Source organism: Nonomuraea sp. NPDC059194 (assembly GCF_042754765.1).
Lineage (GTDB): Bacteria > Actinomycetota > Actinomycetes > Streptosporangiales > Streptosporangiaceae > Nonomuraea.
This window is the reverse complement of the sequence record NZ_JBHZBH010000014.1, coordinates 1-56,497: the sequence shown is the minus strand read 5'-3', so window position 1 is coordinate 56,497 and position 56,497 is coordinate 1. Positions and strand designations below refer to the sequence as shown.

Below are 56,497 nucleotides of genomic sequence, written 5' to 3'. Positions count from 1 at the left end.
ATGCCGCCCTCGAACTCCAGCGTGCCGTCGCCGATCCCGGTCAGCCGGTGCCCGAACCTGACCCGCACCCCCGGGCTCGCCTCGGCGGCGTCGAGCAGCTTGCCGTTGAGCGCGCCGCGGCTGATGGAGTTGATCGCGTGGCTGCGGTCGGCGCTGTAGGGCTGGAAGGTCAGGTCGCCGTCGACGGCGTGCATCATCCTGCCCGGCATCGCGATGGCCTCCGCCAGCGCCTGCTCGGCCAGGCCGAGCCTGCGCAGGGCGTCGATGCCGCGCTCGGAGATGGCCAGGTTGATCGACCTGCCGCGCTCGGCGCCCTCCAGCCTGGGGTCGGGGCGGCGCTCGTACAGCGTCACCTCATGGCCCCTCCTGGCCAGATAGCAGGCCAGCAGGCAGCCGACCAGACCGGCTCCGACGATCGAGACCTCCACGGCGGCTCTCCCTTCCCTTCCTCCCTTTCTTCGTACGGCGCGGCGGCGCGAAACACCAGAACCTGTTCCGTGTCACGGCACCACCTTCTCGGAGCCGTGTCAGAGTCGGCTCGGGTCAGGAGTCGGCTCGGGCCAGGCGGTCGGCGATGGCCAGGGCCGTGGTGCGCCAGATGGGCGTGCGGGGCGAGATCACCGCGAAGTGGTCGCCCGACATCTCCATGTAGGTCACCTCGTCCCCGGCCGCCTCGGCCGCCCTGGCGTACCGGCGGCTGAAGTCGATCAGGTCGAGGTCGTCGCCCGACCCCTGCACGATGAGCTGCGGCACGCCCAGCGGCAGCCGCAGCAGCGGGCTCGACTCGGCGTACGTCACGTGCGGCGACCCACGGTCGTCGCGCGCGGGCCCGCCCAGCGCCGCCGCCACCGCTCCCGAGCTCAGGTGCCGCCGGTCCCCCTCGACCAGGTCGAGTACTCCCGCGAGCGACACCGCGAGCGCCACTTTCGCGCTGTCGGCCGCGGCCCGCAGCGCGAGCTGGGCGCCGGCCGAGTGCCCGACGACCGCCACCCGCTCCAGGTCGAGCCGGGCGCCGGTCAGCGAGGCGGACACGGTGGACAGCGCGCCGAGCCCCGCGGCGACGTCGGCGGTCGTGGCGTCCCAGCCGTGCAGGTCGGGCCGGCGGTACTCCACATTCCAGGCGGCGAACCCGCGCGCCGCGAGGTCGGCGCAGAGCGCGTCCATCAGGTCGGCGGCCCACACCGAGCGCCAGTACCCGCCGTGTACGAGCGCGACGACGGGCAGGGGCGGGCCGTCGCTGCCGTGGGCGGGCAGGTAGAGGTCGCCCCACTGCTCGGGGTGCTTGCCGTACTCGACGCGTTGTGGCCGGTGCCTGTCCTGGTGGACGGCGTGCCTGATGGCCCACGCCAGCCCGTCGATCCCCCTGCCGTGGATGTGCGCGGCCCGCTCGATCGGGCGCACCCTGGCGAAGTCGCACCACACGACGCCCTCGACCGCGCCCATGAGGTCGCGCACCTCTCCCGAGGGGCCGGGGATCGCCACGACGGGGCCGTCCGCCGTACCGGACAGGAGAGTTCGCGCCTCGGCGGCGTCGCGGGCGTGCCGCAGCGCCCCGCTCACCCCGAGGGCCGAGAACTCCCGCTCGGCCACCTCCCCCAGCAACGCCCAGTCGGCCGCCAGACCGGGCCCGACGATCACCCGTACGTCCCTCATGAGGCAAGCATGCTGATCGTCACGCAGGAGTCAAAGCCCATATGGACTTTTATCGCCCTTTCTTCGGGTTCTTTTCTTCGGGTCAGGAGTCAAAGGCAGCCGCACGCGAGGGCGTGAACGCCCAGGCGGCCAGCCACACGCTGACACCCATGATCGCCATGCCGAGCGGCACGTGCAGCGCCGTGGCGCCCGACCCTCCGGTGGCCGACTGGACGAAGCCCAGCAGCACGATCGCCAGGGCGGCCAGCGCGGGCAGGCCGGGGCCTCGTCCGGGACGCCACACGAGCACGCCGACGATCAGCAGGAGCAGCCCCGCGGCATGGACGGCGCCCGCGCCCATGCCGTGGAGCGCGTTGCCGCCGCCGCTGAGCAGTTGACCGGCCGTGACGGCCTGGACGAGCACGGCCGCCACGTTGACCAGGGAGAGGATCTTGAAGGGGGTGAGGAATCTGACCATGCGCCCCAGGATCGTGCCGCCTGCTGTGGACGGCATCCCCCACGCGTCGTCATCGCGACTACACCGACGGGTGTAGTCGTCAAGCCGTGAACCGCTCCTGAGCCGCCATGACCTCGTCGGCGTGCTCGAACGCGCCCACTCGCCGAACGCCCCGATCGGCCCCAGCATGCTGCGCCCAGCTCCGTTAGCGCGTACTCCACCCTCGGCGGCGCCTCGGCGTAGGCGGCGCGCGCAACGATCCCGTTGAACTCCAGGCGGCGCAGCGTCTCGTTCAGCATCTTGGGGCTGATCCCGCCGATCCGCCTGCGTAACTCGGCCGGATGGCTCGGCCCCGCGCTCTGGCGGATGGCGCCGCAGCCGCGCTGCTGGAGGCCACGACGGCCTTCATGATTGGGCTGTGGTTCAAGGGACTGGACGCGCCCAGGCCATCGCACCACCGCTTTGACATCCTCCCCCTCGTGAACGAGGGGGATTCCAACCCGTTCCTACGCAGGCACGAGGACAGGTTGAGGTTCGCGGTTCATCCGCCCCGGCAACCCGGAGCGTCCCCGCGCAGCCACCGCATGCCCTGCGGCGGTATCACCCATGTTCTTGGCCGCGTTCACGTCGGCATGGTCCAGCCACCCGCAGGCCACGCACCGGAAGAGAGCTTGACTCTCGCGACTCTCCCTGGCGACATGCTTGCAGGCGTTGCAGGTCTGCGACGTGTAACACGGGTCGATCTTCCGGACGCGATCGGGAGCCTTGTGCTCCAACCGCTGCACGAGCCCGCCCCACCCGGCGGCGAGGATGCCCCGGTTCAGGCCCGCCTTCTGCCGGACGTTGCGGCCCGGCACTTCGATGGTGCCCCTGGCCGAGCGGGTCATGTTCGCGATCTTCAGGTCTTCGACGGCGATCACGTCGAACCGTCGCGCGAGGTCGGTGCTGGTCTTCTCCACCCAGTCCTTGCGCCGGTCGGCCTCGCGCGCCTTCAGGCGCGCGATCGCGGCCTTGATCTTACCGCGCCGCCTGGAGCCGCGCCTGGCGCGGGCCAGCCTGCGCTCCAGACGTCGCAGCCGGGTCTGCTCCGTCTCCCGCAAGCCGGGCGCGTGCAGCAGTTCGCCCGTGGACAGCGCCGCGCTGACCGTCACGCCACGGTCAATACCCACCGCCTCGCCCGTGCCCGGACCGGGAATCGACTCGGGGACGGCGGCGAAGGCGACATGCCAGCGCCCCGCCCGATCGCGGGTGACCCGATAGGACTTCACCCCGGCGGGCACGGCACGCGACCAGCGGAACCGCACCCACCCCACCTTGGGTATCCGGACCTCGCCCACCTGACGGGAGACGCGGCGCACATCGCCCGCCTTGACCGCGATGATCCGAAACCCCTCGTGCCGTCCGGCCTTGCGCCATGTCGGCCGCCGATGCGTCCCGGCGAAGAAGTTGGCCATGGCCTGGGCGAAGTCCTTGAGCGCCTGCTGCTGGACGGTCACCGATCCCGCCGCCAGCCACCGATTGGCCGCTCGCGCCTCGGTCAGCTGACGGCACTGCTCGGCAAACCCCGGCCCGCTCCTACGGCCCGGAGCCCAATGCGCGTGCTGCTCCACCGCCAGATTCCACACAAACCGGGCATGCCCGCAATGCTCCAGCAACACCGCCTCCTGGGCGGGCGTCGGCTGGAGGCGGTAGCGGGACACGCCGATCAACCTACCGACCGCCGCCGACAAAATCAGGAGATCACAGTGACCCACCGCTCCGCGTTTCCTCCCCGCCCTGAAGGACGGGGCCTCCACGCTGTAGGTGTTAGGTGAAGTAGCCCTCCAGCACCACGGCGACGCCGTCCTCCGCGTGCGATAGCGTGTGCCGTTCGACGGCGGCCAGCACCAGTTCAGCCAGCGCGCCTGCCATGGTCACTCCCGTCGCGCGTGCCGTCGAGGTCGGTGGCGATCAGGCGGGGGAGGCTCATGCCGGGCATTATCCGGCATGAGGGTCAACGCGGGATCATGGCTTTGATGTCGGCGAAGACCCGCTCGCAGGCGGGCGCGGCCTCGGGGGTGGCGTCCTGGATGAAGCCGTGGGCCAGCCCCGGCTCCTGCCGGTGGACGACCTTCACGCCGGCCTCGGCCAGCTTGGTGGCGTAGGCGTCGCCCTCGTCGCGCAGCGCGTCGTTCTCGGCGGTCACCAGGAGCGTGGTCGGCAGGCCGTACAGGTTGGGGGACAGCAGCGGGCTGGCGGCTGGGCGCTGCGCGGGGTCGGGCACCCACTGGGCGACGAACCAGGCCAGCGTGTCGGCGTCCAGGCCGTAGCCCGAGCCCTTGGACACGACGCTCGGGCAGGAGAGCGTGAGGTCGGTGTTCGGGCACAGCAGCACCTGGAGCGCGGGCATCGCGCAGCCCTCGTCACGCAGGCGCAGGCACGCCATCGTGGCCAGGTAGCCGCCCGAGCTGTCGCCGGCGACGGCGACGGGCCTGGTCCAGCGCAGCACCTCGACCGCGTCGTCGAGGGCGGCGGGGCACGGGTGTTCGGGGGCGAGGCGGTAGTCGACGGCCAGCACCTCGACGTCGCACTCGTGGGCGATCCTGCGGCAGGTCCTGTCGTGGGTCTCCAGGTCGCCGAAGACCCAGCCGCCGCCGTGCAGGTAGACCACCAGCGGGCGCGGCCGGTCGGCCGGGTGGTAGCGCCGCAGGCGCAGCCCGGAGGGGCTGGTCAGGTCGATGACCCGCACCATCTCGGGTCCTAGGGGGCGTTCACGGGTCTGCGCCCTGAGCTCCAGCAGTCTTACGTCAGACATAACGGCACATAGTAGGGTTTCCGGGTGCGTGAAAAAGCCGAAATCGGCTCAGCACTTCGATTCACCACCGAGCTGACCGCCGTCTGCTCAGCTGAACTCCTCCCACACCAGCAGCCCCTCGCGCGCCTCCGCCGACTCCTCCAGAGCGCTGCGCACCATCGACAGCACGATCTCCAGCGCCTGCAGCGAGTCCGCGCCCGTGACCTTCCGCTCGTGTTCCCAGCCGTCGAGCCCGTCGATCCGGTAGGGGCAGGACCACTCCCCCGTCGGCTCCTCGTACGGCAGGCCGATCGTCACGGTGACCTCGCCGGGCGGCTCGGTCAGCAGCGTGAGAACACGATGGGCGATCTCGTACATGCCAGGTGACTACCCCGTGGCGCGCACCGCGAAAGTGATCACCCCTATATTCGGACGTCAGGCCCCACGTCTAAGGATCGGATGAAATGTCGCGTGTGCTGGTCACGGGGTTCGAGCCGTTCGGCGGGGAGCCGGCCAACCCGTCCTACGACGCCGCCGTGCTCGTCCCCGGTGCGACCGCGGTCGAGCTGCCGTGCGTGTTCGCCGACGCGCTGGCCGCGCTGAGGGAGGCGATCGAGCGGCACGACCCCACGCTGGTCCTGTGCACGGGACAGGCGGGCGGGCGGGCGTCGATCACGGTGGAGAAGGTGGCGATCAACCTCATCGAGGCCCGCATTCCCGACAACGCGGGCGCCCAGCCGTCCGGTGTGCCCGTGGTGGCGGGCGGGCCCGACGCCTACCTGTCCACGCTGCCGGTCAAGGCGATGGTGCGGGCCGTCAGGGCGGAGGGCATCCCGGCGGCCGTCTCCTACACGGCGGGCACGTTCGTGTGCAACCAGGTGGCCTACGGGCTCGCGCACCTGATCGCCACCGAGCGGCCGGACCTGCGGGGCGGGTTCGTGCACGTGCCGTACGCGCCGCACCAGGTCACCGCCGCCGACCGGCCGAGCATGGAGACCACCACGGTGGCGCGGGCGCTGACAGCCATGGTGAAGGCCTCAGACAGCGTCGAGGACCACCTGCCAGAGGGGACCATCCAGTAGAGTCGCGGGCATGAGCGAGCCGTTCGGCGCCCGGTTACGCGCGCAGATGGAGCGGCGCGGGCCGCTGTGCGTCGGCCTCGACCCGAGCCCCGCGCTGCTGTCGGCGTGGGGCCTGGACGACTCGCCGTCCGGGCTCGACCGCTTCACCCACACCGTCGCCGAGGCCGTCGGCGACCTCGCCGCGGCCGTCAAGCCGCAGTCGGCCTTCTACGAGCGCTGGGGCAGCAGGGGCCTGGCCGTGCTGGAGCGGGTCATCCCGGTGCTGCGCGAGGCGGGCGCGCTGGTGATCCTCGACGCCAAGCGCGGCGACATCGACACCACGATGGCCGCCTACGCCGAGGCGTACCTGGAGCAGGGCAGCCCGATGGCGGCCGACGCGCTGACCGTCAGCCCCTACCTGGGGTTCGGGTCGCTCGCGGGCGCCATCGCCGTCGCGCGCGGCAACGACGCGGGCCTGTTCGTACTGGCCCGCACCTCCAACCCCGAGGCGAGCGCCCTGCAGAGCGCGGTCGCCGACCAGATCTTCGACGGGGTGTCCGCGGCCAACGAGGGCGCCGCCGATCTGGGCTCGGTGGGGGTGGTCGTGGGCGCCACGCTCGACAAGGTGGGCCATCCGCTCGACCGGCTCGGCGGCCCGATCCTGTCGCCAGGTCTCGGCGCCCAGGGCGCCACGCCCGCCGATGTGGCCAGACTTTTTTCAGGGGTACGGCGGGCGGTGCTGCCCTCGGTGTCGCGCGCGGTGCTCGGCGACCCCGGCCGCGTGCGGTCGCGGGTGGAGCGCTACCGCGACGAGTGCGCCGAGCGGCTGCGCGACTAGATCATCCGGAAGCGGAGGCCAGTGCCTCGTCGATCTCCGCGCGGGTCGGCATCGACGTGCTGGCGCCCTCGCGCTGGACCGAGATCGAGGCCGCCGTCGACGCGAAGCGCAGCGCCTGCTCCGGCGCCATCCCCTCCGACCTGGCCACCGCCAGCGCGCCGACGAACGTGTCGCCGGCCGCGGTCGTGTCGACCGCCTTCACCGGCACCGCGGGGACCCGCAGCCGCACGCCGTCGCGCGAGCCGTACAGCGCCCCCTCGGAACCCAGCGTGATCACCGCCTCAGGCACCCGCTCCAGCAGCGCGTCCAGCGCCTTGCCCAGGTCGTCGAGGCCGGTGATCGCCGCCGCCTCGTGCTCGTTCGGCACGATCAGCGTCACCGCGTCGAGCAGTTCGTCGGGCAGCGGCTGGGCGGGCGCCGGGGTGAGGATCACCGGCGCGCCCGAGCCCTTGGCAGCCCTGGCCGCGCCGACCACGGCCTCCATGGGCAGTTCGAGCTGCAGCAGCACCGCGGAGGAGCCCGCGATGAGCTCCAGATCGTCGTCCGAGGGCCCCCGCACCGTGCCGTTCGCGCCGGGCACCACGATGATCGAGTTGGCGCCCGAGTCCTCCACCACGATGTGCGCGATGCCGCTCGGCCCCTGCACCTGGCGCAGCACGCTGACATCGACGCCCGCCTCGACCAGGGTGGCCCGCAGGGCCACCCCGAAGGAGTCGTCGCCGACCGCGCCGAGGAAGGCCACGTCCGCGCCCGCGCGGGAGGCGGCGATCGCCTGGTTGGCGCCCTTTCCTCCGGGCACGGTGCGGAACACGCGACCCGTGACCGTCTCTCCGAGTTTGGGCGCCGTGGGCACGTAGGCGACCAGATCCATGTTGGTGCTGCCGAAGACCGAGATCATGACACCATCATCCTCTCCGTACGGCTGGCCAGCTCACCCAGGGTGATGCCGTCGAACCCGGTCAGGCTGCTGGACAGGCTGTCGCGCATCCGCCACTGGCCGGGCACGCCGCCGTTCAGCGCGCCGACGATGGAGCCGACCGTGGCGCCCGCCGAGTCGGTGTCCCAGCCGCCCGCCACCGCTCCGGCGATCGAGGCGGTGAAGTCGCCGTCGGCGTGCACGAGCGTGGCGGCGACCAGGGCGGCGTTGTTGATCGTGTGGACCCAGTGCAGCCGCCCGTGCCGCTCGTGCAGGCGGTCGACGACCTGCTCGAAGTCGGACAGGCGCGCGGCGTCCTCGACGGCCTGCCGTACGGCGTGGGCCAGCCTGGAGGCGGCCGGCACCACGGACAGGCCCGCCTCGACCACCTCCTTCACCGAGCCCGCCACCATCGACTGGGCGCACATGGCGGCCACGAACATCGCGCCGTAGACGCCGTTGGCCGTGTGGGTGAGCCTGGCGTCGCGCCAGGCGTACGCGGCGGCCCTGGCGGGGTCGCCCGGGTTGATCCAGCCGTACAGGTCGGTCCTGATGAGCGCGCCGATCCACTCGCGGAACGGGTTGCGGTAGGTCGCGGTCTCCGGCGGCTCGACCCCGGCCAGCAGGTTGCGGTAGGCGACGCGCTCGGCGGTGAACGTGCGGCCCGCGGGCAGCTCGTCGAGCCACAGCGTGGCCACGTCGTCGGTGGTGAAGTCGCGGCCGTGCCGTTCGAGCACCGACAGGGCCAGCAGCGGGTAGTTGAGGTCGTCGTCCTCGGGGACGCCGTCGATGTTCTCGGCCAGCGAGTTGACCGCGCTGCGCCGGTTCCACGGCCACCGCTCGGCGATCTCGCGCGGCAGGCCCTCGGCGGTGAACCAGCCGCGGATCGGCCAGTTTCCCGTCGCCTCGGCGATGGCCTTGATGCCCTCGCGCGGGATCTTCTCCACCGGCTTGCCGAGCACGCATCCGGCGGCCCTGCCGAGCCACGCCCCCAGCACCCTGGAGTGATCGGGAAGCGCTGTTCCCGCGCGATCACCCGGCCAGGCGGGGCACCGGGCGACGATCTCCGCCAGATCCGACGGCTCGTCCAGCGGCGACGGGATCGCGGCCAGCTCGTCCAGGAGCCGCTCGGCCAGCCCGCGCAGGCCGAGCGCGTCGGGCGAGGAGGCGCCCGCGCGGGGCGGCGCGTCGTGACCGCCCGCCGCGTGCCAGAGCGCCGCGATGTCGGCCACGTCGCGGCCGTCCTCCACGGCCTGGCGCAGCTCGTGCCCCACCAGGTCCTCTGGCTGCACCCAGGTGAGCCTGATCATTGGCCGGCCAGCTCGGCGAAGGCGTCCTCGTGGGCGCGCCGCCTGGCGACGTCGTCGCGGTGGATGCGCCGCGCCACCCCGGCCAGGGCGATACCCGGAGCCACCAGGTCCGTACGGCTGGCCGTACCGACCTGGGAGACCCACGCGGACGGCACGCAGGACAGCCCGCCGAGCGCCCCCGCGATCGCGCCGCCCATGGAGGCGATCGAGTCGGCGTCGCGCCCGTAGTTGACGCCGCCGAGCACGGTGTCGCGGTAGTCGCCCTTGGCGATCAGCAGGAACGCCAGCGCCAGCGGCAGTTCCTCGATGCTGTGCACCCGCGACGGCCGCCTGGCGCCGAGCCCCTGGTCGCGGTAGGTGTCGGCGACGGTGTCATAGGGCCGCATGGCCGCGCGCAGCCCCTCGAAGGAGCCCTCCCAGTGTCCGAAGTCGCGCGCCCGCGAGCACACCGCCTCGATCGCGGCTCTGGTGCCGTCCTTGGCCAGGCGCGCGGCCACGGCCACCACCGAGTCGGCCGTCGCGCCCTGCCGCATGGCCTCGGCCACCGTTGCTGCCATGACGCCCGCGGCCTCGCGTCCGTAGGAGGACTGGTGCGCCCCCGTCAGGTCGATCGCCTCGGCGTAGGCGGCGTCGGGGTCGCCCGCGTTGACGACGCCCACCGGCGCCACGTACATCGCGGCGCCGCAGTTGACGATGTTGCCCACGCCGGCCTCGCGCGGGTCGACGTGCCCGTAGTGCAGCCGCGCCACGATCCACTTCTCGGCCAGGAAGACCCGCTGCAGCGGCAGCGCCTCGGCCTCCAGCTCGGGGATCCACTGCTTGTCGGCCATCATCTCCGGCACCATGTGCTCGGCCATCGCGTAGGCGTCGAGGTGGGCCCCGGCCTTCTCGTAGACGCGGATCAGCGCGTGCGTCATCAACGTGTCGTCGGTGATGTGGCCGTCGCCCTTGTGGTACGGCGCGATCGGCCGCGCGTTGCGCCAGTCGGTGTTGAACGGCGGCACGACCCCCTCGACCGTCCCGCCATATCGCTGCGTGATCTGCTCGGGAGTCCAGCCTTCGGTGGCGCCGCCGAGGGCGTCACCGACCGCCGCTCCCGCCACGCACCCAGCGGCCTTGTCTTCCAGCGGCGTCATGCGATTCCCTCCGAAATATCCACTAGATCCCTGCCGGCCAGTTCGGGCAGGCAGCACCCGGTCAGCCTCCGTGCGGAGGCGGCCCACCCCTCGGGTATCACCGAGAATCCGCCGCACGCACCGGTCAGCGCACCGGTGAGCGCGGGCGCGGAGTCGGCCAGCGCCGACAGGCACACGGCGGCCGGTACGGCCTGCGCGAGCGAGCCGTCCGACACCTCGGCCAGCGCCAGCGCCACGGGCACGGTCACCGAGGCCGCGACGGCGTAGCTGTAGACGTGGTCGACCAGCGCGGCGTCGAGCGCGGGCACCGCGGCGAAGGCCCCTCCCGCCTCGCGCGCCACCCGCAGCGCCGTCCTGGCGTTGTGGCCGATCGCGGTGTCGTCGGGCAGCTCGGCCAGCGCCGCCTCGACCGCCTTGGCCGCCGAACCGCTCTCGACCGCCACGGCCACCGCCGCGGCGACGGCCTTCGCGCCGAGCACGCCGTCTCCCGCGTTGGTGACAGCGGCGTCCTGCTGCGGGTCGCGCCCGGTGACGCCGAACGCGACGGCCCGCACGGCGGCCGCGTCGTCGAAGAAGTGCGGGTTGTCGTGCCCGCTGGCGGGCGGTTCGAGGCCGCGCCGCAGGTTGTCCAGCGCGGTCGTCACCGAGATCCGCGCCCGGATGTCGGCGCGCCCTGTCAGGTCGCGGAAGGCCTCCGCCCTGTCCCGCCCGATGGTCAGCGCCGTCCAGGCCAGCCACTCGGCGTCGTCGGACGGCCCGACGGCCAGCGGCGCGGTCTGCTGGTTGAGCGCGAACGGCACCGGCAGCGTCGTGACCCTGTGCTCCTCGGCGAAGGCGTCGAGCTCGCGGTGCAGCCGCCTGCTCCACGGCGCGTGCAGCGCCGAGCGGTGCCTGGCGGCCGGCCAGCCGGCCGCGTCACCCACGGCCAGGCCGACGAACGCGCCTGTGATCCTGTCCCCCGACATGTGATGTCCTAGAGTCCTCTCGCCAGCTCGTCCGCGACGTCCAGCACGTGCTTACCCGCCACGACCGGCAGGCACTTGCCGGTGGCGGGGCCGATGCGCTCGGCCCATCTGCGGGGCACGCCGCCCTCGCCCCGCCCCGCGCCCGACAGCGCGCCGGCGATGGCGCCGATGGTGTCGGCGTCGCGGCCGAGGCTGACCGCGTACGTCACCGACTCCTCCACCTCGCCATCGCCGTGCAGGTAGGCGGCGAACGCGAGCGCCACCGCCTCCGGCGCGAGGTCGGTCCACGGGTAGTGCCTGATGACGACGGCCTCGTGCAGCCTCTCGGGTGAGTCTCTGAGCGGGCGCGCCCTGGTGACGGTGCGCGCGGTCCACGAGTCCGCGGGGATGACGGCCAGCCCGGCGTCGACCGCCTCCTCCGGTGTGGCCCCCGCCATCGCCGCCGCCACGGCGGCCGCGACCGCCATGCCGCCGTTGATTCCCTCGCCCTCGCCGCTGACCAGGCCGTCCTGCCGGATCAGCCGCGCCGCCTCGGCGGGGTCGCCGGGGCAGAAGATCCCGTACGGCGCCGCCCGCATCGCCAGGCCGTCGGACCAGCCGTGCGCGTGGACCATCCCGGTCATGGGCGGTTCGAGGCCGCGCCTGAGCGCCTGGACGGTGCCGAGCTCGGAGAAGCCCGCGCCCTTCATCGGGCCGACCACCGAGGGGATGATCTCCCCGCGGTAGGCGTCGGCGACGTCCTGGCTGGTCAGCGCGTGGCCGTGCCGTACCAGCAGGGACGCGGCGAAGATGGCGTACTCGGTGTCGTCGGTGCCGCCGCCCTCGATCTCGGTGAGCCTGCCCCACCTGGCGGCGATCTGGGCGGGCTCCATGTTCTCTGCGGGCGCCCCGAGGGCGTCGCCGGCCGCGAGGCCGAGCAGACACCCCCGGGCACGATCCTGCGTCAGGGTCACGAGGAGTACCGCTCCAGCACCTTGTTGCCCTCCTCGACCAGCTTCGCCGCCGCCTCGTCGAGGGTGATCTTGTTGGCGTAGTACTGCTGCAGGGTGGGGGTGGCCACCTTGCTCTTCCACTCGTCGAAGCCGTTGACCTTGAGGAACGGCGCGACGACCAGGTCCTTCACCGAGGCGGTGGCCACGTCCCAGCCGTTGTCCTTGGTGGTCATCGACGGGTCGGCGGCGGCCGCCTGCGAGGTCGGCAGCAGCCAGTCGCCCTTGGCGAGCTTGGCCTGGTTCGGGCCGTTCAGGAAGAACGCCATGAACTTCAGTGCCTCGTCGGGCTGCTTGCTGTCGGCCGAGACCGACAGGGTCTGGGAGACCGCGCCCTGGTTGGTGGTCTCGCCCTTCAGCGGGGGAAGCGTGATCCACTCGAAGCCGTCAGGGGCCTGCTCGACGACCTGCTGGCGCAGGTAGACGCCGACGGGCAGCATCGCGTACTTGTCGGCGAAGAAGCCGGGCAGCGGGTCGGCGGTGCCCATGCCGAGCGCCGACGGGTCGGCCGACTTGTCCTTGTGGAGCTGGTCGTGGATGCGCTGGAGGACCTGCTTCTCCTCCGGGCCGACCTTGACGGTCGTCTTGCCGTCCGCGCCGGTCTGGAAGAACGTGCCGTTGAAGTTGAGCGCCAGGTTGAGCGTCTTGTTGACCGGCGACTTCATCGGCCAGGCCACGCCGAACGTGTCGCCCTTGGTGAGCTTCTTGCTGACCTCGGCGAACTCGTCCCACGTCCACGGGTTGTCGGGGGTGGGGATGCGCACCTTCGCCTTGTCGAGCAGCTTCTTGTTGGCGATGATGACCTGCGACTCCTGCAGGAACGGCACGCCGTACACGCCGTCGTTGCCCTTGCCGTCCTTGAAGCTGACGGTGTCCCACGCCTTCTGCGGGATGTCGCTCTTCAGCTCGGCGGGCAGCTTGTCCTTCAGGTCCAGCAGGTAGCCGTCGGCGGCGAAGCCGGACAGCGCGGGAGAGTCGTTGTGGATGACGTCGGGGGCGGTGCCGCCGGAGAACTGCGTGACCAGCTGGTCGTTGACGTTGTCCCAGCTGCCCTGCACGTAGGTGACCTGGATGTTCGGGTTGGCCTTGTTCCAGGCGTCCACGATCTCCTTGTTGGCCGCCACGGACTCCTTCTGCCAGGCCAGGCTCAGGAAGTTCAGCTTCACGGGCTCGCCGCCGGACTTGGCGGGCTCGGCGGCGTCGCCGCCACCGCCGGAGCCGCACGCGGCCGCCATGGCGACGATCGCCGCGGCCGCCAAAGCGGATTTGATACGCATAAGAGCCTCCTAGCCCTTGACCGCTCCGGCCATGAGGCCGGACCTCAGCCGTCGCTGGATGATTGCGAAGAAGATCAGACTCGGGATGGTCGCCATCAGCGACGCCGCGGCGAGCGGGCCGAGCCTGGCCACTCCCTCGGGCCCGGTGAAGCGGACCAGGGTGAGCGGCAGGGTCATCACGTCGGGGTCCTGGAGGATCACGAGCGCGAAGAGGAACTCGTTCCACGAGGAGATGAACGAGAACAGCAGCGTCGCCACGATGCCGGGGGCCAGCAGCGGCGCCACCACGGTGGCGATGGTGCGCATGCGTCCCGCGCCGTCGACGGAGGCGGCCTCCTCCAGCTCGGGCGGTACGGCACGCACGTAGCCCTGCAGCATCCACAGCGCGAACGGCAGGGTGAACGTGACGTGCACGATCACCAGCCCGGGAAGCGTGTTCACCAGTTGCAGGTCCCGCAGCACCATGAAGAGCGGGATGATGATCAGGATGAACGGGAAGACCTGGCTGACCAGCACCCAGCCGAGCGCGATCCGGTTGACCAGGCTCCGGTGGCGGGCCAGGGCGTAGCTGGCGGGCAGTGAGATCAGCACGGTGATCACGCTGGCGAAGATCGCCACGATCAGGCTTCTGATGCCCGCGCCGACCAGGTCCTGCTCGCCGAAGGCGGCGGAGAAGTTGGCCAGGGTCGGGTTCCTGGGGATCCAGGTGGGGTTGAGGCTGGCCATCTCCTGCGGCGTCTTGAGCGCCGTCGACAGCAGCCAGACCAGGGGGAAGGCCAGGAAGACGATGTAGGCGAGCAGCGCCAGGTACTTGGGGATCTGCTTCACTTCGTCTCCCTCATCTGGCGCCACAGGTACAGTCCGAGCACGGCCAGCACGACGATCACCATCGCGACGCCGAGCATGGAGGCGTAGCCGAAGAAGCGGTACCTGAAGGCCTCCTCGTAGGCGAAGAGCATCGGCAACCGTGTCTGGCCGCCTGGCCCGCCGGCGGTGAGCACGTAGACCAGGCCGAACTGGTTGATGTTCCACACGAAGTCGAGCGAGGTGATGGCCACGATGACCGGCCTGAGCTGCGGCAGCGTGATGTTCCAGAACCGCCGCCAGCGGCCCGCGCCGTCGACCTCGACCGCCTCGTACAGTTCCTTGGGGATGCCCTGCAGGCCGGCCAGCAGCACGACGGTGGTCTGCGGCATGCCGCTCCAGACGCCGACCACGATGATGGCAGGCAGCGCGAGCGAGAAGTCGGCCAGCCAGTCGATGTGCGTGCCGAGCACCGCGTTCAGGATGCCCGCGTCCGGGTGGTAGACCAGCTTCCACATCAGGCCGATGACCACGGGCGGCATCGCCCACGGCACCACGGCCAGCACCCTGGCCACGCCCCTGAGACGCAGGTTCTGGTTGAGCAGCAGCGCCAGGCCGAGCGCGGCCAGGAACTGCAGCACGGTCACCGAGACGGCCCAGATCATGCCGATCTTGAACGAGGACCAGAACTTCTCGTCGGTCAGCAGCTGGCCGAGGTTCTCCAGACCGGTGAACTCGATGTCCCTGTTCCGGCCCGCCCGCGCGTCGGTGAAGGCCAGGCCGATGCCGTACAGCAGCGGGCCGACGCTGAACAGCAGCACCGGCACCAGCGCGGGCAGCATCAGCAGCAGCGTCTCGCGGCCCTGCCGCGAGCGGGCCCTGCGGCGGGGGTTCGGCGAGGTGCGCGGGGGTCTGGTCGCGACCGCCGTCATGACGTGCCTCCCTTCGACTGTGGTGCGGTGTGGACGGGCTTCGGCGCAGGGGCGCGGCCAGGGGGGACCGGCTTGGCCGCCGCCTCGCCGACGGTCGAGGCCCGCACGACCAGCACCGGCGACACCGTGACCAGCCGCGGTTCCCTGTCCATGTCGCTCAGCCGGTCGAGCAGCAGCTCGGCGGCCGCCTTGCCGCGTTCGGCCGAACCCAGCGAGACGCTCGTCAGCGACGGCCACGAGGCGGCGGCCAGGTCGGTGTCGTCCATGCCGACCACCGCCACGTCCTGCGGTACCCGCAGCCCCGCCGCGCGCAGCACGTCGAGCGCGCCCAGCGCGATCAGGTCGTTGGCGCACATCAGCGCGTCCACCCCGGCCGCCCGGTCGAGCAGGGCGCGCGCCGCGCGCGCCCCCTCCGCCCGGTAGAAGTCGCCCACCTCGACGATCCCCTCGTCGTACGGCAGGCCGCGCTCCTTCAGCGCCTCCCGGTAGGCGGCGGCACGCGCCGCGCCGGGAATGGTGTCGAGCGGTCCGTTGAGGAAGCCGATCCTGCGCCGCCCGAGCCCGTGGAGATGATCGATGGCGAGCCTGACGCCGGTACGGGAGTCGGCCCTGACGTTGTCGACCCTCGTGCCGTCTGGCACCGAACCGATGATGACGACCGGCGCCCGTGCGGTCGCGATCATCTTCAGGTGCTCGTCGGTCACGCGCAGCGGGCTCATGATCAACCCGTCGACGTATCGCTCGCCGAGACTGTGCAGCACGTCGATCTCGTCGGCCACGATGGCGTCGGTGGAGTGCAGGACGAGCCGGTAGCCTGCCGCCTTCAGCACGGGCTGGATCTGGCGCACCATCGCCAGGTAGACGGGGTTGCCGATGTCGGCCATGGCGAAGGCGACCTGGTTGGTGCGGCGCGACTTGAGGCTCCTGGCCACGGCGTTGCGCACGTAGCCGAGCTCTTCGGCGGCGGTCAGCACCTTGCGGACGGTCTCCTGCCGGGTGGGCAGGCCGTTGAGCACCCGCGAGACGGAGGCGATCGACACCCCGGCCCGTTCGGCGATCGTGTTGATCGTGGGTCCTTCGGCCAACGCCGCCCTCCTTCCCGACTTCCCGAGTGAAAACGTTTACGGCGAGCGTTCTGTAAACGTTTACCGCGCTGGGCACATGAAACATGCCGGTAACTTCGAGGGTCAAGTCACGATCACATAACGCCAGGTCAACCCCCATCCCCCGGATGTACAGGGGCCCCGCGCCGCCTCCGCCCTCCCCACACAGCAGGCATCTCGACCGGGTGTCGACAGGGGCTGCCGGGCCGGGAGCCGGGGTGGCGGGGTGGCGGGGGTCAGGGTGAGGTGAGGTAGCGTTCGGCGAGTTCGCAGGTGCCGAGGGTGTAGCCCGCGCCGAGCTCTCTGGCGATGTCCACCCCCTGGTGCGATCCGATCCACGCCACCAGCAGCAGCCTCCTGAACAGGATGAACGTCCAGATCTCGCGCTCGTCGTCCGCGCCGAGCGGCTCCTCGCCGCGGTAGCCGTCCAGCCAGGCGTCGATGAGCTCGGGCACCACGGGCTCGTGCTCGATGAAGCTGAGCGCGGCGGCCAGGTCGTAGACGTGCCAGCCGAACCCGCAGTCGTCGAAGTCGATGACGCTGGGTTCGGGCCCGCCGTCGTCGAGGAGGTTGGCCAGGCGCATGTCGGCGTGGATCAGCCCGAACCGCTCGGCGGAGCGCCCGTAGCGTCCGATGCGCTCGCGCAGCCGGTGCTCCAGGCGCAGCAGGACGGCGCGGGCCGCGTCGTCGACGCCGACACCGTCCTGCCATCGTCCCCACCTGGACTCCGCGCCGAAGGCGGCCTCCCAGTCCCAGGCGAACCTGGTGAAACCCGAAGGGCGCCGCCACCGTAAGGCGTGCCTGTGCATGCGCGCGGTCACGGCGCCGAGCTGCTTGAACCCGTCGACCAGGCGGTCGTCCCGCGGCTCGGCGCCGGGCAGGAACTCGAACATCACGACGTTCCTGCCGCCGGCCCGCACCACGCGTTCGCCGTCGGCCGACCCGATCACGCCGGGGGTGCGCACGCCCTCCTCGACCCTGAGGGCCTCCAGCCAGGCCAGTTCCGAGGCGATCGCCGCCGCCGAGTGGTAGCCGAGCCGGTGCACGCGCAGGATCGACCGTCCTCCCGTCTCGGGGTCGTCCACGCGGAAGGTGGCGTTCTCCGAGACGTTGATCAGCGTGACGGTGGCGGCCGGTGACACCCGGTAGCGCTCCAGCGCCGCCCGCGCCACCTCGCCGACGCGTTCGAGTACGCCGTCACCGGCGGACAGGTCGTGTAGCTCCACCGCCCCATTGTCCAGGCAACCGCGCCCAGGCAGCGCACGGGTGCCGGGTCAGCGGCCGGCGGGGACCGGTTCGGGAGCCGTGGTGATGGCGCGGATCGCGGGAACGCCCGCCAGGCCCACCACCGCGGCCAGCACGGTGGGGATGATCAGCGCGACGGGCAGCGACGACTTCTGCGTCACGAAGCCGAGGATGGCCGGCCCGACCAGCAGTCCCGAGTACCCGAACGCGGTCACCAGCGACAGCGCCCGGCCGACGGCGCCGCCCGCCGCTCCCACGGCGCTGAAGACGACGGGCACCACGGTGGCCAGGCCGATCCCGGCCAATGCCCAGCCCGCCCACGCGCCGACGACGTCGGGCACGAAGAGCACCAGCAGGTATCCGGCTGTGGCGAACACGCCCGCGAGCTGGATCGTGCGCACGGGCCCGAACCTGGCCCTGATCGGGTCGCCGAGCAGCCTGACCGACGTCATCGCGATGGAGAACACCGTGTACGCCAGGGGCGCCGCGGCCGGGTCGGTGCCGAGCACCCAGCGCGCGTGCAGGGCCGCCCAGTCGATGGCCGCTCCCTCGCTCAGGTGTCCGGCGAAGGCGACCAGGCCGAGCAGCGCGACCAGCCCCCATCGCATGGCGCCCATGCCGCCGCTGGATTCCGCCGACGCGGTCGCGGGCCGTCCGGGCAGCAGCAGGCGGGCGGCGGGCAGGTACAGGAAGGGCACGACGAGGGCGGCGCCGATCAGCAGCGTCTGCCCGTCCACGCCGAGCTTGAGGCCCAGGGCGGTCAGCGCGCCGCCCGTCGCGCCGCCCAGGCTCCACGTGCCGTGGAAGGCCGAGATGATCGGCCTGCCGTAGGCGTGCTCGACCTCGACCGAGTGGACGTTCATCGCCACCTCGATCGCGCCGAGCCCCAGACCGAAGACGACCGCGGTGACCATGAGCACCGGGTAGGAGGGCGCCAGCGCGGGGCCGAGCAGCACCGCCGCCGACAGGGGACCCGCGAACCAGCACACCGTCCTGCTGGTCAGCCGGTCCACGATCCGGCCCGCGGCCAGCATCGACACCAGGGCGCCCAGCGACACCAGCAGCAGCGCGAAGCCAAGCTTCTCCGGGCCGAGGCCGAGGCGTTCGTTCAGGGCGGGCAGGCCGGCCGCCCACATGCCCATGACGAGGCCACAGAGGAAGAAGAAGCCGAACACACCGATACGCGCTCTTTTGTTCACGGCTAGAGCATAAGCTGTCTTTCATGGATGTGGGAGACCTCCGGGTGCACAACCGCCTCAGGCTGCTGCGCGCGGTGCACGACGGCGGGGCGAGCCGTACGAGATCGCAGTTGACCCGCGACCTGGAGCTGGCGCGCGGCACGGCCTCGGTGCTGGTGGCGGGGCTGGTCGAGGACGAACTGCTCCAGGAGGCGCCACCGAGGGAGCACGTCAGGGGGCGTCCCACCCAGCTGCCGGGGCCGCACCCTGACGGGCCGCTGGCCCTGGCCGCCGACCTGCGCGAGGACACATGGACGATCGCGGCGTGCGAGCTGGGCGGCGGTTCGACGGTGCTGGCCACGCGCGGGCACGACGGCACGCCCGGCGACGCGCTGCGCTCGCTGGGCGTCGCGCTGCGCGAACGGCTCGGGCCCAGGGTGGTGGGCGTGGGGCTGTCGGCCGCCGGTCCCGTGCGCGCCGACGGCCTGCTCGACATCTCCCACCTGGACTGGGTCGACGTCGACGTGGCGGGGGCTCTCGCGCTCGGCGACGTGCCGCTGCGGGTCGGCAACGACGCCAGGCTCGCGGGCCTGGCCGAGGCCCGCCGCGGCCATTTGCGGGGCGTGGACGTGGGCCTGCACGTCCACGTCGACTTCGACCCCGGCGGCGCGCTGCTGATCGACGGCCGCCCCCTGGCCGGATCGGGCGGTACGGCAGGCGAGTTCGGGCACATGCCGCTGACCGGCGGCGACGACCCCTGCCCCTGCGGCGCCCGCGGCTGCCTGAGCCTGGCGGTGGGCCGCAACGCCCTGCTCAGGCACCTGGGCCTCGAGGCGGGCCGTGGCAGGGGCAGGGACCAGGCCGAACGCATCGTCGCGGCGGCCGAAGCAGGCGATCAGGCGGCGGCGGCGGCGATCGAGGCGAACGCCGCAGCCCTCGGCAAGGGCATCGGCGCGCTGGTCAACGCCCTCGACCCCGGCGCCGTCACCGTGTCGGGCCTCGGCGTCGCGCTGGTCGGCGAGGCGCTGCGGCGCGCCTGCGACGAGGCACTCATGGAGCTGCGCAGGCGGCGGCCGCCGCCGATCCTGCCCTCGGGGCTGGCCGACGACGGCCCGCTCATCGGCGCGATGGAGTCGGTGTTTGACGCCTTCCTGACCCGCGAGGGGCTCGAATCCTGGCGCGCGACACGCCCGAATCGCGAAATGTGACAGAAACCACGATGATCTTGCAATGGTGATGCACGTGACGATACCCATGTGTTCATGAAATTTCGGGACACGGTGGGGTTGGAGATCGCATTACGGATGTGCGAGGCGGCGATCAGGCAGGCCTCGAGGGAGGGCGCGCTCGTGTCCGTCGCCGTGGTCGACGCGGGCGGCCACCTGGTGAGCTTCCAGCGTATGGAAGGAGCCGAAATCGCCGGTCCCGTACTGGCTCCCGGCAAGGCCTACACCTCCGTGGCCAACCGGATCGCGACCGCCGACCTGGCCGCGCTGACCGCTCCGGGAGGCGAGTTGTACGGCCTGGCGGGCGACCGCTTCGTCTGCTTCGGAGGTGGCGTCCCGTTGTGGGCGGACTACGGTGAAGATGAACGCGTGGTCGGCGGTGTGGGGGTCAGCGGAGGCACCGTCGCGCAGGACGTGGCGTGCGCCGAGGCGGCCGCTTCGGTCTGGCGCACCGGCTGAGCGGCGGCTTTCCGCAACAAGAGCCGCTGGCATCCGCCATGATTAGCCGCGACACCACGGGTAACAAAGTCCCGAAGCATTACTCCCCGAGGAGAGATCGAGATGGCACTTCCCACTCTTACCCCGGAGCAGCGCAAGGCGGCGCTGGAGAAGGCCGCGGAGGCTCGCGCCGCCCGCACCGCCCTTCTCGCGAAGGTCAAGGCCGGTGAGCTGACCTTCGCCGACCTGCTGGAGCGCGACGACGACATCGCCAAGAAGATCAAGGTCTCGCAGGCGCTGCGCGCCGTCAAGGGCGTCGGCCCCGCCAAGGCCACCGCGCTCATGGAGGAGGCCGGCGTCGACGAGAAGCGCCGTCTCGGCGGCCTGGGCGCCCAGCAGCGCAAGAAGCTGGTGGACGCGCTCGGGGCCTGAATCCCCTCGCGGCCGGTCCACGCAGGACCGGCCGCGCGCCTCCCCCGCCCCCTCGATGAAGTCCCTTGACGGTGTCCCCTCAGCTCCGCAGATACGCCAGCACGGCGAGCACCCTGCGATGCTGGTCGCTGTCGTCGGCGTAGAGGCCGAGCTTGGCGAAGATGCTCCTGATGTGCTTCTCCACGGCGCCGTCGCTGATCACCAGGTGCCTGCCGATGGCCGGATTCGACTTCCCCTCCGCCATCAGAGCCAGCACCTCCCGCTCCCGCGGTGTCAGCTGGGCCAGCGGATCGTCCTTGCGCCTGCGCACCATGAGCTGGGACACCACCTGCGGATCGAAGACCGTGCCGCCCGAGGCGACGCGCCGCAGCCCCTCCATGAACTCCTCGACGTCCACGACCCTGTCCTTCAACAGGTAGCCGACCGCGCCACGGGCGTCGGCCAGCAGGTCGTCGGCGTAGGAGACCTCGACGTACTGCGAGAGGATCAGCACCGGCGCCCCCGGCACCCTGCCGCGCGCCTGCACCGCCGCGCGCAGTCCCTCGTCGGTGAAGGACGGCGGCATCCGCACGTCGACCACCGACACGTCCGGCTTCAACGAGGCCACGGCTTCGACGAGGGCGTCACCGTCGCCGACCGCCGCCACCACCTCGCAGCCGAACTCCTCCAGCAGCCTGATCAGGCCCTCCCTGATCAGGACCGCGTCATCGGCCACGACTACCCGCACGGTACCTCCGCCACGATCACTGTCGGCCCGCCCACAGGGGAGCTCACGACCAGCTCGCCGTCGACAGCGCGCAGCCGGTCGGCCAGCCCTGCCAGACCGTGTCCCTTGGCGACGTGTGCGCCGCCGACCCCATCATCCCCGATCGTCAGCATCAGCGTGTTTCCCGTACGGCTGAGCTGGATCGAGCAGGTCGTGGCGCGGCTGTGCTTGGCGATGTTCGTCAGCGACTCGGCGACGACGTAGTAGACCGTGTTCTCCACCGCGGCGACGTACCGCTCGGCCGTCTGGACGTCGAGCTCGACGGGCACCGTACACCGTCCGGCGAGGGCGGCCAGCGCGGGCGCCAGGCCCCGGTCGGCCAGGATCGGCGGCGCGATGCCGCGCGAGAGCGCGCGCAGTTCGTCCAGCGTCTCGCGGGTGGCGGTGATGGCCTCGGCGATCGTCGCGTGGGCGGCCTGGGGATCCTTCCGCAGCTGCCGCTGCGCCCTGGACAGCTCCATCGCCAGCGACACCAGGCGCTGCTGCGGGCCGTCGTGGATGTCTCGCTCCAGCCTGCGCAGCGCGTCGGCCTCCGCCGACACCGCCGCCGCCCTGCCCTGGGCCAGGTCGTCGATGCGCTCCTGCAACTCGGCGACGCTGGTCAGCAACGCCCTGCCGAGGCCCGCGCGCAGCAGCGCCGCTCCCCTGACCATGAACGGCATCACCAGCGCGCCGACCAGGCCGAGCGCGACGTAGAAGACCGAGTTGACCAGGTAGCCGTCACCGAAGCCGAGCAGCTCGGGAAGCTCCATGTTGCCGGGGATGCGCGAAGTGATCCAGCCGTAGAGCGGGTAGCTCAGGCCGAGGATCGGGATCGCCCAGAACACCACCGTCACCACGAACGTGATGACCGCGATGGGGAAGTTGATGATCCCGTGCATCAGGTCGAGCCACGACTGCCCGGACGTCAGCGGGTTCACCAGGCGGCGGAAGCGGCCCGCGCCCTCGGGCGCGTCCTTGTAGCGCGGTCTGATGGCGGGCCGGCTGAGCACCTCCGACAGCCAGCCGCGCTCCACGTCGGCGAAGCCCCTGGCCACCATCAGCGTGCCGCAGAGGATCGGCAGGCCGACCCACACGACCACGGTGCCGATTCCCGCCGAGAATCCGGCGATGAGCAGGACGAAGGCGATGACGGCCGTCGGGAAGCCGACCAGCAGGTAGCGCGTGTCCAGCAGGACACGTCTCATCAGGGAGCGCATGACATCACCGTACGAGTCCGCGGCCCCCTGTTCGCCCCTGCGGGCAGGCGTCAGGGGGTAGGGCCAGCCCTACCCTCCGCGGTAGTGCGATCTTGACCTCAATACGGCGGACGGCGTCACTGCGCCGGACGACCCCGGACGGAAGCCTTGAACCATCACCTTCCGAATCGAGGCTCCCCCATGACCGTCCTGCTCGAACGCCCAGCCGTACGCACCACGACCAGGGACTCCTTCATCGACGTCCTGCGGCTGGCGGGCATGGCCCTGGTCGTGCTCCAGCACTGGACGATCCCGGTGCTGGGCTACGACGGCGCGCGCCTGACCACGGGCAACGCGCTGTCCACCTCGGGGGTGTGGGTGGTCACCTGGATCAGCCAGGTCATGCCGCTGGTGTTCTTCGCGGGCGGCGCGGCCAACGCGATCAGCTTCCGCCGCGCCCCCGGCACGGCGCCCGCCTGGCTGGCCGTACGGCTGCGGCGGCTGGCCTGGCCGGTGCTGCCGCTGGCGGCGGTGTGGATCCCCTCCCCGCACGTCCTGGCGACGTTCGGGGTGCCGGCGCAGCCGCTGGAGGTGGGCTCGCGGCTGACGGGGCAGTTGCTGTGGTTCCTGGTCGTCTACCTGATCGCCGTCACCGCGACCCCGCTGATGCTCAGGCTGCACGCCAGGCACGGGTGGCGGGTGCCTGCCGTCCTGATCGCGGGCGCGGTGGCCACCGATCTGGTCAGGTTCTCCTCCGGTCTCGACCTGGTCGGCTACCTCAACATCGGCTTCGTGTGGCTGGCCGTCCACCAGCTGGGCTTCTTCTACGTCGACCGCAAGCTGGGCCGTCCCGGAACGATGGCTCTGGCGGGGTACGGCGCGGCCGCGCTGCTGGTGGCCTTCGGCCCCTACCCCGGCAGCATGATCGGGCTGCCGGGCGCGGCGATGTCGAACATGGCGCCGCCCACGCTGGCCATGCTGGGCGTCGGAATCGGGCAGGTCGGCCTGGTCACCCTGCTGCGGCCGTGGATCATGCGGCTGCGCACCGAGCGGCTGGTGGCGTGGGCGGGCCCGCGGATGATGACCGTGTACCTGTGGCACATGCCCGCGCTGTTCGCGATGAGCGGAGTGGTGGTCGTCGGTGCCGGGCTCGACACCCCCGAGCCGGGCAGCCTCGGCTGGCTGGCGGGGTGGCCGGTGTGGTTCGGGGCGCTCTGCCTGGTCATCTGGCCGCTGCTGCGGGCCTTCGCCAGGTTCGAGGAGCCTCCTGCGATGCCGTACGGCATCGCCACCTGGCGGAGCGCGCTGGCGTCGGCGGCGCTGGTAGGCGGAGGGCTGCTCGGACTGACCGCCTTCGGGTTCGCGCCGGGAGGCGCGCCGGTCCTGTCGACGCTCGCCATCGCCGCCGGGCTGCTCCTCACCGCGCCCCGCGCCCGCTTCTGAGCGGACGGCATGCTCCTTAACCCCTTAACCCCGGCGTCTTGCGCCCTCCTGACCCGGCGGCACCCCCACTTCACCCGGCGTCGTGCGGCCTTCTGACGAGATCTCGTTAACCGGTTGGGCCCTGTCCTTGGCAAGATGGAGAGGGTGAGCCTCATAGACCGCCTTCCCGAAGAGATCGACGCCGATCCCGATGCCATCTTCGACGCGTTCGTCGCGTGGAACTCCGAACGGGGGCTCACCCTCTATCCGGCGCAGGAGGAGGCGCTGATCGAGGTCGTCTCGGGAAACAACCTGATCCTCGCCACGCCGACGGGCTCGGGCAAGAGCCTGGTGGCGGCCGGAGCCCACTTCGCGGCCCTGACCCGAGACCAGCGCACGTTCTACACCGCGCCGATCAAGGCGCTGGTGTCGGAGAAGTTCTTCGACCTGGTGGCGCTGTTCGGCACCGAGAACGTCGGCATGATGACGGGCGACGCCAGCGTCAACCCCGGCGCGCCGATCATCTGCTGCACCGCGGAGATCCTCGCCAACGTGGCGCTGCGCGACGGCGCGGCGGCCGACATCGGCCAGGTCGTCATGGACGAGTTCCACTTCTACGCCGAGCCCGACCGCGGCTGGGCGTGGCAGGTGCCGCTGCTGGAGCTGCCGAACGTGCAGTTCGTGCTGATGTCGGCGACGCTCGGCGACGTCACCATGTTCAAGGACGACCTGACCAGGCGCACCGGCAGGGAGACCTCGGTCGTCAAGCACGCCGAGCGGCCCGTCCCGCTGATCTACTCCTACCGGATGACCCCGCTGCACGAGTCGCTCGAGGAGATGCTCAGCACCGGGCAGGCGCCGGTCTACGTGGTCCACTTCACGCAGGCCGCGGCGATGGAGCGCGCCCAGTCCCTGATGTCGATCAACATGGCGACGAAGGCCGAGAAGGAAGCCATCGCCGCCATGATCGGAAAATTCCGGTTCACCACGCGCTTCGGCCAGGCCCTGTCCCGGCTGGTACGGCACGGCATCGGCGTCCACCACGCCGGCATGCTCCCGAAGTACCGGCGGCTGGTGGAGCGGCTGGCCCAGGCGGGCCTGCTGAAGGTCATCTGCGGCACCGACACGCTCGGCGTCGGCGTCAACGTGCCGATCAGGACCGTGCTGTTCACCGCCCTGTCGAAGTACGACGGCAACAAGGTGCGTCGGCTGCGCGCCCGCGAGTTCCACCAGATCGCCGGGCGGGCCGGCCGCGCGGGCTTCGACACGATCGGCTACGTCGCCTGCCAGGCCCCCGAGCACGACATCGAGAACGCCAAGGCCCTCGCCAAGATCGGCGACGATCCCAAGCGCCGCCGCGGCTACGCCCGCAAGAAGCCGCCTGAGGGGTTCGTCGGCTGGAGCGAGGAGACGTTCGAGAAGCTGCAGACGGCCGAGCCCGAGCCGCTCGCCTCGCGCTTCAAGGTCAGCAACGCCATGCTCCTCGCGGTGATCAACCGGCCCGGCGACTGCTTCGCCGCCATGAAGCACCTGCTGACCGACAACCACGAGGACCGCAAGTGGCAGCGGCGGCACATCAGCCAGGCCATCGCGATCTACCGCTCACTGCTGGCGGGCGGCGTGGTGGAGCAGCTGAGGGAGCCCGACGAGCAGGGCAGGAAGGCCCGCCTGACCATCGACCTGCAGGAGGACTTCGCGCTCAACCAGGCGCTGTCCACGTTCGCGCTGGCCGCCTTCGATCTGCTGGACCTGGAGTCGCCCAGCTACGCCCTCGACATGGTCTCGATCGTCGAGTCCATCCTCGACGACCCCCGCCAGGTGCTGTCGGCCCAGCTGAAGAAGGCCCGCGGCGAGGCCGTGGCGCAGATGAAGGCCGACGGCATCGAGTACGAAGAGCGCATGGAGCAGCTGCAGGAGATCATGTATCCGATGCCGCTGGAGACGCTGCTGCTCGGCGCGTACGAGACGTACCGGCGCGGCCACCCGTGGGTCGCCGACTACACCGTGAGCCCGAAGGCCGTCGTGCGCGACATGTACGAGCGGGCGATGACGTTCACCGAGTACATCGCGTTCTACGAGCTGTCCAGGTCCGAGGGGGCGGTGCTGCGCTACCTGGCCGACGCGTACCGGACGCTCAGCCGTACGATCCCCGAGCATCTCAAGACCGACGACCTGGTCGACCTCATCGAGTGGCTCGGCGAGCTGGTCCGCCAGGTCGACTCCTCGCTGATCGACGAGTGGGAGAAGCTCAGCAACCCCGAGACGGCGCTGGAGCACGAGCAGGAGCTGGAGCGCAAGGTCAGGCCCGTCACCGGCAACCCCCGCGCGTTCAGGGTGCTGGTCAGGAACGCGATGTTCCGGCTGGTCGAGCTGTGCGCGCTGGAGAAGGAGGACGAGCTCGAAGAGCTGGCTCCCGACGTCGACTGGGGGGCGGCTCTCGACGCCTACTACGACGACCACGAGGAGATCCTCACCGACGCCGACGCGCGGGGGCCCGGCCTGCTGCGCATCGCGGAGGAGAAGGAGCTGTGGAAGGTACGGCAGGTCGTCAAGGACCCGGCGGGCGACGGCGACTGGGGCATCGACGCGCAGGTCGACCTGGCCGCCTCCGACGAGGAGGGCCGCGCCGTCCTCCACGTCCGGGGCCTGAACCGCATGTGACCCAGGAGACGGTTGAACGTGTGCCGGAACGGACTGGCAAGGGCGCCCCGGCACACGTCTCCTACCAAGGATCGCCGTCACCACGCTGCGATCGGGTCATGATCTTGTCTCAAGGTCGTGACAATCAGCAGGACGCGATCGCGCAGATCTTCCCGAGCATCTTCTTCGCGTCCTTGGTCTGCGCCGCGAAGTCCGCCGCGGCCGGCTTGCCCCACTCCCCCGCCTGCGAGTAGAGCACCAGGGCGGTGCCTCTGCGCGAGACGATCGCGCGTTCGCCGCCGATCGCCGGCTTGCGTCCCGCGTAGCTCTGCCCGGTCACGGCCAGACCCTCGTCACCGAGCTTGACGGCCTTGCCCGAGTATCGGTACTCCGACCCCTCGGTCTTGATCGACCCGCAGGCCCGCAGCGCCGCCCTGAGCTCGGCCAGCGCCTGCGTGGCCTGGTCCTTGGTCGCGTAGAGGATCACCTGCTCGGACTTCTGGAAGTCGGGCACCGCCGTGTAGACGATCGTGCGGGCGGCGACGCGTCCAGCCGAGGCCAGTGCGGACTTGTCGCACGGGTTCACGGTCAGCTTGGCCGTGGCCCGCCGGTTGACGGCCCAGTTCGTCTCGGGGTCGTTGTCCTTCTTGGCCGCCGCCTTCTCCCAGAGCAGGAAGCCCTTGGGAATGGTGTCGGCGGGGGCGGCGCCCAACACGAGAGCGCCCGCGAGCAGGAGGGTGGTCATCACACTTGGTCAGACGCCCGAGGTGATCGAATGGTTCAAAATAGCTACATGAGCGACGAAGAGATCCGGCGAGTCCTCGGGCTCCTCCACCAGGACACGACGTTGCGCGCCTTCGCCGCGCTGGTGCTGGGCGAGCCGCCGCAGGCGGATGACGACGTCCTGGAACGGCTGGAGCGCGGCGGCCTGGCCGTACGACGGGAGGACGGGAGCTGGGCGGCGCGGCCCGAGCGCTTCCGCGAGCTGTTGAAGGCCGCGGCGGCGCCGCCGCGGGCGTTGACGCAGGAGGAGCGGGTACTGCAGGCCTTCATCGTCGACGGGCGGCTGAAGGAGATCCCCGCCAAGCACGAGAAGCGGCTGGTGGTGCTGCACCACATCGCCAGGCTGTTCGAGCCCGGCGTCCGCTACGCCGAGAAGGACGTGAACGTGGTGCTGCGCGCCTTCCACCATGACTTCTCCGCGTTGCGCCGCTACCTGGTCGAGGCGGACCTGCTGAGCAGGGACGCCAACGTCTACTGGCGCAGCGGCGGGCAAGTCGACCTGTAGCCGGTACGGCGGGCCGGATCCGGCCCGCCGTACCGAAGAGGAGACCTACGAACCGAAGTACTTCTTGGCCCCGTCGTGCAGCAGGACGGGCTCGGTCTTCACCGCCGTCTCCTTGGTGATCTCGGTGGCCGCCTTCGTGACCGCGACCAGGTCGGCATGGTGGTCGAAGATCAGCTTCGTGATGCTCTCGGCCAGCGCTGGGTCCATCTTCTCGTTGACGACCAGCAGGTTCGGCACGACCACGGTGGCCACGTCGGCCGGTGACTGGTAGACGTCCTTGCCGATGCTGCCCGCCGAGTAGACCGGGCCGTGCTCGGCCTGCAGCTTGGGCAGCACGTCGTCCAGCGGCACGAAGACCGCCTTGTCCTTCATGGTCGTCGTCAGGTCGGTGATGCCTGGCGTGGGCAGCCCGCCCGACCAGATCAGCGCGTCGATCCCGCCCTCCTTCAGGGCCGCCACGCTCTCCGGCAGACCGAGGGACTGGCGGGTGACGTCCTTGTCGGGGTCGAGGCCCGCCGCCTTGAGCAGGCGCAGCGCGATCACCTCGGTGCCGGAGTTGGGCGAGCCGGTGGAGACCCGCTTGCCCTTGAGGTCGGCGATGCGCTTCACGCCGGACTCGGCGGAGGCCGCGACCTGGGTGTAGTTGTTGTAGAGGCGGGCCAGCGCCCTGATCGGCTGGGCGGAGGAGAAGGCGCCCTTGCCCTGCACCGCGTCGGCCGCGGAGTCGGCGAGGGTGAAGCCGAGGTCGGAGTCGCCCTTGGCCACTCGCTGGATGTTCTCCACCGACGCGCCGGTCGCCTCGGCCGTGGCCTCGTAGCCCGGCAGGTTCTTGCCGATGAGGTCGGCCAGGCCGCCGCCCATGATGTAGTAGACGCCGGTGGTGTTGCCTGTCGCGATCGACAGCCGTTTCCCGCCGCCCCCTGCCTGCTCTGTTCGTTCGGCGCCCCTGTCGCCTCCGCAGCCGGCCAGGGCCACGACCACCGCCAAGAACGCCGCGGACAACAACCTCATGTGCGTCTCCTCACTAGGTGTACTGCCAGCGCCAGCAGCGCGAGACCCGCGCCGATCGCGATCGGGACGGGCGACAGCACCAGGAGCAGCAGCGCCGCCACCGCGCACAGGACCCGCTCGACGAGGCCCGCCAGCCCGCCTGTGGCCACCGCGAGCACCGCGACTGCCAGCACCGACGCGGCGAACGTCCAGGCGATCTGCCACAGACTCCCCTGCCCCAGCAGCGCGCCTCCAGCCGGGGTCAGCACGAACGCGAACGGCACCAGGAAGGCCGGCAGGGAGTACTTCCACGTGGCGAGCATGGTGCGGTAGGCGTTGCCGCCCGTGATCGCCGAGGCGGCGAAGGCCGACAGCGCGGTCGGCGGGCTCACCTCCGACAGCACCGCGTAGTAGAAGATGAACATGTACGCCTCGGGCGCGCTCACCCCGAGCTTGGTCAGCGCGGGCCCGATGATGACGGCCGCGATCACGAACGACGCCGTCACCGGCACGGCGAGGCCGAGCAGCAGCACCGCCACCGCGCACAGCACGGCTGTGATGGCCAGGTTGCCGCCCGACAGCCCGACGATGAGCGAGCTGACCTTCAGTCCGAGCCCGGTCAGCGTGACGACCGCGACGATCGTGCCGGCCGCCGCGCAGGTGGCCGCGACCGGCAGCACGCCCTTGACGCCCGTGGCCAGCGCCTCGGCGGCCCTGCGCGGGGTGAGCCGGTGCTCGGGGTCGAGGAACGACAGCGCGAAGGCCAGCAGCGTGGCGTAGACGACGGCGCGGAACGGCGACTGGCCGAGCGCCATCAGGATGATGATCACGAAGAGCGAGCTGAAGTGGTAGCCGAAGCGCCTGACCAGAGGGCCGAGCCTGGGCGCGTCGACGGCGACGGCGTGCGTGTGGTACTTCCTGGCGTCCATCTCGATCGCCAGGAAGATGCCCAGGTAGTAGAGCACGGTCGGGATGGTGGCGTAGAGCAGCACCTGCAGGTAGCTGACCCTGAGGTACTCGGCGATGATGAACGCCGCGGCGCCCAGCGTGGGCGGCGACAGGATCGCGCCGATGCCGGAGGCGGCCAGCACGCCGCCGCCCTGCTCCCTCGGGTAGCCGGCCCGCTTGAGAATGGGCCAGGCCACGCTGCCGACGCTGACCGTGGTGGCCACCCCTGAGCCGCTGACCGTGCCGAGCAGGAAGCCCGCCATGGTCACCGTACGGCCGGGGGCCGAGCGGGACTTGCGGAAGGCGGCCAGTGACACGTCGACGAAGAACTTGCCCGCGCCCGAGGCCTCGAGGACCGCGCCGTAGATCGTGAACAGGATGATGTAGGTGGCGGCCACGTCGAGCGGCACGCCGTAGATGCCCTCGGTGCCCATCGTGAAGGCGACGATGATGCGGTCGATGTCGTAGCCCCGGTGCCCGATCGCCCAGCCGATCGGGATCCAGCCGCCCCAGTAGGCGTAGGCGATGAAGGCCAGGCAGACGGCCGGCAGGATCCAGCCGACGGTCCTGCGCGTCGCCTCGAGCACCAGTGCCGTGATCGCCAGCCCGGCGACGATGTCGAGCGTGGTCGGGTCGAAGGCCCGCCTGATGAACTCGTCGAAGACCACCAGCGGGTAGAGGCACGCGACCAGCGCGAGCGCGGCGAGCGCCCAGTCGAAGACCGACGGGCGTCGCTTGTCGCGGCCGAAGCAGATGAACACCAGCGGCAGCACGACCGCGAGGAAGCCGATCCGGTACGGCTGGATCGCGCCGGGGAAGAAGGTCCACCACAGCACGTAGAGCGCCAGGCCGAGCGAGATGATGGTCACGACGGCCGAGACCCACCCGCTGAGCTTACGCACGGGTCGCTCGGCGTCGTATTCGGCGATCAGGTCCTCGGCGGAAGAGGCGCTCACGCTGGGCAAGTTACCCACGCGCACCGACGAAAAGTCAAGAGATCTTTGACGGTGATCTCTCCGGGGGGTCAGCCGCCGGAGATGTCGGACTCCGCGTCCTGGGGCACGACGCAGTCGTAGGGGTCGTCGAGCCAGCCGTCCGGCAGGTGCACTCTGTCGCGCTCGCCCGACTTGCCGCGAGGGGTGTCGGTGTTGGGCGGCCACGGCTGATCGCGGTCGAGTTCGGCCAGGCTCGCCCGCAGGCCGTCGAGCGACTCGGCCGTCGCCAGCTCGCGCCGCAGGTCGGCGCCGACGCTGAAGCCCTTGAGGTACCAGCCGACGTGCTTGCGGAAGTCGGCGATCGCGTAGCGCTCGGTGTCGAAGCACTCGGTGAGGCCCTCGGCGTGCCTGGCCATCGAGTCGGCGACCTCGCCGAGCGTCGGCCTGGCCCGCTCGGCGGAGCCGTCGAAGGCGTTCTCCAGGTCTCTGAACAGCCAGGGGCGGCCGAGGCAGCCGCGTCCGACGACGACGCCGTCGCAGCCGGTCTCGGCGACCATGCGCAGCGCGTCGTCGGCGCTCCAGATGTCGCCGTTGCCCAGGACGGGGATCTCGGTGACGGCCTCCTTGAGCCTTCTGATCGCCGCCCAGTCGGCGACGCCGCCGTAGTGCTGCCTGGCCGTACGGCCGTGCAGGGCGATGGCGGCCACGCCCTCCTCCACGGCGATCCGGCCCGCGTCGAGGTAGGTGAGGTGGTCGTCGTCGATGCCCTTGCGCATCTTCATCGTCACGGGCAGCGCGCCCGCGTTGCCCACCGCCGCCCGCAGGATCCGCCGCAGCAGATTCCTCTTGTACGGCAGCGCGGACCCGCCGCCCCTGCGCGTCACCTTGGGCACGGGACAGCCGAAGTTGAGGTCGATGTGGTCGGCCAGATCCTCTTCGGCGATCATCTTCGCCGCCCTGCCGACGATCTCGGGGTCGACGCCGTACAGCTGGATGCTCCTCGGCCGCTCGGAGTCGGCGAACCTGATCATCCGCATGGTCTTGGGGTTGCGCTCGACCAGCGCCCTCGTGGTGATCATCTCGCACACGAACAGGCCCGCGCCCTGCTCGCGGCACAGCACCCTGAACGGCGCGTTGGTGATGCCCGCCATCGGCGCGAGCACCACCGGCGGCCACACCTCGAGCGGCCCGATCTTCATGGCGGAACGCCACCCTCGCTTCCTGCGGCTGCTTCGACGGTCGGTTTGTTAAGTTCTAGCGCACCAGGGCCGGTGAGCGTTATTCGCGGATAGGGTGTGACCTGGGATCGACCTGCGACGTCGGGAGGCCGTGGATGCTCGTGCGACTGCGCGTCGCGCTGCCCGACAGGCCGGGCGCCCTCGGTCAGATCACCCGCGTGCTCGGCGCGGCGGGAGCCGACATCACCCAGGTCACTGTGCTGGAGCGGGGCGCGGGAAGGGCGCTCGACGACTTCACGCTCTTCTGCCCCGACGGCACCTCGAAGGAGACGCTCGCCAAGAGCCTGGCCGGCGTGCCGGGCGTCGCCGTCGAAGGCGTCTGGACCACCCGCGAGGCTCCCGGCACCTATCCCGAGCTGGAAATCCTCAAATACATCACCACGGCGGGCGACAGGGCGCTGTCCACGCTGATCGACTCCATGCCGGTGCTGTTCAGCGCCGACTGGGCGGCGGCCGGCACCGACACGCAGCCGCGCACCCTGGTCTACTCCAGCTGGCGCGCGCCGCAGCACGTTCCGTTGCCCGACGTCACGCCGCCCAGGCCCGTCGCCTCCACTCTCGAGTCCGGCCTGCACATCATCGCCGCTCCGCTGCCGCCGCTGGCGCTCACGCTGGTCCTGGCGCGCTCCGACGGTCCGGCCTTCCACCGCATCGAGGTTCACCGGCTGACCAGGATTCTGGAGATCTTCCTGACCCTGCCGTCCATCGAACGCAGCGTGGCCCGGCAGCTACGCCGCGGCGATGGATGACGCATGTGCTCGGAAACTCCGCTAGAGTTTCCTTGTCGCCGCGAACGAGCGGCAACGCGGAAGTGGCTCAGTGGTAGAGCATCACCTTGCCAAGGTGAGGGTCGCGGGTTCGAATCCCGTCTTCCGCTCGGAGAGGCCATCGCTGAAGGCCTCCCTCGGTGGAGTGGCCGAGAGGCGAGGCAGCGGCCTGCAAAGCCGTCCACACGGGTTCAAATCCCGTCTCCACCTCGGACGATTAGCTCAGCGGGAGAGCGCTTCCCTGACACGGAAGAGGTCACTGGTTCAATCCCAGTATCGTCCACCAGCACACCCCAGGCCCCCGGGCCTGGGGTTTTGTGTTTCGCCCGATTTAGATCTTGTCCGGCCTGCGGTCACCCGTCACGATGGTGCGGGTGACTCCCGAGGCCTTCTACCGCGACCCGTACCCCGTCTACGCCGAGGCCCGCAGGACGCGCGGCCTGACGTTCCTGCCCGAGCTGGGCGCCTGGCTGGTCAGCAGGCGCGATGACGTGCGCGAGGTGCTGAGCAGGCCCGAGCACTTCTCCTCGGCCCGCGCACTCAAGCCCGACTACCTGCCGGGGCCCGCCGCGCTGTCCGAGCTGGTCAAGGGCTTCGGCGGCGTCCAGGCGGTGCTGACCGCGGACGGCGAGGCGCACCGCCGCCTGCGCAGGCCGCTGACCCGGGGTCTGTCGCCCACCAGGGTGGCCGCGGCCCTCCCGTTCGTCACCAAGCGCGCCGAGGAGCTCATCGGCTCGTTCGCCGGCGAAGGCCGGGTCGAGTGGATGGCGGCCTACGCCAAACCGCTGCCGGCCGACGCGATCGGGCACCTGCTCGGCCTCGACCCCGCCGACGTTCCCGGCGCGATCAGCGGCGCGCAGCGGGCCGAGAGCCTGCTGTTCTCCCCGCTGACCGAGGCCGAGCAGGTCGAGGCGGCCAAGGCGGTCGTGGCCCTGCAGTACCTGCTCGACGGCTACGCCCGCGCCCGCAGGCAGGACCCGCGCGACGACCTGATCACCGAAATGGTCAGGGACCTGGCGCCGGGAACCGACGAGCTGACGCTCGACCAGCGCAAGGAGATCGTCTCCAACCTGCAGAACCTGCTGCTGGCCGGGCACCTGACCGCCACCGCGCTGCTCGGCACGCTGGTGCTCAACCTGCTGCGCGACCGCCGCCAGTGGGAGCTGCTGTTCGAGCGGCCCGAGCTGGTCCCGGCGGCGATCGAGGAGGCGCTCAGGTTCGAGGCGCCCATCCAGGGCTTCCGCCGTACGGTCACCACCAGCGTGACGCTGAGCGGCACCCAGCTGGACAAGGACGACGTGGTCTTCGTCTCCTACGCCTCCGCGGGCCGCGACGCCGACCTCGGCGCGCGCCCCGACGAGTTCGACATCACCCGCCCGCCGATGCGGCAGCTGTCGTTCGGCCACGGACCGCACGGGTGCCCGGGCTCGCAGCTGGCCAAGGAGCAGGCGCGGATCACCCTGCAGACGCTGATGCGCGAGCTGCCGGACCTGCGGCTGGCCAGCGACGCGGTCGGCATGGTGCCCACGCTCGTCCACCGCTCCCCTGAGGCCGTTCACCTCACCTGGTGACGGCGCGCGTCCCCGCAGGCCGTACGGTCGGAACATGACAAACCAGAGCACCGATGTGGACGTGGTCGTGATCGGCGCGGGCCCGGCGGGAGAGAACGTGGCGGGCCGGGTGGTGCGCGGCGGCCTGTCCTGCGCCGTTGTCGAGGATCATCTCACAGGGGGCGAATGCTCCTACTACGCGTGCATCCCCAGCAAGGCGCTGCTGCGGCCGATGGAGCTGGCGGCTGAGGTGTCCAGGGTGCCGGGGCTGGCGCTCGACGGGCCCATCGACGTGGCCGCGGTGCTGAACGGCAGGGACAAAGCGGTCGGCCACCTCGACGACAGCGGGCAGGCCGACTGGATCACCAAGCTGCCGGCGACGCTGTCGCGCGGCAGGGGCCGTCTGGTGGGCGAACGCCTGGTGGAGGTGCGGGGCAAGGACGGCACGGTCACCACGCTGCGCGCCAGGCACGCGGTGGTGCTGGCCACCGGCAGTGTCCCCGTCGTGCCGCCCGTCCCCGGGCTGGCCGAGGCCCGCCCGTGGTTCAGCAGGGACGCCACCACGGTCCGCGACGTGCCCGCGCGCCTGGTCGTCCTCGGCGGCGGCGTGGTGGCCTGCGAGATGGCGCAGGCGCTGCACGCGCTGGGCGCCGCCGAGACGACGCTGCTGGTGCGCGGTGACGGCCTGCTGGGGCGGACCGAGCCGTTCGCCGGACGGATGCTGGCCGACTCGATGCGCGAGGCGGGAATCGACGTACGGCTCGGCGCCAAGGTCGTCCGCGTCGAGCGGGCCGAGGATGGCGGCCCGGTCACCGTCCACCTGGAGGGCGGCGACATCGTGGAGGCCGACGAGTTGCTCGTGGCCACGGGCCGCCGCCCCGCCACCGACGGCCTCGGGCTCGACCATGAGGGCCCGGTCGAGGTCGACGACAGCATGCGCGTGCCAGGCTCCGGCTGGCTGTACGCCGTGGGCGACGTCAACGGCCGCAACCTGCTCACCCACATGGGCAAGTACCAGGCCAGGGTGTGCGGCGACGTCATCGCCGCCCGCGCGCAGGGCAGGCCGGACGACGCGTCCTCGCTGCGCGACAGCGCCGACGGCAGGGGCGCGCCCCAGGTGGTGTTCACCGACCCGCAGGTCTGCTCGGTCGGCCGCACCGAGCGGGCCGCCCGCGCCGACGGTTTCGACGTGCGCGTGGTCGAATACGACATGGGCAACGTGGCGGGCGCGTCGCTGCTGGGCGACGGCTACACCGGGCGGGCCAAGGCGGTCGTCGACGAGGCGCGCGGCGTGCTGCTCGGCGTCACGTTCGTCGGCCCCGCCGTGGCCGAACTGCTGCACGCGGCCACGATCGCGGTCACGGCGGAGGTGCCGCTCGAGACGCTGTGGCATGCCGTACCGGCGTTCCCGACGGTCAGCGAGGTATGGCTGCGGCTGCTGGAGGAGTACGGGCTCTAAGCTTGTGACATGAGGGTCGCGCTGGTCCAGGGCGATATCACCGAGCAGCGGGTAGACGCTGTCGTCAACGCCGCCAACTCCTCCCTCATGGGCGGCGGCGGGGTCGACGGCGCCATCCACCGGCGCGGCGGTCCCGCCATCCTCGACGAGTGCCGCAGGCTGCGCGCCTCCCAGTACGGCAAGGGCCTGCCGACCGGCCAGGCCGTCGCCACCACGGCGGGCGAGCTCCCCGCCACCTGGGTGATCCACACGGTCGGGCCCGTCTACTCCGCCGAACAGGACCGCTCCACGCTGCTGGCCTCCTGCTACCGCGAGTCGCTCAAGGTCGCCGACTCACTGGGCGCGACCAGCGTGGCGTTCCCGGCCATCTCGGCGGGCATCTACGGCTGGCCGCTCGACTCCGCCGCCGCCATCGCCGTGTGCACGGTCAAGGCCGCGCACACGAACGTGGAGGAGATACGGTTCGTGCTGTTCGGCCACGACGCGTACTCCGCCTTCGAGCAGGCGGTCGACACCTCGGGGCCGACCAACGAGGAGATCGTCGCCAAGCTGGCCGCCCACCCCGCCGACCGCTGGCGCGAGGTGTTCGACACCGGGGACGTCGAGCTGCTCTACGAGCTCGACGTGGTGGTCGGCTTCAACTGGCCGCTCTGGCGGCGCACCACGACCGTCGACGTCGCCGAGGCTCCGGTGAGCGACGCCGTACGGCTGGCCACGTCGATCATCCGAGCGGAGCGGTTCGGCGGGCCCGCCGCCGACCCGGACACGCTGCGGCCGATCCTGGACCGGTTGCGCCGCTGGTACGAGACCGAGCGCCAAGCCTGACCCTCGACCGCCCGCCACACTCGCCGGGACGTCCTTTGGCGCCGGTCGCCACACTCGCCCGGACCTGACCCTCGACCGCCCGCCACACTCGCCGGGACGTCCTTTGGCGCCGGTCGCCACACTCGCCCGGCCTGACCTTCGACCGGCCGCACCACTGGGGTGGACCCCAACTCCGGAGCTGCCCCGCAACCGACCACCCCGCTCGCACGCGGCACAACACCGGGCCTGGCGACCGGGCGCGTCACTGGCCCAGGACTCGGCGCCGACGCGACCCGGCCCCCCGACCATGACGTGGCCACACTGGCAGCGCGAGACCACGACGGGCCACACCGACGGCGCCAGCCCCGACGGGCCACGCCGACGGTGGGAGACTGCGGCGGTGCACGCTTCCCGCGCGAGACAAGGGCGGCCATGCGGGCAGCGGGAGACCACGTGAGCAGCGCGGCTCGCCGTACCGACATCGGGGCCGCGGCGGGCGCTACGAGCCCAGGTCGCGGACCACGTTGTCGAGCCGGTGCGCGAGCGTCTCCAACTGCTGCTCCGTGGCGTGCTCGCCGGGGACGAACTCCCGCAGGTCCGCCTTCCTGGCGATGACCAGACCGCGGTGCGCCTCGTCGATCTGGTCGCCGGGCATCACCACGCAGTCGCCCCGCACGAACACCAGGGTCGCGTCAGGGTCTGCGGACTCCAGCAGCTGCCGGACACACTCGGTGTCGATGAGCGGCATCGTCGGCCTCCCCGCTCCATAGAACATGACGGCGACCAGCTACCCGGTTTCCGGCGGAAAACGCGTTCGCGGTTAAGCGCGAGCCGCTTCGCTCTCGGGGCTTCCCATTCCGGCTCTGGCGAGCCGCTGCGCGGTGGGCGTCGCGGCTTCGGCGTGGAGGGCCGCTGCGCTTGGGGCGTTACCGGCCTTGGTGTGGAGGGCCGCTGCGCTTGGCGGCGTTCCCGGATTTTGTCAGCGGAGGGTGGCAAGCTGACTACATGCTCACCACTCAGTTCCTTTCAGGTGCACCCAACTGGATCGACCTCGGCGTTCCCGACGTCGAGCGGGCGGCCGCCTTCTACGGTGGTGTCTTCGGCTGGTCCTTCCATTCGGCCGGTCCCGACAGCGGCGGCTACGGCTTCCTCCAACTGGACGGCAAGACCGTCGCCGCCCTGGGTCCGCTCATGGACGAGGGGGCGGTCGCGGGCTGGACCACCTACTTCGCCACACCTGACGCCGACGCCACGGCCAAGCTCGTCGAGCAGCACGGCGGCACCGTCCGCATGGAGCCGTCCGACGTCTTCACCGTGGGCCGGATGGCCCACTTCACCGACCCGGCCGGCGCGGAGTTCGCCGTGTGGCAGGGCGCTGACATCAGGGGCCTCGGCCTGGTCACGGAGCGGGGCTCGCTCGGCTGGGTAGAGCTCCACGTTCCCGATCCCGCCGCGGTCCTGCCGTTCTACCAGGCCGTCTTCGGCTGGAGGGTCGAGACCATGCCGATGGGCTCGATGGACTACCTGGTGGTCTCGACCGCCCAGGGCGACAATCCGGCCATCGGCGGGCTCGTGCCGCTGGAGGAGGGCGGCAAGCCCCGCTGGATGCCCTACTTCGAGGTGGCCGACTGCGACGCCACCCTCGCCCGCGCCAAGGAGCTGGGCGGCACCGTCGTCATGCCGGCGGAGTCGGTCGAAGAGGTGGGCCGCTTCGCGGCGATCAGCGACCCGTTCGGCGCCCAGTTCGCGATCATCGCCAGTGCCACCATGAGCTGACCAATGCCACGCAAGGTGGTCACCCTACGCCACCTGCGGAGATCGCCCATGCCACCTGGGATGATCGCCGCCCGCCGTTCGGGGTGACCACCGGCACCACTTGCCGTGGTGACCGACGCTGATTGCGCTGCCGTGGTGACCAACGCTGATTGCGCTGATCACCTCGGTGACGCCACCTGCCCTGATCAGCGGCGTCACCGAGGTGATCAGCCGTGCCACCTGAGGTGATCACCAGCGGCACCTCAGGTGGTCGCCCACACCACCTGGGGTGATCACCGGTGTCACCAGAGGTGATCGCCAAGGGCACCTGAGGCGGTCGCCCGTGCCGCCTGGGGTGATCACCGGTGTCTCCCGAGGTGATCGCCCGTGCCACTTGGGGTGATCGCCAGTGGCACCTGAGGCGGTCGCCCGTGCCACCTGGGTGATCACCGGGCCCGCCTGACTCGCCCGCCGTGTGGCGGTCAGATCGGCGGGCACTACCGCCGCCTTTCGGTTGTGCGGGCGTGCCCCGCCACGCACCATCGAGGTGCACACCCCGCCAACCGGAAGGTGCAAGCCGATGCCCCACCACCCCAACCTCGACCGCGAACTCGCCGCCGCGCTCGACCGGTTCGAGATGCCCTTTCCCGACGTGTCGACGCTCACGGCGGAGAACCTGCCCGAGATGCGGGCTCAGGCGGCCGCCGTGTACGCGTCCATGGCGGTCGACGACCCGCTCGTCACGATCGAGGAGCGGTGGGCGCAGGGTCCCGAAGGGGCTCCTGACGTACGGCTGCGCGTCCACCGTCCCGCCGAGCCCGCCAAGGGACCGCTGCCGTGCCTTTACTGGATCCACGGCGGCGGCATGATCGGCGGCTCGCCCGACGCCGACGACGCCCTCGCCGGGCGGTTCGTCAAGGAGGTCGGGTGCGTGGTCGTCTCCGTCGACTACCGCCTCGCGCCCGAGCATCCCGATCCCGCGCCGGTCGAGGACTGCTACGCGGGCCTGGCCTGGACCGCCAAGAACGCCGCCGAGCTCGGCATCGACGCCGCGCGCCTGGCGGTGGGCGGGGCCAGCGCCGGTGGCGGGCTCGCGGCGGGTACGGTGCTCCTGGCCAGAGACAGAGGCGGCCCGGCGGTCGCCTACCAGCTGCTTGTCTGCCCGATGCTCGACGACCGCGACGCCACGCCGTCCACGCTGGAGTTCGAGACCGCGGTCGTGTGGGACAGGGCGGCCAACGTCTTCGGGTGGACCGCGCTGCTCGGCGACCGCAAGGGAACCGATGACGTCTCGCCGTACGCGGCTCCGGCCAGGGCGAGCGACCTGTCGGGGCTGCCTCCGGCGTTCATCGACGTGGGCGAGCTGGAGGTGTTCCGCGACGAGTGCGTCACTTATGCGCAGCGGCTCGCGCAGGCGGGCGTGTCGACCGAGTTCCATCTGTACGCGGGCGCGTTCCACGGCTTCGACCTGATCATCCCCGAGACGGCGGTCAGCCGCCAGGCAGGCGCGGCCCGCATCATCGCGCTACGACGAGCCCTGCTGCCCTGACCGCCCCTGGGTGAGAGGCCCTACTGCTCAGACCCGCTGGCTGACGGCCCTGACATCCCTGCCAGCCCTGGTATGGCGGCCTGGTGTCCTGGTCGGTGCGCTGGTGTGAGGGTCCTTCTCGTTCGCGGGGCCCGGCATCGGTCCTGAGGTCAGGGTCGGTGCGCTGGTGTGAGGATCCTCTCGCTCGCGGGGTCCCGACAGTGGTCCTGAGGTCAGGGTCGGTGCGCAGGCGAGGGAGTGAACGAGGTGGGCGCGGAGACCGTGCCCAGGTCGGTGTGCAGGCGGGCGAGGGAGCGGGCGAGGTGGGCGCGGCGACCGTGCCTAGGTCGGTATGCAGGCGGGCGCGGCGACCGTGCCCAGGTCGGTGTGCAGGCGGGCGAGGTGACGGGGAGACCGTGCGCAGGTCGGCTCCAAGCTCGCTGGCGAGCCGTCCGTCCTCGGTCACGGCCTGCTCTGCGCCCGCCTTACTCCTGTCCCCTGGGGTCGGCCGGCGCACCGGAAGTCCCTGGGCACCGCCAGGCGAGTCCCGCCGGGGCGGGCATAGTGTTGTGGGACAAGTCCGTCTCGTCCCTGGGGGTTGTCTTGTCCGACCAGCAGCCCGATCCGTACGGCACGTCCGATCCGTACGGCCTGCGTTACCCCTCAGGGTCCTACGACTCCCCATCGAGCGCCCCGATCCCGTACGGCCAGCAGATTCCAGGGCCGTTCGGGCATCCCGCGGTGCCGCACACCAGGCAGCGCCTTCCCGTCCGGCGGCCGCCGCGCAAGGAGCCGGCGAGCTCGGTCGTGCTGTCGTTCTTCCTGCCGGGGGTGGGGTCGATCGTCAACGGAGACACCGGCAAGGGCGTCGGCATCCTCGTCGGGTCGTACGCGGCGATGTTCGTGGGGGTCATGCTGACGTTCGTGATCGTCGGCTTCCTGATCCTGCCCGTCGCCTTCGGCCTGTGGGTGTGGGGTCTCATCGACGCCTACCAGGGCGCTGTGCAGGCGAACCAGCGCAACGGCTACCCGGGATAGCCGTGCGGCCGTGACGTCGCCTGAACGCCAAGGCGTTGCCCGGCCTCCATGACGCGACGAGACGTCCGGCGTGCGCTCCCCCTACCGGGTTCGGCGATCAGGGGCTGACCTCGGCGACGTCCCGGACCCGGGGTTCGGCGGTCGCCAGCTCCGCTTGGCGACGCCGCGGACCCGGAGTCGGCGGTCACCGGCTCCCCTTGATGACGTCCCGGACCCGGGGTTCGGCGGTCACCGGCTCCCGTCGGCGACATCCGCCACCGGGGTTCGGCGGCCTCGCGACCGAGATCGACGGGCATCGGCTCCCCTGGGCGACGTCACGGCCGGGTCCGCAGGAACACCGGCTTCCCAAGTGATGTCGTGGTCGCTGGTGTGGGCCGCGTGTCCTTCTCCCCCTCCCGTGCGGCGATGCCGGCTCCACGCCACTCACGCGTGCGCGTTCTGTCGCCGTGCTGGACAATGCGCCGAGACCGCGCTCTCCCGCCAACCGGTCAGGCCGCCGACCGGTCAGGCCTCCGTCTGGTCCACATTGGTATGGCACCAGCAGCCCGGGGCTCTCGGCGAGCAGGCGGCGGGCGGCGGGCGGCCCCATGCCGCTGGTGCCGCCAGTTATGAGTGCCGATCGCTCATGTGGTCGTGCTTTGCGTCAGCTGTGTGATCATCCAGTCGGCGGCCGGCCCGAGCCAATCGGGCTGGGCATTGCCGAGCAGATGGTCGCCGTGGTCGATGAGGAGGTGTTCGCCGGATGGCGCGAGGCGGGCCAGCTCGCGGGAGTTGGTCACGCCGGGGATGAGGTCCTGGCCGCCGTCGACTGCCAGCAGCGGTACGGCGATGCGCGGGGCGAGCGCGCTCAGGTCCACACGTCCGGCGAAGTCCCGGGCGGCCGCGTGGCCACCGGCGCGCTGGGTCAGGGTGTCGTGCACGAACGGCGGCAGGGAGTCCCAGGTGAGGCGGAACGGGCCGCTGACGGTCAGCGTGGCCGCGACGCGCGGCTCGTGCGCGGCGCTCTCGGCGGCGTAGTAGCCGCCCAGGCTCATCCCGGCCAGGCCGACACAGGTGACGCCGAGGGCGTCGATGACGCGGCCGATCGTCTGGTGGTAGTCGGGGCGGATGGTGCTGGTCGCCGCGAGCACGCCCTGGCCGGGGCCGTCCATCGCGAACACCGCCACGCCGCGGCGCAGCAGGGCGGTGCTCAGGGCGTGGAACTCCTCCTTGCTGGAGTCCATGCCGGGGACGATCACCACCGTCGCCGCCGCGTCGGCCGGTCCGCGCAGCCAGCCCACGAAGTCGGACCCTTGCAGGCGTCTGGCCCCGGGTTCGGCCAGATCGAGGGAGCGGCCCATGGCGGCGTCCGACCGGGCGGCCGCCTTGGTCGCCAGGTCGCGATCGTGATGCGGCAGCAGGCATGCGAAGTGGAACCATCGGGCGGCCGCGCGGTAGTGGTCGGCCGCCGTGAGCGCGGACGTGGCCGCCTCCGCGCGGGCCAGGTAGTCTTCGCCGGCGCGGACGAAGCCGTCCGGCCAGTCGTCCAGCGAGGAGAGAGCGGCGGTGACCCGCAGGTAGTGGTGCGGGTCCAGGCCCGCGCCCGTGGCGCGGCTCAGGTTGGCGGCGGCGAACTCGGCGACGTTCATCGGGGGCAGCCCTCCATCAGACTCGCGGCCCGGTTGGCGGCGGCGAACTCGGCGACGTTCATCGGGGGCCACCCACCGTCAGTACGGCCTTGCCCCGCACGCGGCGTTCCCGCAGGTCGACCAGCACGGTGGCGGTGTCGGCCCAGTCGGCGACCCGCCCGATCTCCGGGTGCAGCCGCCCGCTTCCCACCAGCGTGACCAGGGTGTCCAGGTCCGGCCCGTACGGGGCTCCGGCGTAGTGGAAGTGCCTGATCACGGCGCCCTCCGGCCCGTTGAAGAAATCGAAGAAGTCCAGCGTCGCCGGAGTACGGCTGGCCTGGCCGAACCAGATCAGCATGCCGCCGGCGGCCAGCTTGCTCAGCGCCACGGGCAACGCCGTCCCTCCAGTGGACTCCAGGACCACGTCGAAGGGCCCCCGCGTCTCGCCCAGGTCGTGCACCACGTCGGCGCCCAGTTCGGCCAGACGGCGCCCGCGCTCCGGGGAGGCCGTCACCACCGTGATCTCCGCGCCGGCCGCGGCGGCCAGCTCGGTCAGGTAGTGGCCCACCCCGCCGGACGCGCCGGTCAGCAGCAGCCGCCGCCCGGCGACGGCGCCCGCGGTCCGGAGCATACGTAGCGCGGTGAGCCCGGCCAGTGGGAGGGCGGCGGCCTCGGTGGAGCCGATGGCGGGGGGCAGGACGGCGAGCGAATGCGTGGGTACGGCCACGTACTCGGCCCAGCCGCCGCACGGCGGATGACCCACGACCCGCATGCCCACTCCCGGGCCGGAGCCGTCGGCCGCGGCCCGCACCACCAGGCCGGCGACGTCCTTTCCTGGGCGCAGGTCCGGTCGCGGGTTCTCCAGCAGGAACGTCTCGCCCCGGTTCACCGAGAACGCCTCCACCCGCACCAGCGCCTCGTCCGCGGCCGGGACCGGCTGGGCGTCCTCGGCGAACTCCACGGGACGCGCCCGCTCGCCTGTGGCGATCAGTCTCTTCATGCCGCTCATGAAAGCGGCCCGGCTGCGGCGTCGGCCAACAACCACCGCGCGTCGTCGACAACCGATGGTTGTCACCTAAGGTGAGAGCCGTGGATCTCGACCTGGCGCAGGTGCGCGCGTTCGTGCTGACCGCCGAAGAGCTGCATTTCGGCCGGGCGGCCGAGCTGCTGGCCATCTCCCAGCAGGCGGTGTCCAAGCGGATCTCGGGCCTGGAGAACGCGCTCGGCGTCCGCCTGTTCGATCGCGGCGGCCCAGGCGTGCGGCTGACGCCGTACGGCGAGCGTCTGCTGGGGCCCGCCCGGAGGGTGCTGGCCGCCGGGGAGGCGGCGGTGGCCTCCGTCGGCGCAGCGGACCGGCCCGTGCGCGTCGACGTGTGGGGGCACCTGTTCGCCCCGATGCGCACCCTCGCCCGGATCGCGGCGCGCCCCGAGGCCCCAGCGCTGGAGCTCGGACATGGCCGCGACCTCGCGTCCGTGGCGGCGTCCCTGCAGCACCACGAGATCGACGCCGGCTTCGGCCGGATCCATCCGCCGCTGCCCGCGGATCTGGCCCACCAGCTCATCCGGTTGGAGCCGGTCGACGCCATCCTCAGCGCGGATCATCCGCTGGCGGGTGAGCCCCAGCTGCGGCCGGAGCAACTGCGCGGCAGCGTCCTGCGGACACCGGGGCCGCTAGACCGGCTGGACTTCCTGCGGCGGTTCGCCGACGACTTCGACATCAGGGATCGGGTCGGGGCTGCCAACCTGGGCCCTGATCACTTCGTCGCGCAGATCGCGGGCGACCCCCGGTGCTTCTCGCTGTTGCCCGCGGACACCCCGCTGCCCGAGCTGCCGGGGCTGCCGGGGGTCCGGTCCGTCCCGCTGGTGGAGCCGACGCCGCTGTACGCCTGGTCGCTGCTGTGGCGGCGGGATGACGCCCACCCGCTGCTGGATGCCCTGGTCGCGGTGTGTGTACGGCAGGCGGGTCGCGACCGCTGGCTGGAGTATGACCCGCGCCGCGACTGGCTGCCCGAGTGAGAGATGCGATGGGAGCGCTCCCAACAGCCTATCTAGGGTGTTTGTCGGCAAAAATCCGTATCTACAGCGCCAGGTAACGGTTGCGTTTCGCCGTATTGACGTTCTCCCCCGCCCTCCGCCACTCTTCGTGGGAGCGCTCCCAAAAGACACCCATCGCGGCTCCAACGGTCGGGGACGAGGCCGCGACCACCCGAGAGGGGTCCACCATGATGACCATCAAGCGCCGCGGCAGCCTGGCCGCCGCCCTGGCCGCGGCCGCCCTGGCGATCGCCTCCTGCGGTTCGGGCTCCACCCCCGCCGCCGGCGCTCCTTCCGCCTCCGGCGCCGCCGAGCCCGTCACCGTCAGGGTCCAGGTGTTCGGCGGCGGCGAGAACTTCGGCTACAAGAACGCCGTCGCCCGGTGGAACGCCGAGCACAAGGACGTCCAGATCAAGCTGGAGGTGCTCACCGACCAGTTCGAGCAGGTCTACTGGCCGCAGATGATCCAGTGGTTGCAGGCGGGCAAGGGCGCGGGCGACGTCGTCGGCATCGACGAGGGCGGCATGGGCCTGGCCAAGGCGCACCCCGAGTGGTGGGCCGACCTGGGCGAGCAGGGCCTGTCGGGCCGCCAGGCCGACTACCCGGCGTGGAAGTGGGAGAACGGCGTGTCCGCCGACGGCAAGGTGTTCGGTCTCGGCACCGACATCGGCGGCATGAGCATCTGCTACAACAAGACGCTGTTCGAGAAGGCGGGCCTGCCCACCGAGCGCGACGAGGTCGGCGCCCTGTGGCCGACCTGGGACGACTTCCTCAAGGTCGGCCAGCGCTTCCAGGGCAAGGTGAAGGACGCCAAGTTCACCGACGGCACCAACACCCTCTACAACGTGGTGCTGGTCCAGGAGGCGGCCAAGAACGGCAACCTGGCCTACTTCGACAAGGCCAACACGCTCGTCGTCGACAAGAACCCCGCGGTCAGGACGGCCTTCGACTTCGCCCGGCAGATGACGCAGCTCGGCCTGACCGCCAAGCTGCGCAACTTCACCGAGGAGTGGGCGACGGGCACCAAGAAGAACGCCTTCGCCACGGTCGGCTGCCCGTCGTGGATGCTCGGCGTCGTCAGCGGCAACGCGGGCGAGGGCGCCAAGGGCCAGTGGGACGTCGCGTCCGTTCCCGGTGGCGGCGGCAACTGGGGCGGGTCGTGGCTGGCCGTACCGAAGCAGTCGGCGCATCCGAAGGAGGCGGCGCAGGTCGCCGACTACCTGACCAGCGCGAAGGTGCAGGCGAGCATCTTCGCCGACTTCGGCAACATGCCGAGCAACGTCAAGGCGCAGCAGGACCCGGCGGTCACGGGCGCGAAGAACGCCTTCTTCGACGACGCCCCGATCGGCGACATCTTCGCCAAGTCGGCGGCCTCGCTGCAGCCGGTGTTCCTCGGCGTGAAGCACACGCAGGTCAAGAACGCCATCGAGTCGGTGGTACAGGGCATGGACGACGGCTCGGTCGCCCAGGACAAGGCCTGGCAGCAGCTCGTGGACGACGCGGTCAAGGCCGCGGGCTGATCACAGCCAAGAGCCCTGGCCCGCCGCCGCGACCCGTGGCCGGCGGGCCGGTCGCCCGTCCCCGAAGCGAGAGGTCTCCATGAGCCTTCACCTGGAAAAGGCGCCCCCGAGGGTCGCCGCACCGCCACCGCCGAGGTACGGCAGGCGGTGGCGGCCCGTCCTCGACATCAGGGCCATGCCGTACGTCCTGATCTCCCCCTACTTCGTGCTCTTCGCCTTGTTCGGGCTGTTCCCGCTGGCGTTCACGTTGTGGTACTCGCTCTACGACTACGACCTGGCGGGCACCACCGAGTGGGCGGGCCTGGGCAACTACGCCCAGTTGCTGGCCGACGAGGACTTCTGGAACGCGGTCGTCAATACCGTCGGCATCTTCCTGCTGGCCACGATCCCGCAGCTGCTGCTGGCGCTGCTGCTGGCCAACGCGCTCAACAAGCGGTTGCGCCTGCGGCTGGCGATCAGGCTGAGCGTGCTGCTGCCGCTGGTCACCTCGGTGGTGGCGGTCGCCGTCGTCTTCACCCAGCTGTACGCCAGGGACTGGGGCCTGGTGAACTGGGTGCTGAGCTGGTTCGGCGTCGAGCCGATCAACTGGCGGGCCGAGCGCCTGCCCTCGTGGCTGGCGATCGCCACCATGGTCGACTGGCGGTGGACCGGTTACAACGCGATCATCTTCCTGGCCGGGATGCAGACGATCCCGCGCGACCTGTACGAGGCGGCCTCGATCGACGGGGCCTCGCGCCGCAGGCAGTTCTGGCAGATCACGCTGCCGATGCTGCGCCCGACGCTGATCTTCGTGGTGCTGAACTCGACGATCGGCGGCCTGACCCTGTTCGCCGAGCCGACCACCTTCTACAACGGCAACGTGGACGGCGGCTCGCAGGGTCAGTTCCAGACGGTGGCGATGTTCATCGTCAAGCAGGGCTTCAGGGAGTTCGACTACGGCTACGCCGCCGCGGCGGCCTGGCTGCTGTTCCTGCTCATCCTGCTCGGCGCCCTGGTCAACTTCCTGTTCGTCCGCCGGATCGGGGGCACCACGTGAACACCCACCGCGCGACGGCCATGACCAAGGTCATGCTGGCCGTGGCGATCGTGCTGTCGGCCTTTCCGCTCTACTGGATGCTCGTCATCGCCTCGCGCACCAACGACGACGCCGTGGACGTCCCGCCGCCGTTCCTGCCGGGCGGGAACCTGGGCGACAACATCCGGGCGGTGCTGGCCAACGAGGACGCGCACTTCCTGACGGGGCTGACCAACTCCTTCGTCGTGGCCTCGGTCGTCACGGTGTCGGTGGTGCTGATCTCGACGCTGGCGGGCTTCTCCTTCTCCCGGCTGCACTTTCGGGGCAGGCGACTTCTGCTGCTGACGATCCTGCTGACGATGATGGTGCCGCTGCAGCAGATGGGGATCGTGCCGCTCTACCGGCTCATGGTCGAACTGGAGTGGACGGGCACGCTGACGGCGGTGATCCTGCCGTACCTGCTCAACGGTTTCGGGGTGTTCCTGATGACGCAGTACACCGAGCAGGCGGTGCCGAACGAGCTGGTCGAGGCGGCCAGGGTGGACGGCGCCTCCACGATGCGGATCTGGTGGAACGTCGTGCTGCCCGCCGTACGGCCCGGCATGGCGGTGCTCGGGATCAACACGTTCATGCTGTTGTGGAACGACTACATGTGGCCGATGATCGTGCTGACCCCCGACAATCCGACCGTGCAGATCGCCATCCAGGCGCTCAACGAGCGGTTCTCCACCAACTACGTGCTGATCTTCGCGGGGACCGCGCTGTCCGTCGTCCCGCTCGTCATCGTGTTCATCGCGTTCGGCCGGCAGATCGTCGGCGGCATCATGGAAGGTGCGGTCAAGGCGTGACAACCCAACAGGAGCGGCTCGACGACCGGCTGCTGTTCCCCACCGGCTTCACCTGGGGCGCGGCGACCTCGGCGTACCAGATCGAGGGGGCGGTCGGCGCGGACGGTCGCGGCCAGTCCATCTGGGACGTCTTCTCCAGGCAGCCGGGCAGGGTGCTCGGCGGCGACAACGCCGACGTGGCCGTCGACCACTACCACCGCTACCGCGAGGACGTGGCGCTGATGGCCGGGATGGGGCTGAGCGCCTACCGTTTCTCGGTCTCGTGGCCGCGGGTGCAGCCCGACGGCATGGGCGCGATCAACGAGCGGGGGCTCGACTTCTACCGGCGACTGGTGGACGAGCTGCTCGATCGTGGGATCGACCCGTGGGTGACGCTCTACCACTGGGACCTGCCGCAACCGCTGGAGGACAGGGGCGGCTGGCCCGAGCGCGACACCGCCTACCGCTTCGCCGAGTACGCGGCGACCGTACACGAGGCGCTGGGCGACAGGGTGCGCAACTGGGCCACGGTCAACGAGCCGTGGTGCGCGGCCTTCCTCGGGTACGCCTCGGGGGAGCACGCGCCCGGACGGCGCGAGCCCGCCGGCGCGGTCAGGGCGGCGCACCACCTCAACCTGGCGCACGGCCTGTCGGCACGGGTGCTCAAGAACGGGGAGACCAGGGTCGGCGGTTGCGTGAACCTGTACGCGGTCTCCCCCGCCACGGACTCCCCCGCCGACCTCGACGCGGCGCGACGCGTCGACGGGCTGCAGAACAGGTTCTTCCTCGACGCGCTGCTGAAGGGCCGCTACCCGGCCGACGTGCTGGAGGACCTGGAGCGGGTCACGGACCTGGCGTTCGTGCGCGACGGCGACCAGCAGACGATCGCCGCGCCGATCGACATGCTGCTGATCAACTACTACAGCCGCTTCACCGTCTCGGGCGCACCCGGCGGCTCGGCGTCAGCGGCCGCAGCGCCGACCGAGACCGCCTCCCCCTGGGTGGGCAGCGAGCACGTCTCGTTCGTCGACGGCGGCCGGCCCGTCACGGCGATGGGCTGGGAGATCGACGACAGCGGCCTGAAGGAGGTCCTGGCGCGGGTGGCCGCCGACCACCCCCGCCTGCCGCTGGTCGTCTCGGAGAACGGCGCGGCCTTCGACGACGTGCTGTCCGGGGGAAGGGTGCGCGACACCGACCGCATCGCCTACCTGGAGTCCCACCTGCGCGCCTGCAGGGCGGCGATCGACGAGGGGGTGCCGCTGGAGGGCTACTTCGCCTGGTCGCTGCTGGACAACTTCGAGTGGGCGTGGGGGTACGGCAAGCGCTTCGGGCTCCTGCACGTCGACTACGCCACCCAGCGCAGAACCCCCAAGGACAGCGCGCTGTGGTACGCGGAAACCATCCGGCACAATAGCTGAATGGCCATGAACCGACCGACGCTCGAAGCGGTCGCAGCGCTCGCCGGGGTTGGCAGGGGCACGGTGTCCCGCGTCATCAACGGCTCGCCGAAGGTGAGCACGAAGGCCAGAGACGCCGTGCTGAAGGCCATCGAGGAGCTCGGCTACGTCCCGAACAGGGCCGCCAGGACGCTGGTCACGCGGCGCACCGACACGGTGGCGCTGGTGGTGTCGGAGTCGGAGCAGCGCATCTTCGACGAGCCGTACTTCGCGGGCATCATCCGCGGCATCGGCTCGGCGCTGGCCGAGACGGGGCTGCAGCTCATCCTGGCGATGGCGCAGTCGCCGGACGAGCACGAGCGCCTGGAGCACTACCTGACAGGTCAGCACGTCGACGGCGTGCTGCTGCTGTCGCTGCACGGCGAAGACCCGCTGCCCGGCAGGCTGGAGGCGATGGGCGTGCCGACCGTGCTCGGCGGCCGTCCGGTCGGGCTCGAGGCCTTCAGCTACGTCGACATGGACAACAGGGCCGGGGCCAGGCAGGCGGTCAAACACCTGCTCGGCCTGGGCCGGTCCAGGATCGCGACGATCGCGGGCCCGCAGGACATGGGGGTGGGCGTCGACCGGCTCGCGGGCTACCGCGACGCGCTGCTGGCATCCGGCCTGGGCGAGCTGGTCGCCTTCGGCGACTTCTCCGAGGAGAGCGGCGAGAGCGCGATGCGCGAGCTGCTGGCCGCCCATCCCGAGCTCGACGCGGTCTTCGCCGCCTCTGACCTGATGGCCGCGGGCGCGATGCGGGCGCTGAAGGCCGCAGGCAGATCCATCCCCGGCGACGTGGCCGTGGTCGGGTTCGAGGACTCCAAGGTGGCGCTGCACACCGACCCGCCGCTCACCACCGTCCACCAGCCGACGGAGCTGATGGGCAGGCAGATGGCGCACCTGCTGGTGGCCAGGATCAACGGCAGGGAGCTGCGCCAGCCGGTGCTCATCCTCGACACGCGTCTGGTGCTGCGCGGCACCGCCTGAGGGCCGGACACCGCGTCTGTATTCTTTGCCGGTCGCAACGAATGCCGGTCGAAAGGAATCTCCACGTGCCCACACTTTCCGGCGCCGGCTACACCGCCGAGATCAGCGCCCGCGGCGCCGCCGTCCGCGCCCTGCGTCATGGCGCGCGCGAGCTGCTCACCAGCTGGCCCGAAGGCGCCCCCGTCCCCTACTTCGCGGGCACCCTCCTGGCGCCGTGGCCCAACAGGGTCGGCGGCGGCGGCTACACGTTCGCGGGCGAGCGCCACGAGCTGCCGGTCAACGAGCCCGAGCGCGGCCACGCGCTGCACGGGCTGGTCCACGCGGCCGAGTGGCAGGTGGCCGAGCAGCACCAGGCGTCGGTACGGCTGGCACACGCGCTGGCCCCCTCGCCCGGCTATCCCTTCGCCCTGTCGTTCCAGGTCGTCCACTCGCTCGGCGAGGACGGCCTGACCACGACGGTCACCTGCCGGAACACCGGCGAGAGCGCCGCCCCCTACGGCTGCGGCCCGCACCCGTGGCTGCTCGGCGAGCGGCTCCAGTTGCCGGCCTCGAAGGTGCTGCTGCCCGACGAGCTGCTGCTGCCGCGTTCGCTGGAGGAGGTGGCGGGCACGCCGTACGACTTCAGGCAGGCCCGTGAGCTCGGCGACACCCGCCTCGACCACACCTTCACCGGGCTGTCGGCGGGCGAGGTCGCCGTCGACGACATCAGGGTGAGCTGGGACCCCGAGGTGCTGCCGTGGGTGCAGGTGTGCACGGGCAGGCACCTCGACTACGCCGGTGTGGCGGTCGAGCCGATGACCTGCCCGCCCGACGCGTTCAACTCCGGCGCCGACCTGGTCGTGCTGGAGCCGGGCGAAAGCCACGAGGCTTCCTGGACGATCGGAGCCCGCTGAGCCGCGTGGGCTTTGCCTGAGGGTGCTTGCGCGGCCCCGAATCTCAACGCATGCTGAATTCATGCGTTGTGTGATAGCAGGCGGCGGCCCCGCGGGCGCGATGCTCGCCCTGCTGCTGGCCAGAGCGGGCGTCGAGGTGACGCTGCTGGAGAAGCACGCCGACTTCCTACGCGACTTCAGGGGCGACACCATCCACCCGTCGACCCTCCAGGTGCTCGACGAACTCGGCCTGGCCGAGGAGTTCCACCGGATTCCGCACCGCAAGGCCTACCGGCTCGACCTGGTGACCGACACGGGCACCAGCAGGCTGGCCGACCTGCGGGGCCTGCCGGGTCGCTACGACTACATTGCCTTCGTCCCGCAATGGGACTTCCTCACGCTGCTCACCTCCCAGGCCGCGAAATATCCGTCGTTCCGGCTGCTCATGAACGCCGAGGCGTACGGGCTGATCCGCGACGGCGGGACCGTGCGCGGCCTGCGGTACCGCGACGGGGACGGCGAGCACGAGCTGAGGGCCGACCTCACGGTCGCGGCCGACGGCCGCGGCTCGGTCCTGCGCGCGGCGGCCGGGCTGACGCCGACGGAGTTCGGCGTGCCGATGGACGTCGTCTGGTTCAGGTTGCCGCGCGAGGACACCGACCCGGGCGAGACCTTCCTGCGCCTGTCCCCCGGCCGGCTCCTGGTCACGATCAACAGGGAGAGCTACTGGCAGCTCGGCTTCGTCGTCGCCAAGGGCGACGCCGAGCTGCTGCGCGCGGCGGGTGTCGAGGAGCTGCGCGGTCAGGTCGGGCGGCTGCTGCCGTTCCTCGAAGAGCGGGTCACGCAGCTGCGGAGCTTCGAGGACGTCAGCACGCTCACCGTCGCGCTGAACCGGCTGCGGCGCTGGTACCGGCCGGGCTTCCTGTGCATCGGCGACGCGGCGCACGCGATGACGCCGGTGTTCGGGGTCGGGATCAACCTGGCCGTGCAGGACGCCGTCGCCACGGCCAACATCATCCTGAGGGAGGGCCCCTCGGCGGTGCGCAAGGTGCAGCGGCGGCGCATGTTCCCGACCAGGGTGACGCAGTTCGCCCAGCGGGTGGCGCAGCGGCAGCTCATCAAACCGGTGCTGGCGGGATCGCCGCGGATGAGCCGGGTGCCCGACCTCGCGCGCATGCCCGTGATCAACCGGCTGGCCAGGACTTTCATCGGAAAAGGGGTTCGTCCCGAACATGTGGCCATGAGGTGACATGCGGGTGGCCCCCGGCCCGCAGGTCCGCTCTGACGGGCGTTCCCGGGCCCGCCATGGTCGCCAATCGGTCGCGGCGTTCTCACAACGTGGACGCCGAGGTCGGCGTGCGGGGGGCGGGTGGAATACCCTCGTATGCCGTGAGCAACCTTGATTCCTGGCGAACCATGACCGCGGCCCAGCAGCCCGACTGGCCCGACCGCAGCGAGCTCGAGAAAGTGGTCGCCGAGCTCGGCGGACTGCCGCCGCTGGTCTTCGCGGGTGAGTGCGACCAGCTGAAGGACCAGCTCGCGGCCGTGGCCAGGGGCGAGGCGTTCGTCCTGCAGGGCGGCGACTGCGCGGAGACGTTCGCCGGCGCGACCGCCGACAACGTCCGCAACAAGCTCAAGACGCTGCTCCAGATGGCGATCGTGCTCACCTACGCCGCCAAGGTCCCGGTCGTGAAGATCGGCCGCGTCGCGGGGCAGTTCGCCAAGCCCCGCTCCAAGGGCACCGAGACCCGCGACGGCGTGGAGCTGCCCGCCTACCGCGGCGACATGGTCAACGGGTTCGAGTTCACCGACGAGTCACGCAGGCCCGACCCGTGGCGGCTGCTGCGGGCCTACCACTCCTCGGCCGTCACGCTCAACCTCGCCCGCGCCTTCACCAAGGGCGGCTACGCCGACCTGCGCCAGGTCCACGCGTGGAACCAGGACTTCGTGGCCGAGTCGCCTGCCGGGCGCCGCTACGAGCAGCTCGCCCGCGAGATCGATCAGGCGCTGGCGTTCATGCGGGCCTGCGGGGCCGACCCCGAGGAGTTCCACACGGTGGAGTTCTACTCCTCGCACGAGGCGCTCATCCTCGACTACGACAGGGCGCTCACCAGGGTCGACTCGCGCACCGGCCTGCCGTACGACGTGTCGGCGCACATGGTCTGGATCGGCGAGCGCACCCGCCAGCTCGACGGGGCGCACGTGGAGTTCTTCTCCCGCATCCGCAACCCCATCGGGGTCAAGCTCGGGCCCACGACGACGCCCGAGGAGGCGCTCGCGCTGATCGACAAGCTGAACCCGACGAACGAGGCGGGGCGGCTGACGTTCATCACGCGGATGGGCGCCTCCAAGATCCGCGACCACCTGCCGGTGCTGGTGGAGAAGGTGACCGCGTCCGGCGCCCAGGTGGCCTGGATCTGCGACCCGATGCACGGCAACACGTTCGAGGCGCCGAGCGGGCACAAGACGCGGCAGTTCGACGACGTGCTGGACGAGGTGACGGGCTTCTTCGAGGTGCACCGCGCGCTCGGCACCCACCCGGGCGGCATCCACATCGAGTTCACCGGTGACGACGTGACCGAGTGCGTCGGCGGCGGCAAGGAGATCGTCGAGGACGACCTGGCGCTGCGCTACGAGACCGCGTGCGACCCTCGCCTCAACCGCGGCCAGTCGCTGGACCTGGCCTTCCGGGTGGCCGAGCTGTACCGGTCGGTCTGACCCACGCTGTTCCCGCGCCCGCTCCCACCTTGTTGGGGGGCGGGCGTTTCGGGCGTTATGGGTGGTACCGCAGACGTGAAACCGAATCGTCTTCTATGATCATCTGAAACAGCCCGAGACGTATGGAGCAACCGTGGATGGTCAGCCGGCGCCCGAGGGAGTGGACCCGAACGTCCCCAATGTGGCGCGGATGTACGACTACTACCTCGACGGCAAGATCAACTTCGCCGCCGACAGGGCCGCCGCCGACCAGATCCTCCAGCTGTTCCCCGAGACCAAACACTCGGCCCAGGAGAACCGCGCCTTCCTCGGCCGCGCCGTACGCCACCTGGTCAGCCAGGGCGTCGACCAGATCGTCGACCTCGGCTCCGGCCTGCCCACCCAGGGCAACACCCACGAGAGCGCGCCGGACGCCAGGGTCGTCTATGTCGACTACGACCCCGTCGTCTGCGCGCACGGCAGGGCGCTGCTGGCCGACGGCGCGAACGTCGACATCCTGCACGGCGACGTCCGCGAGCCGGGCAAGCTCCTCCTCGACCTCGGCGACCTGATCGACTTCAAGCGCCCGGTGGCGTTCCTGATGCTCGCTGTCCTGCACTTCCTGCCCGACGCGGAGGCCTACCCCGTCGTGGAGGCGCTGCGGCAGGCGAGCGCGCCGGGCAGCCACCTGGTCGTCAGCCACGCCATCGACGCCAAGCCGGACACCACGCCCGAGGCGCTGGAGATCTACAAGCGCGCCACCGCCTCGCTCAACCTGCGCACCAAGGAGCAGATCGAGCGCTTCTTCGACGGCTACGAGCTCGTGGAGCCGGGGGTGGTCTTCCCGAAGGACTGGCGTCCCGAGCAGCCGCCGCTGGTCGGCGACAGCACCAACTCGATCGGCTACGCGGGCGTCGGCGTCCTGCGCTAGACAGAAGCCGCAAGCTCGTGCGAGGTCTTGAATGCGAAGATCTATAAGCGGGCCACTCATGTCCGCCTTACTCATGTGCAGCATGGGAATGTCCGGTTGTTCGAGTTCGGTGTCGCCGAAGGCGGCACAAGGCACTCCTGCATCCACGCCGACATCGTGCAAGGGGGTGGTACGCAAGGATGGATTCCCGTCATGGGCACGAACGTCTGGTTTCAGTGCCGACGCGTCGCCGAACTACGTGCTAGGGGAGCGTGGGAATATGGTGGGGGTCTTGTTCGGAAAGACAACGCTTTATTCGCCGCCGGCGCCAGGAACGGCGAATAAGATTCTGTGGATCTCGAAACGGCCAACAAACTCTTATAATGGCCTCGAAATTCAGGCAAAGCTTGGTGGCGTGTCCATAAGGAAGGTTCTCGACGGGACAGGTCCATCTCTTGTGGACATGCCGCGAGCGGGATGCTGGACCTTTCGTCTTTCGTGGGATGGGCACGAGGACGTTATCAACATTCCCTACAGAGCTCCGTGATCAGCGCAACTGCCTTTGGCTCCGGCGTTCTATAAGGCCCAGGCGATCGAGCATTTCGAGCAGCGGCACCGCCAACCGGCAGAGCTGACGGGGTCTTGGCGTGTGGGTTGGCGGCTTGATGTGCGGCTTGGCGACGGGCAGTCGGGTTTGGACACCTCAAACACTCAAGATCAAGGTCCTGAAAGGGTGGCCTCCGGGGCGCCGGTGCAGGAGACGCGTCGGTACCACACCTCACACTCGCGGACACACGCGACGTCCTGCAGGCGCGTGCCGGGTATGAGCGAACAATTCGTCTGCCTGTGCCGCTGAACCCATTTCAGCGGCTCTCGCGGAGTTGTAGAACGAGGAACGCCTTGACCAGCTGACCTGCGCGAAGTGGGCAGCAGCGGAGCTTGCGGAGGATCCGCCAGGTCTTCAGCTGCGCATTGGCGCGCGCTCACCGGGGCCCGCGCCGGAAGACTTCCCTCCGTTGCGGGCCGACAGCCGCAGGTCACGCATGGGGACCGTCAGACTTCTTCCACGCTGCTCGGCTCGCGCCGCGGCAGATCGATACCGAGCTCGATGCCAGGCTCGGGAATGCTCTCGCCCTTGACGATCGCCTCGTAGACCTTGACCTCTCGCGGAGCACCAAGCGCAGGCCCTCGTGGCTGATGTCGCCGACCCCCTCCAGCTTGATCAGGCTCCACGCCGAGAACGGCAGGCGATGCTCGGCTGGCCTGGACTTCGCGATCTTCTTGATCTCGCGCCGTTCGGGCAGGGTGAAGGTCTTCGGCCGCCCTTGTACTCAAGGGTAGAGCGAGTCGAAGCCGACGGCGTTGAAGTTGTGGATCACCGGACTCGTATCCCGCCAGCGCGTCACAACCGGGCAAACGTTTCCGGATGCGCCTAAATAGCCTGGAGCCTTCAGGTGGTCCGGGATACCGAGACGCGTGGTCAACGGGGGCGGGACGGGGGCGGGAGCCGCCGGGTGGCCCGGAGGAGTCTCACCTCCGGGCTCCCACAGAACGGAGCGTGACAGTCTCCCGTC

Annotated in this window: 51 protein-coding genes, 3 tRNA genes and 3 pseudogenes (1 of these 57 cut by a window edge); 29 read left to right on the top strand and 28 right to left on the bottom strand. The window is 70.9% G+C overall.

Translation table 11 applies throughout. From position 1 onward, the window contains the following. The 7 genes and pseudogenes from ACFXJ8_RS18905 to ACFXJ8_RS18875 form a co-directional block, all read right to left on the bottom strand. On the bottom strand, window positions 1–428 hold the start of the coding sequence (locus tag ACFXJ8_RS18905; protein ID WP_379645195.1) for an FAD-dependent oxidoreductase. Its footprint begins 862 nt before the window's first position; 428 of the gene's 1,290 nt are visible here — the first part of the coding sequence; the start codon lies at window positions 426–428; its stop codon lies beyond the left edge, outside the window. 115 nt (window positions 429–543) lie between these two features. Continuing rightward, window positions 544–1,653 (bottom strand): alpha/beta hydrolase, encoded by a 1,110-nt coding sequence (locus ACFXJ8_RS18900; RefSeq protein ID WP_379645194.1) that lies wholly within the window; start codon window positions 1,651–1,653, stop codon window positions 544–546. An 82-nt stretch (window positions 1,654–1,735) separates the two neighbouring features. Next, a complete protein-coding gene (locus tag ACFXJ8_RS18895; protein WP_379645314.1) occupies window positions 1,736–2,110 on the bottom strand; it encodes a hypothetical protein in 375 nt (124 codons plus the stop codon). A 230-nt stretch (window positions 2,111–2,340) separates the two neighbouring features. Next, window positions 2,341–2,388: pseudogene (locus tag ACFXJ8_RS18890) on the bottom strand (hypothetical protein); the annotation flags it as partial. 207 nt (window positions 2,389–2,595) lie between these two features. Further along, window positions 2,596–3,789: an RNA-guided endonuclease InsQ/TnpB family protein gene (locus tag ACFXJ8_RS18885; protein WP_379645193.1), complete on the bottom strand. Its 1,194-nt coding sequence runs from the start codon at window positions 3,787–3,789 to the stop codon at window positions 2,596–2,598. A gap of 293 nt (window positions 3,790–4,082) precedes the next feature. Further along, entirely contained in the window at window positions 4,083–4,883 is an 801-nt protein-coding gene (locus tag ACFXJ8_RS18880; protein ID WP_379645192.1) for an alpha/beta hydrolase, read from the bottom strand. A gap of 87 nt (window positions 4,884–4,970) precedes the next feature. Continuing rightward, complete coding sequence (locus ACFXJ8_RS18875) at window positions 4,971–5,240, bottom strand: DUF6968 family protein (RefSeq protein ID WP_379645191.1); 270 nt, start codon at window positions 5,238–5,240, stop codon at window positions 4,971–4,973. An 86-nt stretch (window positions 5,241–5,326) separates the two neighbouring features. On the opposite strand from ACFXJ8_RS18875, the gene pcp reads away from it, so the two are divergent. Both pcp and pyrF read left to right on the top strand, forming a co-directional pair. Then, window positions 5,327–5,944 carry a pyroglutamyl-peptidase I gene (pcp, locus tag ACFXJ8_RS18870; RefSeq protein WP_379645190.1) on the top strand — a complete coding sequence of 206 codons (618 nt, stop codon included), beginning with the start codon at window positions 5,327–5,329 and terminating at the stop codon, window positions 5,942–5,944. 10 nt (window positions 5,945–5,954) lie between these two features. Then, window positions 5,955–6,761 carry an orotidine-5'-phosphate decarboxylase gene (gene pyrF / locus ACFXJ8_RS18865; protein ID WP_379645189.1) on the top strand — a complete coding sequence of 269 codons (807 nt, stop codon included), beginning with the start codon at window positions 5,955–5,957 and terminating at the stop codon, window positions 6,759–6,761. A 1-nt stretch (window position 6,762) separates the two neighbouring features. On the opposite strand, the gene rbsK is transcribed toward pyrF, so the two are convergent. The 11 genes from rbsK to ACFXJ8_RS18810 all read right to left on the bottom strand — a co-directional run bounded on the left by rbsK (window position 6,763) and on the right by ACFXJ8_RS18810 (window position 18,637). Continuing rightward, the gene (gene rbsK / locus ACFXJ8_RS18860; protein ID WP_379645188.1) at window positions 6,763–7,659 is read right to left on the bottom strand and encodes a ribokinase; all 897 of its coding nucleotides are present in this window, start codon (window positions 7,657–7,659) and stop codon (window positions 6,763–6,765) included. Next, on the bottom strand, window positions 7,656–8,987 hold the full coding sequence (locus ACFXJ8_RS18855; RefSeq protein WP_379645187.1) for an ADP-ribosylglycohydrolase family protein: 1,332 nt from the start codon (window positions 8,985–8,987) through the stop codon (window positions 7,656–7,658). The genes rbsK and ACFXJ8_RS18855 overlap by 4 nt, the downstream gene beginning before the upstream one ends. Further along, a complete protein-coding gene (locus ACFXJ8_RS18850; protein ID WP_379645186.1) occupies window positions 8,984–10,123 on the bottom strand; it encodes an ADP-ribosylglycohydrolase family protein in 1,140 nt (379 codons plus the stop codon). Before ACFXJ8_RS18850 ends, ACFXJ8_RS18855 begins: the two co-directional genes overlap by 4 nt. Further along, window positions 10,120–11,088: an ADP-ribosylglycohydrolase family protein gene (locus ACFXJ8_RS18845; protein ID WP_379645185.1), complete on the bottom strand. Its 969-nt coding sequence runs from the start codon at window positions 11,086–11,088 to the stop codon at window positions 10,120–10,122. The genes ACFXJ8_RS18850 and ACFXJ8_RS18845 overlap by 4 nt, the downstream gene beginning before the upstream one ends. An 8-nt stretch (window positions 11,089–11,096) precedes the next feature. Beyond that, the gene (locus ACFXJ8_RS18840) at window positions 11,097–12,041 is read right to left on the bottom strand and encodes an ADP-ribosylglycohydrolase family protein (protein ID WP_379645184.1); all 945 of its coding nucleotides are present in this window, start codon (window positions 12,039–12,041) and stop codon (window positions 11,097–11,099) included. Then, entirely contained in the window at window positions 12,038–13,354 is a 1,317-nt protein-coding gene (locus ACFXJ8_RS18835; RefSeq protein ID WP_379645183.1) for an ABC transporter substrate-binding protein, read from the bottom strand. The genes ACFXJ8_RS18840 and ACFXJ8_RS18835 overlap by 4 nt, the downstream gene beginning before the upstream one ends. Before the next feature lie 9 nt (window positions 13,355–13,363). Continuing rightward, entirely contained in the window at window positions 13,364–14,182 is an 819-nt protein-coding gene (locus tag ACFXJ8_RS18830) for a carbohydrate ABC transporter permease (protein ID WP_379645182.1), read from the bottom strand. After that, window positions 14,179–15,090 (bottom strand): carbohydrate ABC transporter permease, encoded by a 912-nt coding sequence (locus tag ACFXJ8_RS18825; RefSeq protein WP_379645181.1) that lies wholly within the window; start codon window positions 15,088–15,090, stop codon window positions 14,179–14,181. The genes ACFXJ8_RS18830 and ACFXJ8_RS18825 overlap by 4 nt, the downstream gene beginning before the upstream one ends. Continuing rightward, complete coding sequence (locus ACFXJ8_RS18820; RefSeq protein WP_379645180.1) at window positions 15,087–16,175, bottom strand: LacI family DNA-binding transcriptional regulator; 1,089 nt, start codon at window positions 16,173–16,175, stop codon at window positions 15,087–15,089. The genes ACFXJ8_RS18825 and ACFXJ8_RS18820 overlap by 4 nt, the downstream gene beginning before the upstream one ends. 254 nt (window positions 16,176–16,429) lie before the next feature. Beyond that, the gene (locus tag ACFXJ8_RS18815) at window positions 16,430–17,419 is read right to left on the bottom strand and encodes a phosphotransferase enzyme family protein (RefSeq protein ID WP_379645179.1); all 990 of its coding nucleotides are present in this window, start codon (window positions 17,417–17,419) and stop codon (window positions 16,430–16,432) included. A gap of 48 nt (window positions 17,420–17,467) precedes the next feature. After that, on the bottom strand, window positions 17,468–18,637 hold the full coding sequence (locus ACFXJ8_RS18810) for an MFS transporter (protein ID WP_379645178.1): 1,170 nt from the start codon (window positions 18,635–18,637) through the stop codon (window positions 17,468–17,470). A gap of 23 nt (window positions 18,638–18,660) precedes the next feature. On the opposite strand from ACFXJ8_RS18810, the gene ACFXJ8_RS18805 reads away from it, so the two are divergent. The 3 genes from ACFXJ8_RS18805 to mihF all read left to right on the top strand — a co-directional run bounded on the left by ACFXJ8_RS18805 (window position 18,661) and on the right by mihF (window position 20,712). After that, window positions 18,661–19,824: an ROK family protein gene (locus ACFXJ8_RS18805; RefSeq protein ID WP_379645177.1), complete on the top strand. Its 1,164-nt coding sequence runs from the start codon at window positions 18,661–18,663 to the stop codon at window positions 19,822–19,824. Window positions 19,825–19,878: 54 nt separating this feature from the next. Then, on the top strand, window positions 19,879–20,301 hold the full coding sequence (locus ACFXJ8_RS18800) for a heme-binding protein (protein WP_379645176.1): 423 nt from the start codon (window positions 19,879–19,881) through the stop codon (window positions 20,299–20,301). Between the two features lie 102 nt (window positions 20,302–20,403). Further along, window positions 20,404–20,712, top strand: coding sequence for an integration host factor, actinobacterial type (gene mihF, locus ACFXJ8_RS18795; protein ID WP_183659676.1), 309 nt, complete (start codon window positions 20,404–20,406; stop codon window positions 20,710–20,712). Window positions 20,713–20,791: 79 nt separating this feature from the next. Here mihF and ACFXJ8_RS18790 read toward each other — a convergent pair whose 3' ends face one another. Then, complete coding sequence (locus tag ACFXJ8_RS18790) at window positions 20,792–21,439, bottom strand: response regulator (RefSeq protein ID WP_379645175.1); 648 nt, start codon at window positions 21,437–21,439, stop codon at window positions 20,792–20,794. Further along, window positions 21,430–22,677, bottom strand: a complete 1,248-nt coding sequence (locus tag ACFXJ8_RS18785; protein ID WP_379645174.1) for a sensor histidine kinase — start codon at window positions 22,675–22,677, stop codon at window positions 21,430–21,432. The genes ACFXJ8_RS18790 and ACFXJ8_RS18785 overlap by 10 nt, the downstream gene beginning before the upstream one ends. A gap of 180 nt (window positions 22,678–22,857) precedes the next feature. On the opposite strand from ACFXJ8_RS18785, the gene ACFXJ8_RS18780 reads away from it, so the two are divergent. Both ACFXJ8_RS18780 and ACFXJ8_RS18775 read left to right on the top strand, forming a co-directional pair. Further along, window positions 22,858–24,099 (top strand): acyltransferase, encoded by a 1,242-nt coding sequence (locus ACFXJ8_RS18780; protein WP_379645173.1) that lies wholly within the window; start codon window positions 22,858–22,860, stop codon window positions 24,097–24,099. Window positions 24,100–24,234: 135 nt separating this feature from the next. After that, window positions 24,235–26,739, top strand: a complete 2,505-nt coding sequence (locus tag ACFXJ8_RS18775) for a DEAD/DEAH box helicase (protein WP_379645172.1) — start codon at window positions 24,235–24,237, stop codon at window positions 26,737–26,739. 124 nt (window positions 26,740–26,863) lie between these two features. On the opposite strand, the gene ACFXJ8_RS18770 is transcribed toward ACFXJ8_RS18775, so the two are convergent. Next, on the bottom strand, window positions 26,864–27,463 hold the full coding sequence (locus tag ACFXJ8_RS18770; protein WP_379645171.1) for a hypothetical protein: 600 nt from the start codon (window positions 27,461–27,463) through the stop codon (window positions 26,864–26,866). A 48-nt stretch (window positions 27,464–27,511) separates the two neighbouring features. Here ACFXJ8_RS18770 and ACFXJ8_RS18765 point away from each other — a divergent pair, with 48 nt between their 5' ends. Then, complete coding sequence (locus ACFXJ8_RS18765; protein WP_379645170.1) at window positions 27,512–28,006, top strand: DUF2087 domain-containing protein; 495 nt, start codon at window positions 27,512–27,514, stop codon at window positions 28,004–28,006. A gap of 45 nt (window positions 28,007–28,051) precedes the next feature. Here the strand turns inward: ACFXJ8_RS18765 and ACFXJ8_RS18760 are convergent, their stop codons facing one another. From ACFXJ8_RS18760 to dusB, 3 genes are all read right to left on the bottom strand, one after another. Then, complete coding sequence (locus ACFXJ8_RS18760; protein WP_379645169.1) at window positions 28,052–29,017, bottom strand: TAXI family TRAP transporter solute-binding subunit; 966 nt, start codon at window positions 29,015–29,017, stop codon at window positions 28,052–28,054. Further along, window positions 29,014–30,900, bottom strand: coding sequence for a TRAP transporter permease (locus ACFXJ8_RS18755; protein ID WP_379645168.1), 1,887 nt, complete (start codon window positions 30,898–30,900; stop codon window positions 29,014–29,016). The genes ACFXJ8_RS18760 and ACFXJ8_RS18755 overlap by 4 nt, the downstream gene beginning before the upstream one ends. Window positions 30,901–30,968: 68 nt before the next feature. Continuing rightward, complete coding sequence (gene dusB, locus ACFXJ8_RS18750) at window positions 30,969–32,078, bottom strand: tRNA dihydrouridine synthase DusB (RefSeq protein ID WP_379645167.1); 1,110 nt, start codon at window positions 32,076–32,078, stop codon at window positions 30,969–30,971. Window positions 32,079–32,212: 134 nt separating this feature from the next. Between dusB and ACFXJ8_RS18745 the strand changes: the two genes are divergently transcribed. From ACFXJ8_RS18745 to ACFXJ8_RS18710, 8 genes and pseudogenes are all read left to right on the top strand, one after another. Continuing rightward, complete coding sequence (locus ACFXJ8_RS18745) at window positions 32,213–32,866, top strand: ACT domain-containing protein (RefSeq protein WP_379645166.1); 654 nt, start codon at window positions 32,213–32,215, stop codon at window positions 32,864–32,866. A 56-nt stretch (window positions 32,867–32,922) separates the two neighbouring features. Next, window positions 32,923–32,994 (top strand) — tRNA-Gly (locus ACFXJ8_RS18740). 29 nt (window positions 32,995–33,023) lie between these two features. Then, window positions 33,024–33,094 (top strand) — tRNA-Cys (locus ACFXJ8_RS18735). A gap of 1 nt (window position 33,095) precedes the next feature. After that, window positions 33,096–33,170: transfer RNA gene (locus ACFXJ8_RS18730), tRNA-Val, on the top strand. Window positions 33,171–33,258: 88 nt separating this feature from the next. Next, on the top strand, window positions 33,259–34,455 hold the full coding sequence (locus tag ACFXJ8_RS18725; protein WP_379645165.1) for a cytochrome P450: 1,197 nt from the start codon (window positions 33,259–33,261) through the stop codon (window positions 34,453–34,455). 34 nt (window positions 34,456–34,489) lie between these two features. After that, complete coding sequence (locus ACFXJ8_RS18720) at window positions 34,490–35,893, top strand: dihydrolipoyl dehydrogenase family protein (RefSeq protein ID WP_379645164.1); 1,404 nt, start codon at window positions 34,490–34,492, stop codon at window positions 35,891–35,893. Window positions 35,894–35,902: 9 nt separating this feature from the next. Continuing rightward, window positions 35,903–36,406, top strand: a pseudogene (locus ACFXJ8_RS18715) (O-acetyl-ADP-ribose deacetylase); the annotation flags it as partial. A 69-nt stretch (window positions 36,407–36,475) separates the two neighbouring features. Further along, window positions 36,476–36,718, top strand: coding sequence for a DUF6508 domain-containing protein (locus ACFXJ8_RS18710; protein WP_379645307.1), 243 nt, complete (start codon window positions 36,476–36,478; stop codon window positions 36,716–36,718). 478 nt (window positions 36,719–37,196) lie between these two features. On the opposite strand, the gene ACFXJ8_RS18705 is transcribed toward ACFXJ8_RS18710, so the two are convergent. Continuing rightward, complete coding sequence (locus ACFXJ8_RS18705) at window positions 37,197–37,445, bottom strand: hypothetical protein (RefSeq protein WP_379645163.1); 249 nt, start codon at window positions 37,443–37,445, stop codon at window positions 37,197–37,199. 257 nt (window positions 37,446–37,702) lie between these two features. Here ACFXJ8_RS18705 and ACFXJ8_RS18700 point away from each other — a divergent pair, with 257 nt between their 5' ends. The 3 genes from ACFXJ8_RS18700 (at window position 37,703) to ACFXJ8_RS18690 (ending at window position 41,018) form a co-directional block, all read left to right on the top strand. Further along, entirely contained in the window at window positions 37,703–38,473 is a 771-nt protein-coding gene (locus tag ACFXJ8_RS18700; RefSeq protein ID WP_379645162.1) for a VOC family protein, read from the top strand. A 559-nt stretch (window positions 38,474–39,032) separates the two neighbouring features. Beyond that, complete coding sequence (locus ACFXJ8_RS18695; protein ID WP_379645161.1) at window positions 39,033–40,001, top strand: alpha/beta hydrolase; 969 nt, start codon at window positions 39,033–39,035, stop codon at window positions 39,999–40,001. Between the two features lie 582 nt (window positions 40,002–40,583). Beyond that, window positions 40,584–41,018, top strand: coding sequence for a hypothetical protein (locus tag ACFXJ8_RS18690; protein WP_379645160.1), 435 nt, complete (start codon window positions 40,584–40,586; stop codon window positions 41,016–41,018). A 623-nt stretch (window positions 41,019–41,641) separates the two neighbouring features. Here the strand turns inward: ACFXJ8_RS18690 and ACFXJ8_RS18685 are convergent. Beyond that, complete coding sequence (locus tag ACFXJ8_RS18685) at window positions 41,642–42,646, bottom strand: alpha/beta hydrolase family protein (protein WP_379645159.1); 1,005 nt, start codon at window positions 42,644–42,646, stop codon at window positions 41,642–41,644. Window positions 42,647–42,704: 58 nt separating this feature from the next. Continuing rightward, window positions 42,705–43,625, bottom strand: coding sequence for a zinc-binding dehydrogenase (locus ACFXJ8_RS18680; RefSeq protein WP_379645158.1), 921 nt, complete (start codon window positions 43,623–43,625; stop codon window positions 42,705–42,707). Between the two features lie 89 nt (window positions 43,626–43,714). On the opposite strand from ACFXJ8_RS18680, the gene ACFXJ8_RS18675 reads away from it, so the two are divergent. From ACFXJ8_RS18675 to ACFXJ8_RS18630, 10 genes are all read left to right on the top strand, one after another. After that, window positions 43,715–44,641, top strand: a complete 927-nt coding sequence (locus ACFXJ8_RS18675; RefSeq protein ID WP_379645157.1) for a LysR family transcriptional regulator — start codon at window positions 43,715–43,717, stop codon at window positions 44,639–44,641. A gap of 206 nt (window positions 44,642–44,847) precedes the next feature. Continuing rightward, on the top strand, window positions 44,848–46,179 hold the full coding sequence (locus ACFXJ8_RS18670) for an extracellular solute-binding protein (protein WP_379645156.1): 1,332 nt from the start codon (window positions 44,848–44,850) through the stop codon (window positions 46,177–46,179). 79 nt (window positions 46,180–46,258) lie between these two features. Then, window positions 46,259–47,215, top strand: coding sequence for a carbohydrate ABC transporter permease (locus ACFXJ8_RS18665; protein WP_379645155.1), 957 nt, complete (start codon window positions 46,259–46,261; stop codon window positions 47,213–47,215). Further along, complete coding sequence (locus ACFXJ8_RS18660) at window positions 47,212–48,042, top strand: carbohydrate ABC transporter permease (protein WP_379645154.1); 831 nt, start codon at window positions 47,212–47,214, stop codon at window positions 48,040–48,042. Before ACFXJ8_RS18665 ends, ACFXJ8_RS18660 begins: the two co-directional genes overlap by 4 nt. After that, the gene (locus ACFXJ8_RS18655) at window positions 48,039–49,439 is read left to right on the top strand and encodes a GH1 family beta-glucosidase (protein ID WP_379645153.1); all 1,401 of its coding nucleotides are present in this window, start codon (window positions 48,039–48,041) and stop codon (window positions 49,437–49,439) included. The genes ACFXJ8_RS18660 and ACFXJ8_RS18655 overlap by 4 nt, the downstream gene beginning before the upstream one ends. Beyond that, window positions 49,440–50,444, top strand: a complete 1,005-nt coding sequence (locus tag ACFXJ8_RS18650) for a LacI family DNA-binding transcriptional regulator (RefSeq protein WP_379645152.1) — start codon at window positions 49,440–49,442, stop codon at window positions 50,442–50,444. Window positions 50,445–50,509: 65 nt separating this feature from the next. Further along, on the top strand, window positions 50,510–51,337 hold the full coding sequence (locus ACFXJ8_RS18645; RefSeq protein WP_379645151.1) for an aldose 1-epimerase family protein: 828 nt from the start codon (window positions 50,510–50,512) through the stop codon (window positions 51,335–51,337). A 61-nt stretch (window positions 51,338–51,398) separates the two neighbouring features. Beyond that, on the top strand, window positions 51,399–52,565 hold the full coding sequence (locus ACFXJ8_RS18640) for an FAD-dependent oxidoreductase (RefSeq protein WP_379645150.1): 1,167 nt from the start codon (window positions 51,399–51,401) through the stop codon (window positions 52,563–52,565). A gap of 140 nt (window positions 52,566–52,705) precedes the next feature. Further along, window positions 52,706–54,034: a class II 3-deoxy-7-phosphoheptulonate synthase gene (locus tag ACFXJ8_RS18635; RefSeq protein WP_379645149.1), complete on the top strand. Its 1,329-nt coding sequence runs from the start codon at window positions 52,706–52,708 to the stop codon at window positions 54,032–54,034. 133 nt (window positions 54,035–54,167) lie between these two features. Next, window positions 54,168–54,944 (top strand): SAM-dependent methyltransferase, encoded by a 777-nt coding sequence (locus ACFXJ8_RS18630; protein WP_379645148.1) that lies wholly within the window; start codon window positions 54,168–54,170, stop codon window positions 54,942–54,944. Window positions 54,945–55,786: 842 nt separating this feature from the next. On the opposite strand, the pseudogene ACFXJ8_RS18625 reads toward ACFXJ8_RS18630, so the two are convergent. Then, window positions 55,787–55,917: pseudogene (locus ACFXJ8_RS18625) on the bottom strand (IS5/IS1182 family transposase); the annotation flags it as partial. Window positions 55,918–56,497: the final 580 nt, after the last annotated feature.

Coding starts and splice junctions, on each gene's coding strand:
- ACFXJ8_RS18720 (WP_379645164.1), top strand. CDS start 34,490: ATGACAAACCAGAGCACCGATGTGGACGTGGTCGTGATCGGCGCGGGC.
- ACFXJ8_RS18845 (WP_379645185.1), bottom strand. CDS start 11,088: ATGTCGGGGGACAGGATCACAGGCGCGTTCGTCGGCCTGGCCGTGGGT.
- ACFXJ8_RS18775 (WP_379645172.1), top strand. CDS start 24,235: ATGGAGAGGGTGAGCCTCATAGACCGCCTTCCCGAAGAGATCGACGCC.
- ACFXJ8_RS18855 (WP_379645187.1), bottom strand. CDS start 8,987: ATGATCAGGCTCACCTGGGTGCAGCCAGAGGACCTGGTGGGGCACGAG.
- pcp (WP_379645190.1), top strand. CDS start 5,327: ATGTCGCGTGTGCTGGTCACGGGGTTCGAGCCGTTCGGCGGGGAGCCG.
- mihF (WP_183659676.1), top strand. CDS start 20,404: ATGGCACTTCCCACTCTTACCCCGGAGCAGCGCAAGGCGGCGCTGGAG.
- rbsK (WP_379645188.1), bottom strand. CDS start 7,659: ATGATCTCGGTCTTCGGCAGCACCAACATGGATCTGGTCGCCTACGTG.
- ACFXJ8_RS18895 (WP_379645314.1), bottom strand. CDS start 2,110: ATGGTCAGATTCCTCACCCCCTTCAAGATCCTCTCCCTGGTCAACGTG.
- pyrF (WP_379645189.1), top strand. CDS start 5,955: ATGAGCGAGCCGTTCGGCGCCCGGTTACGCGCGCAGATGGAGCGGCGC.
- ACFXJ8_RS18875 (WP_379645191.1), bottom strand. CDS start 5,240: ATGTACGAGATCGCCCATCGTGTTCTCACGCTGCTGACCGAGCCGCCC.
- ACFXJ8_RS18850 (WP_379645186.1), bottom strand. CDS start 10,123: ATGACGCCGCTGGAAGACAAGGCCGCTGGGTGCGTGGCGGGAGCGGCG.
- ACFXJ8_RS18770 (WP_379645171.1), bottom strand. CDS start 27,463: ATGACCACCCTCCTGCTCGCGGGCGCTCTCGTGTTGGGCGCCGCCCCC.
- ACFXJ8_RS18685 (WP_379645159.1), bottom strand. CDS start 42,646: ATGAACGTCGCCGAGTTCGCCGCCGCCAACCTGAGCCGCGCCACGGGC.
- ACFXJ8_RS18665 (WP_379645155.1), top strand. CDS start 46,259: ATGAGCCTTCACCTGGAAAAGGCGCCCCCGAGGGTCGCCGCACCGCCA.
- ACFXJ8_RS18900 (WP_379645194.1), bottom strand. CDS start 1,653: ATGAGGGACGTACGGGTGATCGTCGGGCCCGGTCTGGCGGCCGACTGG.
- ACFXJ8_RS18785 (WP_379645174.1), bottom strand. CDS start 22,677: ATGCGCTCCCTGATGAGACGTGTCCTGCTGGACACGCGCTACCTGCTG.
- ACFXJ8_RS18805 (WP_379645177.1), top strand. CDS start 18,661: ATGGATGTGGGAGACCTCCGGGTGCACAACCGCCTCAGGCTGCTGCGC.
- ACFXJ8_RS18650 (WP_379645152.1), top strand. CDS start 49,440: ATGGCCATGAACCGACCGACGCTCGAAGCGGTCGCAGCGCTCGCCGGG.
- ACFXJ8_RS18760 (WP_379645169.1), bottom strand. CDS start 29,017: ATGAGGTTGTTGTCCGCGGCGTTCTTGGCGGTGGTCGTGGCCCTGGCC.
- ACFXJ8_RS18880 (WP_379645192.1), bottom strand. CDS start 4,883: ATGTCTGACGTAAGACTGCTGGAGCTCAGGGCGCAGACCCGTGAACGC.
- ACFXJ8_RS18670 (WP_379645156.1), top strand. CDS start 44,848: ATGATGACCATCAAGCGCCGCGGCAGCCTGGCCGCCGCCCTGGCCGCG.
- ACFXJ8_RS18700 (WP_379645162.1), top strand. CDS start 37,703: ATGCTCACCACTCAGTTCCTTTCAGGTGCACCCAACTGGATCGACCTC.
- ACFXJ8_RS18705 (WP_379645163.1), bottom strand. CDS start 37,445: ATGCCGCTCATCGACACCGAGTGTGTCCGGCAGCTGCTGGAGTCCGCA.
- dusB (WP_379645167.1), bottom strand. CDS start 32,078: ATGAAGATCGGGCCGCTCGAGGTGTGGCCGCCGGTGGTGCTCGCGCCG.
- ACFXJ8_RS18640 (WP_379645150.1), top strand. CDS start 51,399: ATGCGTTGTGTGATAGCAGGCGGCGGCCCCGCGGGCGCGATGCTCGCC.
- ACFXJ8_RS18800 (WP_379645176.1), top strand. CDS start 19,879: ATGAAATTTCGGGACACGGTGGGGTTGGAGATCGCATTACGGATGTGC.
- ACFXJ8_RS18765 (WP_379645170.1), top strand. CDS start 27,512: ATGAGCGACGAAGAGATCCGGCGAGTCCTCGGGCTCCTCCACCAGGAC.
- ACFXJ8_RS18680 (WP_379645158.1), bottom strand. CDS start 43,625: ATGAAGAGACTGATCGCCACAGGCGAGCGGGCGCGTCCCGTGGAGTTC.
- ACFXJ8_RS18780 (WP_379645173.1), top strand. CDS start 22,858: ATGACCGTCCTGCTCGAACGCCCAGCCGTACGCACCACGACCAGGGAC.
- ACFXJ8_RS18695 (WP_379645161.1), top strand. CDS start 39,033: ATGCCCCACCACCCCAACCTCGACCGCGAACTCGCCGCCGCGCTCGAC.
- ACFXJ8_RS18745 (WP_379645166.1), top strand. CDS start 32,213: ATGCTCGTGCGACTGCGCGTCGCGCTGCCCGACAGGCCGGGCGCCCTC.
- ACFXJ8_RS18825 (WP_379645181.1), bottom strand. CDS start 15,090: ATGACGGCGGTCGCGACCAGACCCCCGCGCACCTCGCCGAACCCCCGC.
- ACFXJ8_RS18835 (WP_379645183.1), bottom strand. CDS start 13,354: ATGCGTATCAAATCCGCTTTGGCGGCCGCGGCGATCGTCGCCATGGCG.